Origin of the sequence: Haladaptatus cibarius D43, assembly GCF_000710615.1 — an archaeon.
Classification (GTDB): domain Archaea; phylum Halobacteriota; class Halobacteria; order Halobacteriales; family Haladaptataceae; genus Haladaptatus; species Haladaptatus cibarius.
The window spans coordinates 502,830-557,212 of the sequence record NZ_JDTH01000001.1 but is presented as its reverse complement, the minus strand read 5'-3'; the positions used below and the strand labels follow the sequence as shown (position 1 = coordinate 557,212).

Below are 54,383 nucleotides of genomic sequence, written 5' to 3'. Positions count from 1 at the left end.
GTACGATGAGAATGATGGACTCCGTGCTACTGCGCCGAGTTTTGGCCGTCTCCTGTTTCCATTTTGGCGTTCTCTCGTCCGGACGTTTCCAATTTCGTTGCCGCCGAACGTTCGATTCGCCGTAGAACTGTCGGTTGGGCGAGCAGACGTCTGCGAACTGGAAGCGTTGCGATAGTGCTATCAGTGGGTCTGACCGCAACGACGATCGCATCGAGGCTACCGATGGGAAGACCGACGAGGTTGCTCTCCGGTTCGACCATCACCACACCCATCGTTTTGTCGGCAGCCCTGAGTTGGGCGACGAACTCGCGTTCCGGTCGGGTGTGTTGCGGAAGCGTTTCGAATCGGTACTGCTCCTCCGGGTCGAACTTCGTCGCGTCGTCTGCGTCCACGGCTAGCGTCACCACGCAGTTCCCCGGATTTCGCCGGTCGTGACGCGCTCCCTCAGTTCCGTTACGGTGATTCCGCGCGGGAACACGAACGACGACCCGGCGAGCGTCTCCTTCGTCTCGTCCGGAACTGCGTCGTAGCCGTCGATGTCGTCGGTGGGTTCGGGGAGCGTAACAGTTACCATCCGACCCACCGCGCCGACGATTCGGCTTACGTTGTCGTCGAGTTGCGTCGCCCCCGAAAGGGCGCCGGTGAGTGCCCCGAGATAGAGGCCGAGAAGCACCGCGACCGGAAGCGAGTAGTCCATACGCCGGACAGTCGCGGCAGTGACAAAACCGTACCGACGGGGGCAGAAGTGGGCGAGTGACGAAAGAACCAGTTGGTACGGCCACCCTACTTATCCGAAAGAAGGTCGCAGAACAGTCGATGGCGTTGCGGGAACGAACGGAACACCTTCCGATTCGGTTCGCGGTGTTGTTGACGGTGCTGGCAGGCGGACTTTCAATTGGGACCGGTGCCGTCACCATCACGAGCGGCGGCGGCGGTTTTTTCGCTGGATTCGTCCCCGTCGAACTCCAGCAGTTGGCGGCGTTCTCCGGTTCTATCACGGGATTTTTACTGCTGGTGGGGGCGGTCGGCCTCCGGCGTGGATTGCGTGTCGCGTGGTACGCGACGATGATACTGCTCCCGGTTGCGGCGCTTCACGGCATCCTACAATCGAGTCCGTACTCGATACCGTTGGTCGTCGTTTCGCTCGTCACCATCCTACTCCTGTACAGTCGGCGCAACCGGTTTACGCAGCCAATCTCACTGACTGCCGCACAACTCGCCGCCATCACGGCGATTTTTGGAATCCTGTTGTACGGGACGGTCGGCGCATACACATTACGGGATGGGTTCGAGGGAGTCAGCACCCCCTTCGACGCGTTCTACTACACGATAGTCACCGCGAGTACGGTCGGTTACGGCGACGTGCAACCAGTGACACAGGACGCCCGCTGGTTCGGAATGTCCGTTATCGTCCTCGGTGGCGCGAGTTTCGCCGGAGCAATCGGCGTCCTCGTCGCGCCGCTCCTCGAGGCCCGCTTCGCCAGCGCCTTAGGACGCATGACAGAATCACAACTCGAATTTCTGGACGAACATCTGCTCGTCCTCGGATACGGGCAGTTGTTCACGGAAGCGATATTCGACGAACTCGGCGATGGAACCGAATACGTCATCGTCGTCAGCGACCCAGACCTCGGAGACGAACTTCGTGACCGCGACCGAAACGTCCGGGACGAACACCGGAACGTCGTCGTCGGCGACCCAAGCGACGAGGAACTACTCCAGCGAGTCGGCATCGAGCGGGCGAAATCGGTTCTCGTGGCGACGGACGACGACGCAGACGACGCTCTCTGCGTGCTAACCGCCCGGCAGTTGAACCCCGACGTTCGAATCGTGGCTGGCGCGAGCGACCGCGAGAACGTCGAAAAGTTCCGACGGGCGGGTGCGGACGTGGTGGTCAGTCCAGCCTTCATCGGCCACCTGCTGGTCAAGGCCGCCGTCGGTGACAATCACGCCGAAGAACTGGCCGACCAGTTGGCCGGTAACCCGAGGAACCGAACGCTGGACGATTTCTGACTTTCGTCATCCTCGATGCACGACCGCAACGTCGCAGTCGATTTCGTGCATCCGTTCGAACGTCGGTGGGGAGATGAATCGAGAGGCAGCGCTCCGGTCGGTGCTCGCGCCGAGTATCATCAGATCGTAGTGGTCGTCGTTCGCGGACAGGAACTCCTCGATACTGCTCCGCGAGACGCGGGTTTCGAACGAGCCGGAAAAGGCCTCCACGAGGTCTGCGAGCGTCGATTCGGTGGTACGTCGTTCCGCTTCGCGGTCGATGCAGGTACAGACGCTGACCGACCCGGAGCGACCGACCAGCCGCCGAGCGAAATCGATCATCGTGTGCGCCGTGTTGCCCGCCCGTCGAACGGGGACGAGAACCCGTTTCCATTTGCGATGTGGATTTCCGTCGAAGCCGGGACGGTACGCGATGGCGTCTACGTTCCCGCGGAACAGGCCGCGGACGAACGGCGAGAGTCCGCCGTGTCGTTCCTCGTAGGGCGCGACGATGAGGTCGCAGTTCACCTCACGAGCGGTGCTGAGAACGGTTTTCGCGGGGGTCTTCCCATCGCCCGCGACGACGACCTCACAGGGGACGCCCATTCGCGTTCGGATTCGGTGGGCCTGCGCTTCGAGTCTGTCCGCCGCGACATCCGCGGCCTGCGCCTCTGCCTCGGCGGATTCGTCTTCGGCTGTGTGGTCTTTGATTCCTTCTTCCGCTTCTTCGATTGCGGTTCTATCCACCACATCGATGAGAACGACTTTTCCCGCGTCGTGGGCCGCCGCCAGTTTCGCGCCGAACATGGCCGTTTGTTCGGCGTCCTCGCCGCGCATCGGGACGAGGACGTGGTCGTCGCCTTTCGTGGAACGGTAGAGATAGCGGGCCCGACGCTCGTAGAACTCGCGTCGCCAGACGACGAACACGCCAGCCACGATACTGCTCGAAATAGCGATGCCGACGACGTAGAGGAATCCTGAGAGGAAGCTTCCGACGTTCCCCATTTCGCCGAACGGAAACATGAGGACGAGAAGCGCGGACGAAAACGCCGTCGGCTGTTCCACGTCGAGCGACCACGTCACGAGGACGGTGAGGAGAATACTAAGCGCTGCCTCGCTCGCGTGAACCGTCATGGATGCTGGCGGGACGTGATAGAGGTATCTGGCGGAGAACACCAGTGCGACCCAGCCACAGAGCGCCCCGGCGGTCATCCCGCCGACGAATCGAGTCGGCGAGGCGTACTTTCCCTCCGGATCGGTAAAGAGCGTGTACGTTCCCGACGCGAGCGGCGGAAAGAGCAGAAACGTGATGACGTTGACCGTGTTCGAAAGCCACGTAATACCGGCGATGAGAAGCGGTGCGACTATCAGCACCGTGAAGTGAGTGAGGTTTCGAGTGTGTTCGATCCACCGGACGAACTGCTTGATTTCGCGCCGTTCGAACCGGCGAATGCGTCGGAGGGCTGCGTGATACCGCATTCGCAGGTCGTCAAACATAGGAAAAACTGGGCGATTCGGGAATAAATGCATTCTGTTGCTGGGAGAAGAGATAGAGTCGCTCGAATCCGGCGGTTACTCCGACAGCGAGACGACTGCGTCCAGCGAGATTCGAATCGCTCGCTCGACGTTGTTTTTCGCTTTTTCGGGCAGTTCGTCGTCCTCGGTATCGGTGCCCTTCTGGGTACCCTTCACGAGGTTGCCGTCAACCGTACAGATGGCTCCGGAGCGCATTCCCTTCCGGCGGGCGACGGAGAACACCGCGGCCGCTTCCATCTCGACGGAGAGGATGTTCGCGTCTTCCCAATCCGAGACGTACTCGTCGGTTTCGGCGTAGAAGGCGTCGTCGGATGCAATCGGCCCGACGTGAACGTCTTCGTCGTTGGCTTCCGCGGAATCGACCAGCGCGGAGAGGACGTTGTACTCCGGCACCGCCGGGTAGGTGTCCTTCTCGTAGCGTCGGGTCGTCCCCTCGTCCTTGGCCGCACCCGTGGCGACGACCATGTCGCCGATTTCGATGTTCTTCTGAAGCGCGCCGGTCGTGCCGACGCGAATCACGGTTTCGACGCCGACTGCCTCCATCTCCTCGATGGCGATGGTCGCGGAGGGACAGCCGATACCGGTCGAGCAAATCGTCAGGGGAACGCCCTCATACTCCGCGTTGACGATTTTGTACTCGCGGTTCTCGGAGACGACGTCCGAGGAATCGCACTGCTTTGCGATTCGGTCAACCCGGCCCGGGTCGCCGGGAATCAGCGCGATGTCGTTCAAGTCGCCCTCGTCTACGAGCAGGTGCGGTTGCATTGCCATACGAGAGGGTTTCTGAGTCAGGTAGAAAAGATTAGCTGTAGCGACTGCGGATGTCGTGTTCCTCGCGGATGAGTTCGCCGATGCCGTGTTGCATGACTGCACTACCAAGTGAGGTGGCGACATAATAGGAGTAGAGGCCGTCAGCGCCGCGCTCTTTTCGCTTTCTGTTTGCGACCAATCCGACAGCAACGAGTTCGTCCAGATGGTAATGAAGGGTGTTCGATTTCATTTCGAGTGCGTCAACGAGTTCGGTCGCACTCATCTCGCCCTCGCGGAGGAGTTCCGCGAGGATTCTGTAGCGTGATTTCTCGCCGATTGCTCTCTGCATGGCGAGATAGTCCTCCAAGTCGAGGACGCTGTTTTCGGGCAGTTTTGGGACGTCGTAGCGTTCCGGTGAAGACACGGTTAGAATATGATTATAGTGGCAAAATAAAAATACACTACATGTCCCAGTTCCCTAATTGCGGTAACGAAGTCGATAAACTGGCGAAGAGCGACGCATCCGCTGGCGGATTTTTGGGCTCCAAACCCGTCTGGGACTGCCTCCACTGTGGCGCGATTCGCGGCGTCAGCGGAAGCACCTAACGATAGAATTTCTGCCTTTCACGGCAAATACCGAACGCTCACCACGCCGTCCTCCGACCGGATTTCGACGCGGTTCACGCCGAGTCGGGCCGCACGTGCAAGGGTCCCTTCGTCGTCCAGCACGTCGCTCACGGCGGTTTCAGTTTCCTCTGCCGACACCGAGAGGACGTGAATTTCGCCGATTCCGGCGCGTTCGGTTCGTTCGAGGTCGCCGACCTCCTGTTCCGCGGCGATGTCGCGCTCGTGTACCGTGGGTGGTTCCTCGCTCTCGTGAACCCTGAGTGGTCGCTGGTCGTCGATGTCCACCACTTCCCACGTCATCTCCATCGGCGGTTCGGCGGCGACCGTGGCGTCTACGGCGTCGTCAGTTTCGACGCCGGGATTTTCCGAGAGGGTGTGAACCTGCCCGTCGTGAACGTCCTTCAGCACCGCCGATTCTTCCTCTGCATGCGTGACGAGGAACGTGCTCGTCTTTTCTGTCATAGACGAGGATAGGTCGGCGGGCCTTTTCCGGATTGCGCTCCGGAACAGAACATCGTCGGTGTTATCGAGCAATTCGATGGAGGACGAAAATCAGCAGGCCGGAGACGAGCGGCGGGACGAGGCCGAACAACTGCGGAAGCGAGTAGAGGAACGACCCGATTGCGCCAGCGTCGGCGGACTGGTACTCCGGCGGAACCGTAATGATGAGTCCGGCGTAGAGCGACGCGAGGAACAAGAATCCGCCGAGTGCGAGCAGGGTGTCGTAGTTGGGGATGGCCGCTTCGCCGCGGCGGTGTCGGCGCGCGACGAACAGGACGGGCGCAAACAACGGGCCGAGGACGAACAGCGCCACGACGCCGAGGAAGGCGTTCGAGGAGGTGTCGAACGCGGAGTGGCCGAGCGTCTCCACGAACCAGAAGATGAGCGCGAAGAGGAAGATGAGCGCGAAGAGAAAGCCGAGGACGAAACTGACGAGGACGTAAAGGCGGAACGTCCGCGAATCGCTCGCCCGGAAGCTGTAGCGAAACGCGCCGAGCAATCCGGAGTAGTCGTCCCTGGTGGTGGCCGCGTCGGTCATCGTTGGACTGTCAGAATCGCGCGAACGTAAATGGTGCGACTCGTAACAGAAATCGAAGAGCGCGAACGACCCATCTGTGGACGTGTTCCGAAGAACGTTTGAAACGGATGGTTCTCTATAGCGGTATGAGTGCTGACAGCGCCACCAATCCGTCCGGTGATGCCGCAAGCGAAGAGTCCGGTGAAACCCACAAAAACGCCCGCAAATCGGTCGTCGCCGTGGACGCCGACGACAACAATTTGGAAATCGTCAACCGCCTCGAAGCCCACACGGGCGACGGCATCCGACACCGGGCGTTCACCGCGCTCATCTTCGACGAGGACGACAACATCCTGCTGGCTCAGCGCGCGCCGACCAAGCGCCTCTGGGACACCTACTGGGACGGCACCGTCGCCTCCCACCCGAATCCCGGCCAATCGCAGGAGGAGGCCACACGCCAGCGTCTCGAAGACGAACTCGGTATCTCGCCCGACCAGTACGACGACCTACGGCAGACGGACAAGTTCGAGTACAAGCGCTACTACCCCCAGGAAGGCGTCGAACACGAGGTCTGTGCAGTTCTGAAACTCACGCTGACGGACACCTCCCTCGACCCCGTCGAAGAGGAAGTCGGCGGCCTAATGTGGGTGCCCTACGAGCGCCTGTACGAGAATCCGCGTTGGTACCGCCAACTGCGACTCTGCCCGTGGTTCGAAATCGCCATGCGCCGCGACTTCGAGTAGCGAAGATAGTTTCGTGATTTTTCTGAACGTAGTTGATTGTTCTGCTTTTCGAGACGCTGAAACGGGTTTTGAGGGAGTGATAGCCGCAGAAGTCACGAGTGACTAACGGAGCGAGGGCGTGGCTTGCGCCCAGCGGTAGCTATCGTCACGTAATCAGAACCAGTCACAGTACAGCGAACGTGGTTCGCTGTTTCTACACAGAATACATCTGCAACACGCCACCCAAACCCACATCCTGCTAGAATCGACAGACCCTTTCCCACGAGTATCCGATCCCCGTGCATGAGCACGATTCGGGTCGTCTGGGGAACCGCGAGCGGGCCGACGAAGATGTCGTCCTACGACGCGGCGCTCGCGGACGCGAACGTCCACAACTACAATCTCGTCTCCGTCTCGTCTGTCATTCCGGCCGACACGCCGGTCGAAGCAGTCGGCACCGCGCCCGACCTCGGTCCGGCCGGAAATCGCCTGACCGTAGTGGAAGCGCGCGCAACGCGTCCCGGGCCGGGCCACGTTTCGGCAGGACTGGGTTGGACGGAAAGCGACGGCCCCGGACTCTTCTACGAGGCCGCGGGCGAAACCGACGCGGAGGAAATCGAGGAACGAGTTCGAGCGGGATTGGAAGCAGGGCGAAAACTCCGCGACTGGGAGTTTTCCGACGAAGCCGTGAAAACCGTAACAGAGAACGCCGAACCCGGCACCTACGTCACGGCTGTCGTCCTCGCGGTGTACGGCGAGAGCGAGCCGATTTGTTAGTTTCCGGGGACGACGGGTTTATACGGCGGACAACCTTATCAAAGGGTAGCAGACCGCATGAATGGAAATACTCCCTACGCTGGTACACCCGACGTGACGCAGGCCGGACAGCGTGCGTCTGCCGATGTCGTCGAACTCTCTTCCGAACAGACGCGCGCGCTTCGAGACAGTGTGACCGACATTGCCACGCTGACTCGGCAGTTCCTTCCCGACGAGTACGTCATCGGGTCGCAGGTGACGAACGGTGCAACAGGGCCGCAAGCGACTGTCTCTGTTCAACCACCGGTCGGCCACATCGTCAGCGCCGGATTCGAACCCGACAACGACGAACTGGATGACGAACTCATCGACGCAGAGGAACGTGACGAAGTTGCTCGTGGATTAGCCGCGAGTGCCGTACTCCAAGTAAAACAGGCAGTCGAAGACAAGATTACTCCGACCGCCCGATAGGCGGGCGTTTGAACACCGCATCGCCGACGACCAGCGACGACGCGAATCCCGTCAGCATCGTTCCGATAGTTTTCGGAACTGCAGTGAGCAGGCTGACGGCGAAACCGCCGACGACGATAACCGGAAGGAGAAGTGACACGAGGTCGTAGTACGAAACCGACTTGCGAGCGATGCGACTCTCATATCGGCTGCGTACGCTCATTCTTCATCCCTCCGTCGTGGAATCACGCGACAAGCGATTAAAAAATTACTTGCCCCAGAAGGGGTCGCGCTTTCGCTGTTTGTCGAGATACATCCGGAGCGCTTCGAGTTCGTCGCCCGGAATGTCGTCGGAGAGTTCCTGTTCCAAAATTTTCGCGTGTTTTTCCGGCAGGTCGATCCAGAGTTCGTCGCCTTCCTCGATTTGGCGACCGACAGTCGGGCCGTCGATAGCGACGCTGACCCGTGTTCCTGCGCGGGCCTCGTCCACGTCCTCGCCCTGCTCTTGAATCCCTTTGATGGTGCCGACGCGCTTCGGTTCGTTCCCTTCGAACTTGGCGACAAAGGAGTTGTTTTTCACGGTTCCGGACAGGACTTCGACGCCAACCACCGCGGGGTTGTTCTGCCGGAACACGTGGTCTTGTAGGATTTGGAATCGAGACGGGCGAGTGATGTTGTCGAGGACGGTTTTCTGCTGAGCGCGCTCCATCTCGTCCACGTACTCCTCGTACTCTTCGATGAGTTGGTAGATGACGTCGCTGTCGAACAGTCGAATATCTCGCTGGTCGGCTTCATCTCCCGCTTCGGCGAGCGTATCGACGTTGAACGCCAGAATTGTCCGGTGTTTCGGCTCGTCCGCCGTCGTCGCAAATCGGATGTCGCGCGGTGCAACGTCGCCGACTTCGGCGAGCATGACCGGAATTTCTTCTTCTTTGAGCGTGCTGACCATCGCTTCGAGGCTTCCGAGCGTGTCGGCTTTGACGACGACGCCCTCTTCTGCGGTGCTGACCTCGACTTCCGCGAGTTCGGCTTCGACTTCCTCGATAACATCCTCGATTTCCCGGTCGCGGACGACGCGGACGGGCGCACCCGCCATTGCGTCGTCCAAGTCGGGAGCGGCGATTTTCACACCCGCGGCGGCACCGATGGAATCGACCTTTTCGAATCGGTCTTCGGTTCGAATCTCGGCGAGCGGTCGCGGTTTCAGCAGTGCCCGAACGTCGGTGACGATTGGCGCGTTCTTGCCACCGACGACGACGGTTTCGTCCGCGCCGACGGTGCCGTCGTACAGCACCACGTCGAGCGTCGTCCCGAAGCCTTTCTCCTCTTTGACTTCGAGGACGGTTCCCGCGCCCGGCCCGGTGACGTCGATTTCCATGTCCTCGCGCATGTAGCGCTGGGCGAGTCCCATCAACACGGTGAGCAAGTCGGGGACGCCTTCGCCAGTTTCCGCGCTGACCGGAACGACGCCGACGTTGTTCTGGAAATTCTGCACGCGCCAGTACAGGTCGGCGGAGAAACCAGCGTCGCTGAGTTCGCCGATGAGTTCGTACAGATTTTGGTCGAGCATCGAGCGCGCCCGGTCGCTCTGTGCGTCGTAGGTCGCTTTAATCGGCGAATCGGGGTTCGGATTCCACCCCGGCGTCGTGTCGATTTTGTTCGCCGCGACGACGAACGGAGTCTGTGACTGCGCGAGGATGTTTATCGCTTCCTCGGTCTGGGGTTGGAATCCGTCGTTTACGTCAACCACGAGGATTGCGATGTCCGCCAGTGCGCCACCGCGCGACCTGAGGGTCGTAAACGAATGGTGGCCCGGCGTGTCGATGAACAGCAGTCCCGGCAGGTCGAAGTCGTCCGGATTGACGAGCTTTCCTGCGACTTTCGACACGATGTCGAGTGGCACTGCCGTCGCACCGATGTGTTGTGTGATTGCGCCCGCTTCGCCTTCTATCACCGTCGAGCCGCGGATTTTGTCGAGCAGGCTGGTTTTGCCGTGGTCGACGTGGCCGAGGACTGCGACGATGGGAGTTCTGAGAGACGGGGTTTCCGTCTCGTGTGAATCTGTGTCCGACATACCTACCACCCGGAAGAAGTTCTTATCACAGAACAGCCCCGCACGGCATTTAACTCCATCGCCATGCAGGTCGGGCAGTCGGTGCGTACAAACCGTCAGCTACAATCGACTGTTCGCCACAGCACCCCGTGGAGTTTATGTAGTAGCGGTCGGTAACCCCCACTTATGTCGGATATACTCGCCGAGAATCTCTCAGGGAAGGCCGTCATGGGTTCAGACGGCACCGAACTGGGGATGCTCTACAACATCACCATGAACTTGAAGACGGGGGAGCTGTCCAGCCTCGTCGTCGAACCCGATGAACAGATCGACCCGAAAACCGTTGACCTCGAACTCGACGAGGACGGGCATTTCGAACTGCCCGTCAACAGGGTACAAGCAGTGAAAGATTACATCGTAGTTCAGCGGTAATGTACGTTCTAGACGCCTCAGCTTTTATCAACGAGTATCACACGACCGAACAGACAGCGTCCATTCCGATGGTACAAGAGGAGTTGGAGGGAGAACACGCCTTCCGATTCGACGCCATGGAAGGGTCGGGGATGCACATCCACCTGCCCCGCGACGACGCGGTCGAAAAAGTGCGCCGAGCCGCGAGCGAAACGGGCGATTTGGACGTCCTCTCGATGACCGACATTCGACTCATCGCGGCCACGTTCGAACTCGACGGCACGCTCGTTACCGACGATTACGCGATGCAGAACGTCGCTAACCGGCTGGACGTTGCTGTCGATGTCATCGCCCAAGACGGCATCGAAGAGCAGCGAAATTGGTCGTTCCAGTGTTCCGGCTGTGGTCGGGAGTTCGACGAGGACAAAGACCGCTGTCCAATCTGTGGCAGTCCGCTGTCCCGAAAGAATCCGTCATAATCCGTTCCAACGCATTTAACTGACAGCGATTTCGACGCGATTACAACTGACCAGTTATCTGGAGATACATCAAGCCGAACAGAACTGCGTCGTACGAACCGTGAATGAGCGCTGGAACCGTGACGTTCCCTGTTTTGAGGTAGATAGTACCGAGAAGTAACGCGAGGAGGAAGATGATGACGAGCGTCGCCGCCGTTCCCATCAGTGTCGAACCCATCGCGTAGGCCGGAATGTGTGCGAGCGCAAAAATCACGCTGGCGATGACGACCGCATTGCGTTTCGAAAACGTGTCGTACAGCGATTTCTGGATGATGTTTCGATACAGCAGTTCTTCGCCGGGACCGATAATGAGCAACGCTGCGGGAATCAGAAGGAGAAGAATTTCGGGATTGCCTTGGCTAGCCTGCTGTTGGATGCTGTGCTCTGCAGTGCTGATACCGAACTGCGTCATCACGATACCGGCGACGATTTGCAGAGCTAACAGGGCGATAGTTCCGACGATGACATAAACGAAGCCACTGACGTCGGGCAGTTTAAAGTCGAGATGCGAGAGTCCGTAGCCGCGACCAGCCATGAACAGTGCTGCGACCGTTCCCGTCCCGAGGCCAAGCGAGAGCGTGGAAACGGCGAGTTCTTCCATCGGCCCGATAGTGTTCGGGCCGAGAACGAGAATGAACGCCGTCGCCCACAACGAGATTGCGGCCAACCCCGAGAGTCCGACAACAGTTCCGATGAAAACTGCAAGCACCATCTGGACGGGCGAAGTGTGGCTCGAAGAATCACCGCCGACACCTGTCGCTGTACCGTCTTCCATATGCGCGGAAAGGGACTGCGGAACTAAAGGTGCTACGACCTGAGAGTCAGTATCGCCGAGAAAAAACTACGATTCCGGCGAGTGCGGCGAGTGCGACGAACAGTCCGAAGCCGGGTTGACCGCCGCTGTCGCTCGATTGCGCTGTCGTTTCGGAAGTCGCTTCCACACCGTCCGCCGAGGTGCTCGTTTGGGTTTCGGATTCCATTTCCATCGCAGCTTCAGTTTCGGTTTCCGTCTCGGTCGCCGCTTCAGTTCGAGTGTCGGATTCGGTTGTGACCTCCGTTCCGGTGTCGGATTCCGTTTTTGCCCCGGCGTCGTCCACCGCCGTCGTTTTCGTCGTTTCTAGCATCGTTGACAGCGTCCCCGTGGTCGTCGCCGACGCTGGCCCTTCTCGAAGGACGCCATCGGAGACGGCGAGCGGTGTCGGTTCCGTTGCGTTGCGCTCCGCCGCGGCGGCGACGACGACTCCGAACTCGACACCGGGTTCGTAGCCGGTGAAATCGAACAGTCCGGTGAACGACCCGTCGGACTGTACCGCGACCGTTTGTGTCTTGAAGAACTGTCCTCTGGCGTGGATTTGAACGAGGAGTTCGGTTCCGGGCTCGAAGGTCGTCTGACCGCGAACGGTCTGATTTGCGGCAGTGTCGAAGGCAAAGCGGTCGCCGCCGCCGTCCAGCGAAACGGAACTGTTGTTCGCTTCGATTTTGCTGTGGTCGAACGGAACGTCGGATGTCGCTTCCATCGAGCGGTCGGCAAGCGAGTGGGTTACACTGGTCGCGGCCGTCGCGCCGCTGAAAAGCGAAATCACGACGAGGGCCGTGAGGACTGCCGAGGCGTAGTTGTGACTCATCATACTGAAAGGGCGTCATTCAGGGGGTGACGCGAAGGACGTATGATTACTTCCCGCAGGTCGGTAAATGCTTTGTGAACAGCGACTATTCTATCACGAACGTGGACTTGTCAGCGACCGAATCCGCTTCGTCGAAATCGCCGCCGCCGAGCAGGCCACGGGCGGCACGCTTGCCCCACTCAACTGCGGGTTGGATGAACGTTTCAACGCTGTAGAGTTCGCCCGCAAGGACACAGGACGCCTCCAGACAGTAGAGCAGTTCGCCGAGTCCGTACTCGTCCACGCGGTCGATTTCGACTCGCACCGAGGGCTGGCCCGATTCCGCGAGACTCGCCTCAGTGGCTTCGAACTCGGCGTCCAACAAGGTTCCGAGGCTCCGTCCACCGAGGTATTCCAATCCGGGCAGGTCGGTTTCCGGAATCGACCAATCCTCGCGCTCCGTCGGGCGAACAAAGGTGACCATCTTGTCCCGGGGGCCAGCGCGGTACAGTTGGAGTTGTGAGTGCTGGTCGGTCGCGCCGAGTGCCCGAGCCGGAGTCTGGCCCAGTCCGTCCTTGCCGAGGCTCTCGGCCCACAGTTGAGCGTACCACTCGGCGAAGGTTTCCAGCGATTCTGCGTAGGGCATCATCGCGTTGATTCCTGCGCCGCGTTCGTCCAGTGCGTAGCACGCGGTTCCGTAAGCGTAGGCTGGCGAGTCGAACAGCGACCCCGACAGGCGGTTCGCCTCCGCCTCCGCACCCGAAAGCACGGCGTCGATGTCGTGGCCCTGAATCGCGGCGCAAGCCAATCCGACCGTCGAGAGCACCGAAAATCGACCCGGAACGCCATCAGGAACGTCGAGCGCGGGCAGGTCGTGGCGCTCCGCGAGATTCCGCAGGTTGCCCTCCTCGCCCGTTGTGACGAATGTTTGCTCCGTCCAATCCACGCCCGCAGATTCCATCGCGTCGCGGACGACGAGGAAATTCGCCAGTGTTTCCGCGGTCGTGCCGGAGCGAGAGACGACGTTGACAGCAGTATCGGAGAACGAGATGCTGTCCAGCAGAGCAGAGACGTGTTCCGGGTCAACGTTGTCGAGGAAGTAGGCGTCTACGTCGGATTCGAGTCCGTGGGCCAGCGTAGCCGCGCCGAGCGCGCTTCCGCCGATGCCGACCGTGAGAACGGTTTCGGCCTCCGCGAAGGATTCGACCGCGGTTCGAATCTCGTCGGTGTCGGTCGTCTGTGGTAGGTTCAGTGCTTCGTAACCATGTTCGTGGTTTTCGCGCCCGGTTTCGATTCGCTCGTGGGCGTCGGCGACGCACTCGTCCAATCGGTCGAGTGCGTCCCGTGGGATGCCCGGCGAGGCAACGGTGTCGAGAGCGTTGCCGAGGTCAACTCGCATACGAGAGTCGGCATCGTCGGACGTAAAAAAGGCATCCTTGTCGTCGCGTTAGAAATGAGATTCTGTTAGTGTTCGTTTTGGATTTGATAGTTTCAGGTACCGCCTACTGGGTTGGATTTCCGATTTCACGTTTGCAGTCGCTAGGGCCAATACCGCAACCCCTGATGCCGATACGACTGGTTGACAATCAACTTGAAACCAAAAGTCGGCAGGCCGACCAACCGGCGGAAGACAGCTATCGACACGAACCACGGGAATCAACAATCCGAACAAACCACGAAAGCCAGCGAACTACACAACCGCTAGCGGCCAGGAACTTCTCCGCGAACGAGGAGCGTAGTGACGAGTGAGCGGGCCGACGAATCCCTCGAAGGAGCGTCGAAGACGCGACTGAGGGGGTGAGGAGTGCTTTTAGTCCAGGTTTTGCCAGAGAGCGCGACGAAGTCGCGCGAACGCAGGAAAAAGTGGGTTTTAATACGCGTACCGCAGGTTCGGAACCGCGGTGTCGTCGCCGGCCTCGATTTTCTTCAAGGCACCTGTGAAGTCGTCCATGGTGACTTCGGTGCGGCCGTCGCGGATGGCGAACATCCCGGATTCGGTCGTCAAGCTCTCGATTTCGGCACCGCTGAATCCCTCGGTCGCCTCGGCGAGGTGGTCGAAGTCCACGTCGTCCGAGAGATTCATATCCCGAGTGTGGATTTCGAGGACGCGGCGGCGACCCTCGTCGTCCGGGTTCGGCACTTCGATGAGGCGGTCGAAGCGACCCGGGCGAAGGATTGCGTTGTCGAGCATGTCGAAGCGGTTGGTGGCCGCGATGATGCGAATTTCGCCGCGGTCTTCGAAGCCGTCCATCTCCGAGAGCAACTGCATCATCGTCCGCTGAACTTCGGCGTCGCCCGACGTTTTCGAGTCGGTGCGCTTCGACGCGACGGCGTCGATTTCGTCGATGAAGATGACTGCCGGTTCGCGCTCCGATGCAAGCGAGAACAGGTCGCGGACGAGTTTCGCACCTTCACCGATGAATTTCTGGACTAGTTCCGACCCGGCCATCTTGATGAAGGTCGCGTCGGTCTGATTGGCGACTGCTTTCGCCAGCATCGTCTTCCCGGTTCCCGGTGGCCCGTGGAGAAGGACGCCGCTCGGTGGTTCGATACCCGCGGCTTCGAACTGCTCGGGGTTGACGAGCGGTTCTTCGACCGCTTCGCGGACTTCCCGAACCTGTTCTTCGATGCCGCCGATGTCCTCGTAGCTCACTTCCGGCGATGCGTCCACTTCCATCGCTTGCGCTCGCGCGTCCGTCTCCGAATCGAGCAGTCGCTCGATGGTGAACGAGTCGTTGACTGCGACTCGGTCGCCCGCTTCGATGTCTTCTCGCAACTGCACTGCAACGTCGGTCAGCACCTCTTGATTGTTGCCGTGTTGTTTGATGATGACGCCGTCGTCGGTCACGTCCTCGACCGTGGCGACGTACAGCGAAGTCGTCTTCAGCGTCTCGTTTTCACGCTGGAGTCGGTCAACTTCGCCGGCGAGGTCTTCACGACGGTCACCGGCGTTTTCGACACGCTCGCGCAGTTTTTCGTTGACCTTCACGATGTCCGTGAAATGTTCTTGAAGCGCCGCAAGACGCTCCTCGTCGGACATCTCCGGGTCAAGTTCGAGTGTTGGTCTATCAGGGACAGATGGACTGCGCGACATTTGTTATTCGTTCGTATGTCGCCACATTAAAAGTGCCTTTGGGTCGCGGGCTATCCGCAAGATTTGTGAACGTTCGAAATGGTCGCGCGTGTTCGGGCAGTTTTGCGTTATTTTTGCAGCTCTGCCATTTAATTCGAGCATATAATCATTCATACTATCCGAAAATAGTTATTTCGGTGGAAAGTCAGCGAGGAGAAAAGCTTGGTTTGGAAAACTTTCCGAGCTAAATCAGCTCTTCCATCTCGTCGAGATGCGTATCGTACACGTCGAGCGCGCGTTGGATGGGTTCGGGTGACGCCATATCGACGCCCGCATCACGGAGGAGTTCGAGTGGATACTCCCGCGACCCACTGCTCAGGAAGTCGAGGTAGCGTTCCGCGGCGGGTTCGCCTTCGTCCAGAATCTTGTCGGCCAGCGCAACGGCGGCGCTGATGCCTGTACTGTACTGGTAGACGTAGTAGGCGCGGTAGAAGTGTGGGATGCGCATCCACTCGCGCTCGATTCGGTCGTCCACGACGGCTGGCTCGTAGAACTCGCGTTTGAGGTCGCCGTAAATGCTGTCCAGTCGGTCAGGCGTGAGCGCCTCGCCGTTTTCCACGACCTGATGGGCTTGGTACTCGAAGTCTGCGAAGAGCGTCTGGCGATAGAGCGTCGAACGGAACCGCTCTAGATACTCGTTCAGGACGTGCAGACGGAACTCGGGGTCGTCTACGGTTTCGAGCAGGTGATGGGTCAGCAGCGCTTCGTTGACCGTGCTGGCAACCTCGGCGACGAAGATTTCGTAGCCGCCGTACACGTAGGGCTGTATCTCGCTCGTCAGTTGGGAGTGGAGCGAGTGGCCGAGTTCGTGCGCGAGGGTGTACATCGATGAGATGTCGTCCTGATAGTTCATCAGGATGAACGGCTGGGTGTCGTAGGTGCCGCCGCTGTACGCTCCCGCTCGCTTGTCCTGTGACTCGTACACGTCTATCCAGCGCGATTCGATACCCGCTGCGACTCTCGACTGATAATCCTCGCCGAGCGCGCCGACTGCCTCGACGACGTACTCGACCGCTTGGTCGTAGTCGAGGTCGGGACTCTCCGATTCGGTCATCGGCATGTACACGTCCCACATCTGGAGTTCGTCTACGCCGAGGCTTTCGCGTTTGAGTTCAGCGTGGCGGTGGAGTTTGTCGAGGTTGTCGCGCACCGTCTCCAACAGGTTGTCGTACACCTTCGGCGGGACGTTCGGCCCGTCCAGTGCCGCCTCTCGCGCGGTGTCGTAGTTTCGGGCACGGGCGTATTTCACGTCGGCCTTGGCGCTGTTTTTGTAGGCCGCGCCGACCGAATTTCGCACGTCAGCCCATTCGTCGAAGTAGCCTTCGTACACCGACTGGCGGAACTCGCGGTCTGGGTTTTTGAGCAGGTTGACGAAGTTGCTCTGCGTGATTTCGACCGCGTCTCCGTCGGGGTCTTCGACCGTCGGGAACTCCATGTCCGCATTCGAGAGCATGTTGTAAATCTCGCCGGACGCGCCGGTGACTTCGCCGAACTCCGCGAGGAGGTTCTCTATTTCGGCCGAGCGAGTGTGCTCTTTCATCCGCATCACGTCGTCCAGATAGTGGTCGTACTGTTCGAGGCCGTCTGTCTCCGCAATCATGCGGTCGAGTTCGTCACGGCCGAGAGACTGTACTTCCGGTTCGATGAAACTGCCTGCACTCTGTGCGCGCGAGGCGAGCGACTGTGCACGGGTGGACAGTGCCTGATACTGCTGGTCTGACGTGTCCTCGTCGCTTCGCATTCGTGCGTAGGACGCGACCATTGCGACTTCGCGTCCGAGTTCGTCCGAGAGTTCCAACACCGAAAGGAGAGTCTCGCCGTCTTCCGTTGCTTGTCCCTCGTATGCTTCGAGGTCGGAGAGCCTGTCTTCGACTTCTTCGTAGGCTTCCTCCCACTCTTCGTCGCTCGTGTAGATGCTCTCCAAATCCCATTTGTACTGCGTATCGATGTCGCTTCGTTCGGGTACAGAACTCATACCATACTGGTAAGAACAGCCACCCTGTAAACGTTGAGATTTCGGAAGGATACTTTACCGCCGGACAGAGGTATTTAGGGAATGCCGACACAGTGAGAGTATGGCTGACGAGGCACACACAGCGCTCGCCGAAATGTGGCAGGATGACTATCCGTGGCAATTTCTGACGAAACTGACCGAACTCGAAAACCGGATGGGCGGCCATCCCGGCGAGAGACGGGCCGCCGAACTCGTCACCGAAGGGTTCGAGCGCGCCGGGGCGCGAAACGCCCACACCGAATCGTTCGACATGGACTGCTGGTCGCGGGGTTCCGCACGATTTGCCGTCACCGACCCGGTTGAACGCTCGTTCGAAACCATCGCACTGCCGTACTCGCCCGCTGGCGACGTTCGCGGCGAGTTGGTCGATGTCGGCCACGGGATGCCCGACGAGATAGACGAGAAGGACGTGGCCGGGAAAATCGCTGTCGCCAGTACGACGACGCCCGCGGGAAGTCGGTTCATCCATCGAATGGAGAAGTTCGGCTACGCCGCCGCCGCGGGTGCGGAGGGATTCATCTTCCACAACCACGTTTCGGGACAACTGCCACCCACGGGGTCGCTCACCTTCGGTAACGAAACCGCGATTCCCGGCGTCGGCGTGAGCAAGGAAACCGGCGCGTGGTTGACCGAATACGCCGGCAAAAACGCGACCGCGAGACTCACTGTCGATGCGGACACGGAACCGGGAACGAGCCACAACGCCATCGCGGAACTCGGCCCGGACACCGAAGAGGAAATCGTGGTCGTCGCACACCTCGATTCGCACGACATCGCCGAAGGTGCACTGGACAACGGCTGTGGTATCACCGTCGTCGTTGCGATGGCCCACCTGCTCGCAGAGACGAACCTCGACACGCGGGTTCGGCTTGCAGGGGTCGGCTGTGAGGAAATCGGCCTTCTCGGAGCCAAGGCACTGGCCGGGTCGCTCGACACCGACAACGTGAAAGCGGTGGTCAACATCGACGGCGCGGGTCGATTCCGCGACATGCGGGCGTATCTCCACGACTCCGAAACGATGCGCGACGTGGTCGAAACCGTCTCCGAGCAGGCGAACCAGCCCATTCACCAGCAGGACAACGTCCATCCCTTCAGCGACCACTGGCCATTTTTGATGCGGGGCGTTCCGGCCCTCCAACTGCACAGCGAACAAGACCACAGCGCGCCGGGTTCGCGTGGGCGTGGCTGGGGCCACACCCACGCAGACACGCGGGACAAGGTGGACGACAGAAATCTCCGCGAACACGCCATGCTGGCCGCGCTGTTGATTCAGGAAGTCGCCTCGCGCGACGAGATTCCGCGACCGACCACCGAGAGTCTGACGGAGAACCTCCGCGAAAACGAGTTCGAGGAAGGGATGCGGGCCGCCGGAATCTGGCCCGAGAAGTGGAATTAGGGTCCGATTCGCTTTCCATCTGCGATTTCGCCGAGGAACAGAGCGAGGCCGCGTAGGATGAAATAGACGCCGCCCAGCGTCGAACCGGCGATAATAAACAGCGAGAGAATAGCACCAGCAATTTCGAAGGCGACGATGGCCGCGCTGGCGATTCCTGACCCGATGGTCATGATGACCACGCCGATGGTAATGTACATCGTCGCCTGCCAGAGCCAGTCGGTGTCGTTCGTATTTCGACTCATGTCGATAAATTTCAGTTGAGAATGAAAAATGATTCGGTAGGATGAAACGCCGATAACTTCCCGTTGAGATGCAGGTGGAGATTTACTGTGCAATCTCGTCTCGGACGATGTCCTCGACGAGATTGCCGAGCGCGCGGACGATGACGTAAACGCCGACGAAGAGCGAAACGAGGTAGAAAAACGCGAAGACGACGATTCCGAATCCGTCGATGGTTCCGGCAATCGTCGCGCCGAGCCAGCGCCCGAAGGAGATAGTCAGTATTCCGGCGGCGACGCTCACGGCCACGTTTCGAAGCAAATCGCTGTTTACCATATCGGCTAGCTACAGGTGACAACTATAAAACTATTCGATCTGTGACGCTGCTGAAACTATTCGAGATGGCTCGTAATCTCACGGGCGACCCGCGACCGAGTTCGCTGTTCGATTCGCATATCGCGGAACACGGATTCCGCGCTTTCTGCGGCGTCTTCTTCAATTTCGAACTCGCAGTCGTATCCCACGTCCGCGAGAAGCAGTGGGTGTGCTGGCGCGGGTGGAACGCCTTCCGGCCCCTGCAACGGTTTCGCGGATAGGACGCGCTCGACTTTTTCCATCGGGGCGTCTCCCACGGCAATCCCGTGGACGAGCGAAACGACTCGGCGAACCAGATTTCGAGCGAAGCCGCCCGCCCGAAGCGTGAACACGAGGTAGTCGCCGTCTTGGAGGACGTGAATATCGAGGTCGCGGACGGTGCCGTCCTCGTCCGGCGTCAGGTTGTGGAAATCGTTTTCGCCGGAGAGTCGGCCCGAAGCATCTTTCGCCAGCGCGAGGTTTGCCGTCGGCGCGTAGCAGTGATAGATGTACTCTCGATAGTAGGCGTCGTGTGTCGCGTGAAACTCCGGCACGACTTCCGCGCTGGCCCACGCGCGAATCGACTTGGGTAACTCGCTGTTGAATGCCGACGGGGTGAGCCAGTCGGGGCACTCGAACGCGACAGTCTGAGAGAGTGCAGAAACTCCGGCGTCGGTTCTTCCCGCGGCGGCGTACCCTTCCGGCACGGTGTCGGCGACGCCGAGGGCGCGGAGCGCGTCGAACATCGCGTCCTCTATCGTCGGGACATCCGGCTGGCGCTGAAATCCGTAGAACGGACGGCCGTCGTAGGCAACTCGAAAGGCGCGCATCGCCAGTGCATAGATTGGGGATGGCTTTAGTTCGTTGGATACTACCGCGAAGAACGCAGTCGTTGCGGAACCGGCCCGAGAAAACAGATGGCGATTTACTCGAATCGAGTGCGGTACCGGCTCCCAAACGACGAACAAACGTTTTGCAGGCACCGCGTTACCGCGGTGTGTGGAACCCTGTAACGTAGGTCTGTTCGTGTGCGGGAAATACGTCGTCCACCGCGTCCGCGCCGTGTTCGTCCACGAGGAGGGAGCGCAGTTCCGCCTCGTAGTCGGCCTTCCGAATCTGGTCGCTCGGGCCGGATTCCACGTCGAGGTTCGCCGTGACGAGCGAATCGACCGCATTCCTGCCGAAGCCGGAGAGCGGGACGATGTAGTCGATTCCGTGGCGGTCTTCGAGACTTTGGGCCTGTGCGCGCGAAACGGTCGGCACGCGGTCGTCCCTGCGCGTGCCGTCTGCGACCGCGTCGAATCGCATGCTGGCCACGGTTTCCAACGCGTGCAGATGCACCTGCTGGATACCGTTTCGTGGGTAGCCGTCTTCGATCATCTGTTCGACGGCGGTGATGGCAGCGTCGTGGTCGAGTTCGACCGTCTCGAAGTCGAAACCGGTGGCTTCCGCGGTGTTGCGGGCGTGCTTCCAGTCGTCCGTGACGCCGAAGTGGGCCGTGACGAGCGTTACATCGTAAAAATCATCTAGCAGGAGGGCGGCGAGCGTCGAGTCCTTTCCCCCGCTGTAGAGGAGTCCGAGTTCCATCTCAGCGGCGTTTGATGTTGAAGCTCTTTTTGTCGGGCTTCAGTTCGCGGAGCAGTTCTTTCATCTTCTGGTCGTCGATTTTGCCGTTGATGCGCCCGCTCTGGGCGATGGCGAGGATTTGCTGTTCGACCTGTTCTGCGAACTGCGGCTTGCTCATCCGAACCGAGTTCAGTCGTTTTCGCGCACCGTCGGTCAGATACTGCCGGAGCAGGGCCTTCTTCTGGGCGTCGGCCTGCTGTTTTGCCTGTTGTTGGGCCTCTTCTTGCTGTTTTTGGTCTTGCATCTCCTCCATCTTTTTCTTTCGAAGCTCTTCCAGTCGGTCGTCGTCAGGACTTCCACTCATGCCTTATCACTTCGTTACCGCGCACGACCAAAAACAATTACGGACAACAGCGTTCGACCGGGCGGGAAAAGGCGATGGGATTTCCCGAATCTCGAATTTTCGGACATCGGTATCTCGGAATCCACACACCCGGTCTGGACGCGCGGCGAGGACACCTGCGCCAGCGGTCGGCGCAGGTGGTCGAGCGCCCGGGGAGGTCGGGGACGAAAAAGGTGAGTGCGCCAGCGGTCGGCGCACTCGTCCGCATGCGAAGGCGGTATTTGGAGTCGTGATTTGAGTCACTGCAATCGACCAAACGAGAAAACCAGCGGTAAAAACCACACAAACCGCGTAAAGCCGTAACTACTCAAAGGAAACCGATAGTCGAAAACTGAAATTCCGAATTTACGCGTAGCGTTCGAGTTCCGGTCGGTCGAGGTCTTCCATGACCTCACCGGCCGTGTCGTCGAGGAAACTGCGACCTTCGCCGGTGACTTCGCGGCCACGGCTCTCGCTGGAGCTGATGAACCCTTCCTCTTCGAGTTGCTGGAGGATGGTTCGGATGACCTTCTTGCTTCCGTCGGCGCGGTGTGCTGGCGCGACGGAGTAGCGGTTCGAACCGGATTTGCTGTCGCCGTACTCGGTCGAGAGTCGCTCGACGCCGACCGGGGCGCTGGTGGCGACCTTGCGGAGAAGACTGCCCGCGCGGATGTACCAGAAGTTGTCCTGTTCCGGTGGCAGTTCGCGCTGTGCGCCGGTTTTGGCGAACTCGAACCAGTCGGGTTCGTCGATTCGATCCTCAAGCTCGTCGGCAAGCGCTTCGATGAGCGCGTCGGCCGGAACGTCGTAGAGCGTCGTCATACGATTGGATTCCCTTCGGCGGCGTTTAAAGCCATCGTTACGGAGTTCGGACGCGGGACTCGATAGCCGTCTCGGCCGCCGCTTTCGCTCACCGCGGACTTCTAGAATGCCGGAACCGGAAGCCGACAGTCACGGGGAGACGACCCGCACTACCGTGGCAACTCGCCATTGACACTGTCGGCTTCCAACATCGCCGTGGTCACCCCGCCGAGCATGGTTGGAAGCCAATAGGTCGCCCCCCGGTGGATGACCGCCGCCGCCCCTGCCGTCGCCGCGGTGACACCCGTAATCGGAACGAGCAGAATCACCAGCGCCGCCTCCACGCCGCCGAGTCCACCCGGAAGGGGTGCAACACCTGCGATACTTCCAATCGGGACGATAAACAGCACTGCGGCGAACGGGACGGGATGGCCGAGCGCGTAGAGCGAGAGCCACAGCGAGAGAGAAGAAAGAAGCCACCCGAAGGCAGAAAAGAACAGAGCGAGCAACAGACCGCGGCGGTCGCCCGCGATTCGTTCGATTGTCCCGAAAAAGCCCTGAATCCGCCGTTCGACGGCAGATTCCGTAGTTGGATTCACGGGAGGAACGATTCGAGCGATGACTCCGACCACGGGAACGACGACGCCCGCGACACCCGACCCCAATCGGTCGCGGTTGCGCCACGCGAACAGCACCGCGAGGGGAACGGCGATCGCCAGTGCGGCGATTGAGAGCGCGACCAGTTCGATTGTGTCGCCGAGCGTGAGAACGGTCGCGTAGTAGGCTACGCCGACCAGCGCGAACGAGATGGAGGGGACGAAGTTGATGGAGTCCACGGTCGCAATCGCGCCGAGACTCGTCTCGTACTCGGCGTCGGTAACCCGCGAGATGAGCAGAGCTGTGAATGGCTCCCCGCCCGCCTGCCCGAACGGCGTCACGTTGTTCGCGAACGTCGCGCCCGCGTAGAGGAAAAACGCCCGGAGCGACGAGATGTGAACGCCGAGAATGCCGAGGACGGTTCGAAGTGACATCGCCCACGAGAACAACCAGAGGAGAGCAACCACTGCGACTGCGACGACGAATCGCGCGTCGGCCATCGACAGCGCCGACACCACATGGTCGATGCCGACGATGGAGAAAACGACCAACAAGACGGCGACTGCGGCGACGAATCCGACAGTCACCGTTCGCAGGTCACCAAAATCGAGGCGCATCAGTTATCAGTTGCCTCCTATCAGCGAGACTGCTTGAAGCCAACGAAGACCGTTCGGCTTTTTTCCCGGCGCGATAGAACGACCGATATGGACGAACGGGCCGCGCTCAAACTGCTGGCGGGCAAACTCCCCGACGCGGGCGACGACGCGGCAGTCGTGGATGGATTAGTGATAACGACCGACATGCTCCACGAGACGACGGATTTTCCCGACGGAACGGAAAAATACACCGCCGGATGGCGCGCGGTCGGTGCCTCCCTCTCGGATGTCGCCGCGATGGGGGCAGAGGCCGTCGCCGCGGTCGCCGTTTATGCCGATTCCGACTTCGCCCGCGACGAACTCGAAGCGTTCGTCGCGGGCGCGAGCGACGTGTGTGAATCCGTGGATGCGCGCTACGTCGGCGGCGACCTCGACACGTTTTCGGAGTTCACCGTGACGACGACCGCACTGGGCCGAACCGACGACCCAGTGCTTCGCTCGGGAGCGCAACCCGGTGACGTACTTTGCGTGACCGGAACGCTCGGCCGGAGCGGCGCGGCCCTCCGCCTGTTTGAGGCAGGAAACGAAGAGCGCGCAAACGACCTGTTTCGGTTCGACCCGCGAGTGCCCGCGGGACGGGCACTCACACCCTACGCAACCGCCATGATGGATTCGAGCGACGGCCTCGCGCGCTCGGTTCACCAACTCTCGGAGGCGAGCGACTGCGGCTTTTCCCTCGACGGCGATGCCATTCCGGTCGCGGAAAGCGTCCGTGACGTTGCGGAGGACGAAGCGGACGAACAAGCATTGAGCCTCTTTTTCGGCGAGGATTTCGAACTGGTGTTCACGCTTGCAGAAGACGACCTCGCTGCGGCACGAAAAGCGTCACCGACGCCGATTTCCGTGGTCGGTGACGTCACCGACTCCGGAGTGGTGATGGACGAAAAACCGCTCCCTGACCGCGGTTACACGCACGGACAGGGAGAAAAGTAACGCGGCGAGTCGGTTAGGAGATAATTTGAATCGGCGTCGGCGTGAAACAGAGCAGGCCAATGACGAAGGTCAGAATCCCGATAAGCTTTCTGCGCGAGTCGAGTTCGCCGTCGTCTATCGGCGTCGCAGGGCCGACGTAGGCGAAGAACATCGAGAGGAAGCCCCAGATAACCCAAAGCACCGTCGCGTTGCTCACATCGAGGACGTAGAAGACGTAAGCCGCCAGTCCGAACAAAACCGCGGGAACGAGTGCCGCGACGCTCTCCTGTCGTTCTCCGATTATCGCGCGGACGATGTGGCCGCCGTCGAGTTGGCCGACCGGAATGAGATTCAAGAACGTGACGAACATCCCAACCCAGCCGCCGATAACGACCGGATTGACGGATTTCGTCGGGTCGTTATCGTAGGCCAGGGGTTCACCCATAATCGCGGCGATTCCCTGCAACAGCGGCGGGTAGCCGAACTTCACCTCGATGGTTGACGCGCTGTTGAGCATCTCCTGTGAGACGGTTACCGGCTCCATCGTCAGGCCGACTGCGGTGACGACAACCGTCGCAACGAGGCCCGCGAGCGGGCCGGAGACGCCGATGTCGAACAGCGCCTCTCGGTCGGGCATCTGGCCTTTCATCCGGATGACGGCCCCCATCGTCCCGATGAGTGTCGGCATGGGGATGAAGTACGGCAGTGTCGCGTTCACGCCGTGATACCGACTCATCACGTAGTGGCCGAGTTCGTGGGTTCCGAGGACGCCGAGGACAGCAAGCGTAAACGGCCACGCGGTCAACAGCGCCTCTATCGGGTTCGAAAGGGGATTGACGTGGTACCACGATGCGCCCGCCCAAAGTGTCGAAAGAACTGTCGCAACGAAGAGAAAAACGTTCTTCCACGGAACGCCGTTCGGCCCGAGTTCGACCGGTTCAGCCACGAGAACGTATTCACCCATTCGCGTCGAGAGCATGACCTCGTAGCCTTGCTCTCGAAACAGGGGCCACACAGTCTTCATCAGCCGATTTTGCGGCACCAGCGGTTCTCCGTAGTAGACCAATTGGTCACCATCTCGACGAACGTCATACACCCGAAACACGGAATGAAGTCGTTCGAGTGGAGGTCCATTCTCGGGCGGCTCGGTCGAAGCCATTCATTCTTAGTACGGAACGAATCGGTATAAACCCCTAGACGATGGCGCCTGACTGCAAGATGGCGATGAGGAGCGTCAACACCGGCACGCTTGCCAATGTGCTGACAAAAATCGCGGTACTCACGTATTCGGGCGCGGACAGGCCGACACTTCCATCGTCGTATTCGATAGAGAGAATGAGCGGGGTTATCGCCGCCGGCATCGCACATTCGAGGACGAACACCCGTGCAACGGTCAGATCTTCGAATCCAAGTAGGAAGACGACGCCCACGGCGACGACGGGGGCGACGAGGAGCTTCATCACATTTGAGACGCCCACGCGCGTGATGGCGGCACCGGAATCTGTGTTGGCCAGCTGAATCCCGAGCATGAGCAACATTACGGGAATCGCGGCATCGCCGGTCAGTTTCAGCGTCTCCATCGCCGCCGAATCGACAGGCGGGACGAAACCGACAGCACGTGCGATTCCGGCGGCCAAAACCGCGTACACGAGCGGGAGTTTGAACACCTCTTTCAGTGCCGAAAGATTCGACGTGCCGTTTCCACGCGAAGCGAGGTAAACACCAACGGTGTAGGTGAGAACCGACTGGGCCGCGATGTAGAGAATCGCGGTACTCCTGCCGACTTCGCCGAAGGCGAACTGCGAGAGCGGAATCCCGTAGTTTCCGGCGTTCGGGAACGAACTCGCCAACACGAGCGCACCGAGAACCGGTTCCGACTCGCCGAGCGCACGCCCGACGAACTCCGCCAACGTCACCATCCCGAGGGTGAAGACGACGACAGCGACTGCGAGGTTGAGCGCCGTTTTTCCGCCGATGGAGGTCGTCGTGAGACTGTGAAAAACCAGCGCGGGCGTCAGAATGTAGATGGTGACGGTGCCGAGCGCGTCAACGTCGATGTCGCGGAGGGTTCCGAGGAGAAAACCGACGGCCGCAACCGAGAGAACCGGAAGAATGGCGTTCGTCAATGCGGAGAGGAGTGACACTGGTCGAACGGAATCGGTGAGACATTACAAATGCGTCGAAGGCGGAAAACGGGGATTCAGGGGTCAGAGGGTGTCGCCGTGGCAGTTGGGAGTGTGACGTACAGGGGACTCAGGGATGTGTCGTTTTGAGGGGGAATGGGAAGCGTGTGGGGGGGTTCGCAGGGAAGCGGGTGGGAGAGTTCAGGGGAGGCGGGGTCGTTCAGGGAGTGGATGGCACGGGGCGTTCGGGAACTGTTCTGCTGGGGTTCGATTTGCGGGCGTTTCGAGGTGGGGTGTCTTTTGTTAGGGTGCTTCGAGGGGACGGGTTGCCGTTTCGGAGCGGGATTTCGCGTGACAGCGCGTGGCAGATTGCGGGTGCGGAGTGGGGTGTGGTTGCAGTGGTGTTGCGGGGTGTCGTTGGAGGTTGGTCGTGCGGGGACTAGGGGTCGAGGAACTTACGCAGGGGCCACGCGCCACGTGGTTGCACTCGTGTACGACCACTTCTCGACTTCGAGTTCGGCGCAGTCGGTCAGTTTCACCATCAGCGCACCGATTTCCTTCGCGGAGAGGTCAACTTCGTCCGCGATGAACTTGCTTTTGAAGTACATCTCTCCGTCGCTTGCCTTCTCGCACAGGTACTGCTTGAGTCGGGCTTCTTTGGTTTCCGGTTCAGGGCTCTCAGGGGCAACTTGGGTGGTAGCGCTCATGTGCTGACTCCAGTTTCTGGATAGACGGGAGGGATGTTATAAAGGGAGGAATCTTAGGGTAGTTTCGGGAATATTCAGTCCAATTGAGCGGAAATCGACGTGAATGCGGGTAAAAACGACGATTTACAAACTGCTAAAAATCTCTTAGAAAGTTTATAGACTCCCCTCAGTTTTTATTTCACAAACTCACCATTCCGACACACTCGGCTCGAAAACCGGGACAAATCACACCGATATCTTCGGCCTACCGCTCGTGAACCCAGAACTGTTCGTCCGTAGTCACCTCTTTTTTGAAAATCGGCACCTCTGCTTTCAGTCGGTTGATGCCATCCTCGACGGTTCGAAACGCCTCTTCTCGGTGGCCAGCGAGGACGACGACGAAAACGATGTCCTCGCCGTACTCGATGACGCCGGTTCGGTGGTGCATGAGAACAGTGAAAACGCCCTCGCGTGCTTCGAGTTCCTCGCGGATGGCCTTCAGTTTCGTCTGTGCGACCCCATCGTACATCTCGAATTCGAGGGATTTGGTCGGCGTGTCGTCGTCGCTATCTTTGGCCCTGACGCGCCCCGTGAAGGTGGCAATCGCGCCCGAGCGCTCCGCATCTGGCGATTCTTTCGCACGCGCGACGAGCGATTCGAGCGTTTCGTACTCCTCGACTCCGCCGACCGCATCGCGGACAGCCTCGATTTCGAGACTGTCCGCGTTTTCCGCGCGAATCAGCGGTTCGCCGACGGAGGCTGTGTCACCGAGCGAAATCGCGGGAATGTCAATGTCCGGAAATCCGGCGAGGATAGCGTAGTCGTGTGTCGGCGCAAGTTCGTCCAAAACGTCGGACAGGGAACGGTTCGTCCCGCTGGCGCTCCAACCACGTTCGCCGAGTTCGAACGTGGTAGGAACAGACGAGTCGAGCGACGCAGTCGAATCGACTGCGTCGCTCGTAACCGCCGGGTTCGAACCGTCAGACGTGACGACGCCGACCCGACCCTGTTCCGCGAGTTCGGACGCGAGTCGGTCGGCGACTGCCGCCGACTCGCGCCCGACGACACCCAGTACCTTCATGGGCGTAACGCAGGTGGCGAATCGCTTTTAGCCTTCGGTCGGAAGTTGAGAACGCTTAAGGCCAAGTCCCGGTAAGTCGGCGGTAGTATGAAGGTGGTCGTTTCTATCGGCGGGAGCGTGCTCGCGCCGGACTTGGAGTCCCAGCGCGTCCGTGGCCATGCCGAAGTCATCGAATCGCTCGCAAACGAAGGGTGTACCATCGGCGCAGTCGTCGGCGGCGGGGGCGTCGCGCGTGAGTACATCGGTACAGCGCGCAACCTCGGCGCAAACGAAATCGAACTGGACGACATCGGTATCGACGTAACGCGACTCAACGCTCGTCTGCTCATTGCCGCACTCGGCGAGCAGGCCGCCCCGAGTCCAGCCGAAACGTACGAAAAAGCCGGAACTGCGATGCACCGCGGCGACATCGCAGTCATGGGCGGCGTGATGCCCGGTCAGACGACCGACGCCGTGAGCGCGGCGCTGGCTGAATACACGAACGCGGACTTGCTCGTCTACGCGACGAGCGTCAACGGCGTGTTCAGCGACGACCCGAACGAAGTGGACGACGCGACGAAGTACGACGAACTGTCCGCGGGCGAACTCGTGGACGTTATCGCCGACCTCGAAATGACTGCGGGTAGTTCCTCGCCGGTTGACCTGCTGGCCGCGAAACTCATCGAACGGTCGGGCGTCAGAACCATCGTTCTCGACGGAACCGAACCGGAGCGAATCGCCGACGCCGTCCTCAACGGGGAACACGACGGAACGGACATCATCCCCCACGGGACGGACGACGAGATGACCTACTGGGTTCAAGAATGAGCGCAGGCACGGCACCGATGGACGAACGAGACGAGGGAGCGGACGACCACCACGTCTTCTGGGCCGACGAGGTTGCCGACCGAATCGAAGCGCGCGACCCGGACGAACCCATCATCATCAAGGGCGGAATTTCTCCATCCGGCGTTCCGCACCTCGGCAACGTCAACGAAATCATGCGTGGCTACTTCGTCGCGGAAGCGCTCCGCGACAGAGGCCACGAGGTAAAACAGGTGTTCACCGCGGACGACCGCGACCCGCTTCGGAAACTGCCACGAAAACTGGCCGACTTGGACGGCAACATCGTGGAGTTGGGCGACGTGAACGCCGGAGCGCTCGGTCGAAACCTCGGAAAACCGTACACGGACATTCCCGACCCGTTCGACTGCTGTGACTCCTACGGCGAACACTTCTCGAACCTCATCCAGCAGAGCGCTGATTTGCTCTCCGTCCCCATCGACGTAATGTCGAACACGGAGATGTACGAGTCCGGCGAGTTGGAGGACGTAACCGCCGAAATACTCGACAACTCCGAAAAAGCCCGCGAAGTGCTCGCCGAGTATCAGGACAAGGTTGACGACGACTACATTCCGTTCAATCCGATTTGCGAGGAATGCGGGAAAGTGACCGAGACGGTGACCGATTTCGACACGGAAGCAGGAACCGTCGAATACGTCTGCACCGACCTGAAGGCGGGCGACAACACCATCGACGGCTGTGGCCACGAAGGCACCGCCACACTCCGAGAGGGCAAACTGCCGTGGCGGTTCGAGTGGCCCGCCCAGTGGAAGACGCTGGGCGTGGATTTCGAACCGTTCGGCAAAGACCACGCCGAAGGCTCGTGGCCGAGCGGCGACGACATCGCGCGAAACGTGATGGACTTCGAACCGCCGGTTCCGATGACCTACGAGTGGTTCACCCTCAACGGAAAGCCGTTCTCGTCCTCGGAAGGGAACATCGTGCTGGTTTCGGAAGTGCTGGAACTCCTCGAACCCGAGGTGCTCCGGTACTTCTTCACGAAAGACCCGAACAAGGCGCGCGACTTCGATATCGGTCGCCTCGACCTGCTCGTGGACGAGTTCGACCGATTCGAGCGAATCTACTTCGGCGAGGAGAGCGCGGACGAGCGGGAAACCGCGCTCGCAGAGCGAATTTATCCGATGGTCGTGGACGAAGTTCGACCCGAACGAATCCGGATTCCGTACACCTTCGCAGCGATTTTGGGCATGACCGACGACCCCGACCTCCGCGAGGAAATCGCGCGAAAAGAGGGCCACATCCCCGACGACGCGCCGGAGTGGGCAGTCGAGGAAGCACTTGCGCGAGTGGAACGAGCGCAGACGTGGGCACAGCGGACGAGCAACGAGTACGACTACGACCTGAAACGAACCGAGATGCCCGAGGCGGACTTCGACGCCGAAACCGCGGTTGCACTCGATGAACTCGCGGAGTTCATCGAAGCGGGCCACGACGGCGACGAGATTCAGGAGGAGATTTACGAAACCGCAAAGCGCCACGACATCGACATGGGCGACTTCTTCGGAACGGGCTACCGCCTCTTTTTCGACGAGGAACAGGGGCCAAAGCTCGGGCCGTTCCTCTCGAACTTAGATCGCGAGTTCGTCCTTCGGCGACTTCGCCGGGAAGGATAGGCTCAACCGATTTTTACGACTACCCTAATCGCCAACAGAGTTAATAGTGTTGGTAAATATAACCCTACTGTCTCCACATAACAGGTGCATAACAAAGTACCTGCCAGTGATAGGGAGAGATGTAACGTCTGTCTGGCGACCAATCACGTCAGCGACTAAACCAAGATATTACCATGGCCCTGATAGAACTCAATCTTGAGAAACCAGCGTTGAAACGTACCGAACTCGTCAAAGAATCCGAAACCGAAGCAACGGACGCGACAGAGACGGAAACCGAGACGACGGAAGAAGAAGAAGTCGCGGAAGCAGAAATCGAGGAGACAAAAGGCCGCGGCAAAGCCGGAACGTTCGCCCGCCGCGCCGCAGTTCTCGGTGGCACCGCCGCCGGACTCGCGGCCGCACGAAAATTCCAGCAGAAACGCCAAGGCAAGAAGGACGAAGAGCAGCAGGACTTCGAAGAAGACTGGCAGACCGCGGAATAACGCTCCCGGTTTTTACGACCGTTTTCCCAAACGCATTTGAGCGGTGCGAACCTTTCTTTTGCCAATGGATACGATTGTGTGGGTGGTTATCGGAATCACGGCCTACTGGTTCGCCCTGCTTGGACTACGGGCGAACGGCATGCTACCGTCGTATATCGGCATGCAAGGGCCGATTCTAACGCTACACACCCAGAAAGGAAAGAAGCTACTCGATAAACTCTCCCGTCCGAAACGATTCTGGCGAGCGTGGGGTAACTTCGGCCTCGGTATCGCGCTGGTCGTCATGATTGGAACCTTCCTCCTCCTCGTCTTGCAGGCGGTTTCTATCATTCAGAACCCACCGGAGCCGACAGCGGTGACACAGCCACGAAACGTGCTCGTGATTCCGGGGGTCAACGACTTCCTCCCGCTCTCCGTCGCCCCCGAAATTCTGCTCGGTCTGCTAATCGGCTTGGTGGTTCACGAAGGTGGCCACGGTATCTTCTGCCGCGTCGAGGACATCGAAATCAAGTCGATGGGACTCGCACTGTTCGCAATCCTCCCAATCGGCGCGTTCGTCGAACCGGACGAGGAAAATCGCAGAGAAGCGGACAGAGGCGGCCAAAGCCGAATGTTTGCGGCAGGAGTGACGAACAACTTCGCTGTCACGATTCTCGTCTTCATGCTGCTGTTCGGCCCGATAATGGGGTCGGTAACCGTCGCCTCCGGCGCGGCGGTCGGCGGCGTCTTCGACGGCTCTGCGGCGGGTGATGCGGGCATCGAACGCGGCGACCGAATCGTCGCGGTGAACGGCACCGACGTCGAAAATAACGCCGACCTCAACCAAAAGCTCGCGGCCATCGACAGCAGGTCGGTGACGGTCACGGTCGAAAACGGCGACGAACGACGACAGACGACAATCGAACGCTCCCTGCTCGTGACGGCGATTACGCAAACCTCGCCGTTTGCGGCGGGCGATGAGCAAGGATCTGACGAACCGGCAATCAGCACCGGGGAGAACATCACCGCGGTGAACGGAACCACGGTGTACACCGAAAAGAACCTGAGCCAACAACTCGCGGACAGGAAAGTCGCCACGCTGACCGTCAACGGAGAGCAGATAACGGGGCCGATTGGCGCGCTTTCGACGGTTCAGCAGGACGGGCCGGTGAGCAGCGCCGACGGATTGAGCGCGGGCGACACGCTCGTCATCACGGCTATCGACGGCAACCGAATAGTCAACAGCAGCGACTTGAGCAGTACCATGGACGGCTACGAGGCGGGACAAACCGTCACCGTCGAAGCGTACACGCAAGACGGCGATTCCGACCAGCGAACGACCTACGACGTGACGCTGGACGAGAACAACAGCGGTGAGGCCATCGTCGGTATCCTCGTCGCGCCGGGAACCTCCGGTATCGAAACGAGCGGGTTCGGTACGAATCTGTACCCAGCCGAGACGTTCCGCGACCTGATGGCGGGGCAGTTCATGACCACCTTCGGCGGTGGTGGCGGTGGCGACGGGCCACTCACGACGTTCCTGCTCGGCGTCGCCGGAACGCTCCTCCTTCCGTTTGCCAGCCTCTCGATGCCTGTCGGCTACAACTTCGCAGGATTCGTCGCGTGGAACACCAACTTCTACGCGATTCAGGGGCCGCTTTCGGGACTCGGCGGCGGCCTCTTCATCCTTGCAAACGCCCTGTTTTGGACGGGGTGGATAAACCTCAACCTCGGCTTCTTCAACTGTATTCCGGCGTTCCCGCTGGACGGCGGACACATCCTCCGAATGGGTTCGGAAGCCATCGTTTCGCGACTTCCGACGAGTCAGGGGCGACAGGTTACAACGATGATAACGACGACGGTGGGACTGACGATGCTCGCCAGTCTTCTCCTGATGATATTCGGCCCGCAACTGCTGGCCTGAGAATCGGCGAGAATCTATTCGACGGTTTTTGGAAGATGAAGGAAAATCGGTCAGTCTTCGAGTCCCATCCGCTCGTAGAACTCCTCGGGGGTGTCGGGGATGCGCTCGAACTCGTCGAAGTCGCGTTCGTGGTGACGAATTATCTGTTCGAGAATCCACGAACTGAACGTTTCGTCGAACTGCCATTCACCTTCGGGACTTTCGACTTCGAAACGGTCGTCGGTAGAAAAGGCGACGTAGACGTGATAGAATCCGAGAATAACGTCCGCAAATTCGCGGGCTTTCGTCCCGCTTTCCTTTCGCTTTTCTTTTAGTTCCTCGTATCCCGAGTCGGTGAGTTCGAAATATTTTCGGTCGGGTTCGTCCTCGCGCTCGATTCGCTCCGCCCAGCCCTTCTCCTCGAATTTGTACAGAATGGGGTAGACGGAACCGTAGGACGGTTCCCAGTGACCACCGCTGATGTCCCGTATTTCTTTGAGTATCTCGTACCCATACCGCGGTTTTTCGTCCAGAAGTTCGAGCACGAGGTACGATATTAGGCCTTTCGGCGGGCCGCTTTTCCGCATTGACTGGGGGTTTAAGTCGTGTTTTTGAAAGGCTTTCGGTCGGAGCGACACTCTCCAAAGTAATATCAACGTCGGCGAAGCGAAACTTCCGGGACGACTCAAAAGTTCCTTGTCCGGTCGCTCCTAACCCTCGCGTATGCCGAGAAAAGTCCCACCGACGCGCGAAGGGTGGTACGCACTCCACGACTTTCGAACGATAGACTGGAACGCATGGCGAGACGCCCCCGAGCGAGTTCGGAAGAACGCACTGACCGACGGAACCGAATTCCTCCAAGCGCGCGAGAACGTCACCGACGCAGAGGACGGGTCGTCCGCCGTCTTCAGCGTCATGGGACACAAAGCAGACCTGTTGGTCGTTCATTTCCGGCCGGAAATGAACGATCTCGACACCGCAGAGCGGGCCTTCGAGCGAACCGGTTTCGCCGACTTCACCGAGCGAACCGACTCCTACGTCTCCGTCACCGAAGTCGGCGGCTACACCTCCGACGAGATGGTGAAAGACCCCGAGGACATCGAAGATACTGGCATGGCCCGCTACGTTGCGAGTAAACTCTACCCCGACGTGCCGGACGCGGAGTTCATCTGTTTCTACCCGATGAGCAAACGCCGAACCGCGGAGGATAACTGGTACGATACGCCGTTCGACGAGCGTGCAGAAATGATGTCCAGTCACGGCGACATCGGCAAAGGCTACGCCGGAAAGGTCACCCAAATCATCACCGGAAGCATCGGCATGGACGACTTCGAATGGGGCGTTGACCTGTTCAGCAACGACCCGACCCACATCAAAGACCTGCTGTACGAGATGCGCTTCGACGAAGGCAGTTCGCGCTTCGCGGAGTTCGGTTCGTTCTACTTCGGGCGGCGCTTCCCGCCGGAAGACCTCCCGGCGTTCATGTCCGGCAACGAAGTTCCGGTTCCGGAGGACGCTCATCCGCACGGCGATTCCCACGGTCACGCGCATGCGCACGGTGACGACGGCGAAAGTCCGCATGGCGAAGGCGGCCACGGTTCGGACGGCCACCACCACGGAAAATCCGGTGACGACGAGGGCGACGAAGACGGCGACATCCGCGGCGAACTCGAAGACCTCGACATCTACGCCGGAAAACCCCACGGCGAGGACGTGTACGCGATGGTGCTCTACTCCGAGGAAGACCCGGAGCACTTGTTCGATGAAGTGGACGGTCTGCGGAAGAACTTCGACCACTACGACACACACGTCAAAACCGCAGTGTACGGCGGCAGTGACCGCTCGGCGGTCGTAAGCCTCTGGAAGACCCAGAGTGCGGCGGAGACGGCGGGTGGCTTCCTCGCCGACCTCCCCGGCGTCGTCGCCCGCGCAGGCGAGGAGAGCGGGTTCGGGACGATGGGGATGTTCTACACCGTCAAGCCCGACAAACGGGAGGATTTCGTGGAGAAGTTCGAGACGGTCGGTGGCGTGCTTGCAGATATGGAAGGCCACTTCGACACCGAACTGCTGACGAACCACGAGGACGAAAACGACATGTTCATCGCCAGTCAGTGGCGCTCGAAGGAGGACGCGATGGCATTCTTCCGCAGTGACGCCTTCAGCGACACGGTCGATTGGGGCCGGGACGTTTTGGCAGACCGACCGCGACACGTCTTCTTGGCGTAGGACGAACAGACAGGAAGACCGTTTTCGATTTTGCCGATGTTCTGCGCTCAGACCGGTTCGACGTCGATAATTTTCGACTGCCGACCACCCCGCCAGTTTAGATGAAATGTCGCCGCAGGGTCGTCATCCGTCGAATGAGGACTCGGAGCATACGAGTGCGTCCACGTCTCCGACTCCCCCGCCGCAATTTCAAGGGAGATGCCAGTGACGGGTGTGTATGCGACGTTCGGGCCGACACGATTGAGCGCACCGACGAACGTTCCGGCGACCGACCCGGTGTTCTCAACGGTCAGCGTCACTGACGCTTCATACCCTCTCGTGACGGACTTGGGTGCGGAGAGTTCGGTCACGAAGTCCGTCGGCGGCCGTGTCAGTGTTTGGATGAGCGCCTCGTCTACGGCGAAATCGCCATCCGGCCAGCGAAGTGAGAGTTCAGTTGCGTTGAGGGGCTTCGGAACGCTGAAGATGAGGGGGTCGTCCGGAATCGATGTGTAGCCGTCTTCGTCATCCCAAAGAGCGTAGACAAATGACTTATCCACCGGTGGATACGAATCCACGGTAGTTTCCAATACGAATTTGTCCCGGTCGGGAATCGACATCCCATAACCCGCTACCGTTGCGAGAACGAACTGTTCGTCACGTTCTCCGAGAGTACTGATAGAATCAGGAGTGTTTGGTGCAACCAATGCCGGTGTGGCCCTGACGTTTTCCACCGTCACATCCCCTGAATCCGTCGTTGTGGGCCGGGAAGTGGTCGTAGATGATGTTGTGGTCGGCGTATCCGTAGCAGGTGTCGTAGAGCGGTTTTCGAGGTTCGAATTGGACGTACAACCTGCGAGTAACGCAAGCGTTGCGCCGCCGAGTTGGAGGACGCCGCGTCGGGAACGAAGAACCATTATTGGATAAAAATATGACGTATGTGGCATAAGTTTTCGGTGACGACGTTCGGTTGTGACGAACGGAGCACTTCCAGACAGCAGATAGATACTTCGTTTCGAAACTGTGGAGTGTGGAGGCCACAAGAAACTAACCACCATCCTGCGATTTTCCAGTCGAAGCGATGGCGGGAAGAAGTCACACTCCCCGCCGGAACCAAAACCCCCATGCCTTCAGAAGAGTAACTAACCTATAAGAAAACCGAGGGTGAAATAAGGATATGACAAAGCGACACGTCACACTCCCCGAGTCCGCAGAGGCGGGCCTTCGCGGGTTTATCGATGAAGTAGACGAACGACTCGCCAGCGACGAGGACACGTGCAGAGTCGTCAACGAAGTACTCGTAGACCTCCACGGCGACCGCGACGCATACGAGGCATGGCAGAACGGCGAACAGGTGTCGAACGCAGAGCGCGTTCGACTCCAGAGCTACGACCCGTGCAACGCGACGCTGGAGAGCGAGTACTACGCGGAAAAAAACGAAGAAAAGTTCCGGCGTTCGAAGCATCTCCAATGGCTCTGGCGGCAGTTCGACGCGACGCCGATGGCCGACAACGTGGAGTTCGCGCTTCGATTCCGCGAGATGCTGGCGAACCATCTCTTCGAGGAGGCGGGCGACAATCTCCGCATCTTCAAGGGCGTCACGATGACCTACGGGCACAACATCACCGTCGGGGACAACACAGTCATCCACGACGGCGTGCATCTGGACGACCGCGGCAAACTAACTATCGGCAACCGATGTTCCATCAGCGACGGCGTTCACGTCTACAGCCACGACCACGATGTCGTTGACCAAACCGAGGTCACGAACTTCCACACCGTCATCGGGGACGACGCGCGCCTGACCTACGATTCGATGATTCGAGCGGGGCTCAAAATCGGCGAGAACGCCATCGTCGGCGCACGCGCAGTCGTTCAGCACGACGTTCCGGCGCACCACATCGCGGTCGGTACGCCCGCAAAGAGCGTCAAAATCAAACCCGGATGGGAAGACGAGGCGGTGCCGCTGGACGACGTCCCACCGACAGAAAAGGAGTCGCGTCGAATCGACTCCGAACTGCCGGACGATTTCGAGCAGTTCGACGAGTTCCAGCGCGACCTCGACTAAATCCAGTTTTACCCCGACTGAACTCGCATGTCGGCCAACAGATACTAATTACGTCAATACTGTCCAAAATTACGTAATTCACCAAACAAACTCTCTCGCGGAACGAACCCACATCGTTTTTCCCCCGTGGGGTCGTGGAGCGGACTATGCGACGCCGCACGTACCTCCGGACGATGGCACTCGGCATCACCGGATTCACCGGGTGTATGGAATCGACCGGTAGTACGACACAAATCTCCACCGCGAACATCGACCAAGGGGTTCGCATCAAAACGGTCGCCATGAACCTCGAAGTGCCGTGGGGTGCGGACTTTCACTCTAACGGCGACTTGTACGTCACGGAGCGACCGGGGCGGATTCGCCGCATTCGACCGAACAGCAACGACATCGTCGCGGACATCACCGACCAGATAGCCCACAGCGGCGAAGGCGGCCTCCTCGGATTCGAGTTTCACCCCGAAAACGACAACCTCGCGTACACCTACCAGACCTACGACAGCCAAAACGGGCTTCGAAACCGGGTCGTGCGCCACCGCATCAACGACAGGTTCAGCCGCGACAAGGTACTGATAGACGACATTCCAGCCTCGTCAATCCACAACGGCGGTAGAGTAGCGATTGACGACGACGCCCTGTACGTCACCACAGGCGACGCCGGAAACGAAGGGCAAGCACAGAACAGGGATTCTTTGGCAGGGAAAGTCCTCAGACTCACGCTCGACGGCAACCCCCATCCCGACAATTCGTTCGATAGCGAGGTGTTCACCTACGGCCACCGAAATCCGCAGGGACTCGCGTTCCGGGGCGGAACGCTCTTCAGCACAGAACACGGTCCGACCACGAACGACGAAATCAACGTCCTCGAAGCCGGAAACAACTACGGCTGGCCGATTGTCACGGGAGTGAGCGACCAGTTCACGAACCCGATTGCGACGTACACGCCGACGATTGCGCCCGGCGGTGCGACGTTCTACGACGGCCCCATTTCCCAGTGGCAGGGCAATTTCTTTTTCGGCACGCTCGCGGGCCAACATCTCCACCGCGTTCAAATCGAGAAGGGGGAAGTGGTCGAACAGGAGCGCCTCCTTGAAGGAGAGTACGGGCGTCTCCGGACGACGTTCATCGGCCCGGACAAACATCTGTACGTGACGACCAGCAACCAAGATGGGCGGTCTGCGGCACCGGCACCGCAGGACGACCGCGTGCTTCGACTGCAACCGGCCTAAACTCTACTCTGGTCGAACTGTCCCCCCGCGTAGAGAGCAACAACCCAGTTCCGCGACTAATCAGCAGCGCTTCTAAAACTGCCCGATAGAAGTGTGCGAAGCTACCAAGTAGCATGACGACGTATGTCATGATGTAGCATGAACGTCTGGGGGTGGATAATCCTGTACGTCGTCCTGTTCGCGGGACTCCAGCTACTTATCTATCGGTTTCTTCGGAGCGACGAGGATTCGCCGCTCCTGCAGTCTACACCGTCGGGTCCCGACGGACGCGCGCCGGACGACATCCGAAAGGAGAGCGTTCTCGAAGAGTTCAACGAGCCGAACACCGCCGACCCGAGCACTCGACTGTGTCCACACTGTGGAACCGAAAACGGCGCAGAGTACACCTTCTGCCGGGAGTGCGTCGAACCGCTCGGCGTTTGGTAGTCGGGTGTCGTCGGTACTTTTCGGGGCAATGTGTCGCTCGCAGTAGCCGGTAGCCACGCTTTTCACGCCCGCGTTCCCACAGAACGTCATGCCTCGCGCTGTCGCCATCAACGTCGCCGCAAACACCAACCAACCGGGTGTCCGCGGCCCGATTTTTCCGGACGGGAGTTTCGAATACGTCCCGATTCCCGAGTCAGAGCCGACCAGTCGTGACGTTCCGACCTACGCCGACCTCGATCTCTCGGTCGAACTGCCCGACGGTGCGGCGGAACTCCCGGTTCACCTCGACCCGGAGTTCGCGGAGTACCCCTGCTGTGAGCGATACACCTACGGCGACCCTTTCGGCGTGAAAGCCCGGCCACTGCTGAAATTGGAGAACGGTGATTTCGTCTTTTTCTACGCAACGCTTTCGACGAGCGGCGAGCCAGAAGAAAAATGGATTACTCCCGATTGGGGCACGTACATCATCGGCCAGTTTCGACTCGCTCGGGAGCCGATTTCGGGTGCGAAGTTTTCGGAGTTCCGGGATGAAAAGCGGGAAATTTTCCGGAACAATGCGCATGTGAAGCGCGAGGAGTTTGATGCAGAAGTGTTGTTGGAGGGTTCGGAGGAGGAATCTGGATTGTACGAGCAGGCAGTGCCACTGAGCAGTTCCGAGGCGGGAGTGGAGGCGAATCGAATTGTGACCGAGTTGTCGAGTGATTCCGGAAAAGGGCCGTGGTGGCGAAGGCCGATGAAGTTCGATGAGGATGAGACAGCGGACGTCGTTTCGATGCGGAGGAACCGGAATTTCGACGATAAAATATGATGACAGAGCGCGTGTCGGGTAATTTTATGTCGGTCGAATGTAAACCATCGTATGATACGTGAGTTCGCAACGAGCGGGATAGTGGCTCGAAATGTCACATCGGACATCCCCGGAATCGGAAACGTCGTAAGAATCGTTCATCACCACTGTGAAAGTAGACTGTGAGAGTCGCCGTCAAAAATGGTAAAAAATGAAGCACCCGAGGAAAGTCGGGAGCGATACGCAACTATTCTCAGAAGTATCTATCGTGTTATCGCTAACAAAGACAAAACGTTCGAAAGAAAGGTCGAGGAACTACTCAGAATCGGACGGAACACGCTCGGAACGGAGTACGGAGCGCTCTCGTACATCGAAGACGACGACTACATATTCGAAATCGTCCACGACCCTGACGGGGAGACGAAACCCGGAGATGTCGTTCCCCTCGAAGAGACGAACTGCGAGCGCGCCATCGACACCGAACGCACGCTCGTTCTGGCGGATATCGAAGCGGAAGCACCAGAACTGACTACCCGTGCAGGCGTCACCGAGATGGGTGTTCAATGTTACATCGGAACGCCGGTCATGGTACACGGAGAAGTCTACGGCACGTTCTGCTTTTATGACCGAGACGTTCGAGAAGAACAGTTCTCCGAGTGGGATATTACGCTCGTTGACCTGATGGGCAAATGGATCAGCTACGAACTGGAGCGCGAACAGCGCGAGGCAAGACTCACCCGACAGCGGAATCGATTGGACGATTTCGCAAACGTCGTCGCCCACGACCTCCGGAATCCGATAAACGTCGCACAGGCGTACATCGAGTTCGCGCGGAACGAACCCGAAAACAAAGAGGAGCATTTAGAGGGTATCGAAACCGCACTAGACCGAATGGTCGTCCTCATCGACGACGTGCTGGCGCTCGCCCGAATCGAGCGACAGGAAATCGACTCCGAACCGGTGAACCTCCGCGACGTCATCACCGATGCGTGGGAAACTGCCGCAACAGATTCCATGTCGCTGTCGATTGAGGAGACGCTGGTTCCGGTCGTCGGCAGTCACAGCCACCTCCAGCAGGCGTTCGAAAATCTCATCCGGAATACGGGCGACCACGTCGATTCAGCGGCTACGATCCGAATCGGCCTGTTGGACGACGAGAGGGGATTTTATTTCGAAGACGATGGGCCGGGAATACCACCGGAAAAATTCGAGCAGGTGTTCCAAACCGGATTTTCGACCGGCGACAACGGAACCGGATTCGGACTTAGTATCGTCAAGGAAATCGTCGAAGCACACGGCTGGTCGATTACGGTGACAGAGGGGAAAACGGGCGGTGCACGATTCGAAATCGACAGCGTGAAATTCGTCTGAGGGCGGATTTTTGGGAGTGAACTGGACGAGACGACCGCGCTTCGCTCGGTTGTGACTCGTTTGCTCAACACCCGTGAGTGCATCCGCTCGTCACGTTCGTTCCTCGCAGGATGCGCCGACCGGGAGTCGAACCCGGGCTATGAGCTTGGGAAGCTCATGTCCTGCCACTAGACCACCGGCGCATGTCACTCACTTCGTTCCATGCGCCGAGAATCGCAAATTCGAAGAATTTGCTCATCACCGGCGCTTGTTGGTTTCGTTCGATGGATTCGAATCTGGCTTCGCTCAGACACCGGCGCACTCGAACGATTCCATACGTACTACGTCCCGACTCCATTTTAACATTCCCCGACCAAACATTCGTCCACAAATCCACCACTATCGGGGATGTTTTAGTCATCAGCAGACCAACACAGACCGATGATAGACCTCGAACTCTCGGAGTCGGAACTCGACGCCCACCGCGACCACATCACGGATTTCATCAGTGAACAAGTTTCGTCGGCGGGCACCGACTCGGCAGTTCTCGGACTCTCGGGGGGCATCGACAGCACGCTGACGGCCTACCTCACGGTAGAAGCCCTCGGAACCGAAAACCTGCACGGCCTCGTCATGCCCGGCGCGGTGAGCCGAGAGAACAACATGAGCGACGCGGAGTGGGTCGCCCAAGAACTCGGTATTTCCTACGACGTGTTCGAAATCAACCCCATCGTGGACGAGTTTTTGAACGCCTACAGCGAAGCCGAGGGCGACCAGATGGCGGTGGGCAACGCCCGCGCCCGCACGCGAGCGGTGTTGAACTACCTCGTTGCGAACCACCAAGGGTCGTTGGTGCTCGGAACCGGAAACCGAACTGAAGCGCTCGTGGGCTACTTCACGAAGTACGGCGACGGGGCGGTGGACTGCCACCCAATCGGCAACCTCTACAAACAGCAGGTGCGCCAGCTGGCCCGACACGTCGGCGTCCCCGACGAACTGGCCGAAAAAGAGGCGACTGCGGGACTCTGGGCCGGACAGACCGACGAGGAGGAGTTGGGCATTGACTACAATACGCTGGATTCGGTGTTGGCGCTCAACGTCGATGGCCCGCTTTCGGCCGCCGCGACCGCTCGACAGGTTGACGGCGTAAGCGAGGAAGACGTGTCCCGAATCAGGTCGATGTTCGCCCGAAGCGAGCACAAGCGCGCGGTTCCGCCGACGCCCGAATCGCTATGAGATTTTACTCATTTAGTCGCGCGTAGCGGCGATGTTCTCGGCGTGTTCTGCGACGAGTTCGCCGAACCTCTCGGCTTCACGGGCGGCCTGTACTCCCATCGAAGACCGGTCGCGGACGCGGGCTTTGACGACTCGGAGCGCGTCGGGCGCATTTTCGGCGACTTCTTCCGCGACTGCCCGTGGGTCGTCGGTAATGCGTGAAATCAGTCCAATCCGTCTGGCTTCCTCGGCGTCCACGACCCGGCCCGAAAGCGCGAGGTCGAGGGCGTCACCCAGTCCGACGATTTCGGGAAGTCGGGCAGTTCCGCCCCACGCGCCGAAGATACCGAGTTGCACCCCCGGTTCCGCGAACGTCGCGCCCGGCGTGGCGACCCGCAGGTCGCAGGCGAGCGCGAGTTCCACTCCGCCGCCACGGGCGAAGCCGTCGATTCCGGCGACGACGACGCTTTCCGCACGCTCGATGGCGTTCGCGGTGTGCTGGCCGCGCTCCGCGAACGCCTCCGCCGAGTCTTTGTTCAGTTCGGCGACAGTATCGAGGTCGGCACCGGCACAAAAAGCGGTTCCTTGGCCGCGAAGATAGATAACGGGCAAGTCGGTGGTTTCGACGGCTTCCGCGAGGCCGTCGAGGCCATCGGATGTCAGTGCGTTTCGGGACTCGGGACGGTCGATAGTAATCGTTCTAATTTTCGTGCCGTCGGTTACGCGAATCATACACCACGTTGGCGACGCTTTCCAAAGGTCTTTGGCAGTTCCGTCGTAAACCTCGATAATGGAAGAGGCCGTCCGGGCGCGCGGGGCAGCGCGCGAGGCTATCGAGGACATTACGCCAGCGCGACTCCGTAAATACATCGACGGACTGCTGGAATCGTCGGGAATCATCCCGGGTGTGCTGACGTTGCTCAGCGTGCGAGCAGACGATGGCGATGTCAACGCAAGCGAAGTCGAACGTCGCGCCACAGGCGTTCAGCTTATCTACGAAGGATTGCGACTTACACGAAGGCTCGCACACGACGAACCCTGGGACGCGGAACCGCCACACACCGAGAGCAATATCGCGGTTCTCGCGGCGGACGTGATGGTTTCCCGTGGCTTTTCGCTTCTCGCACGCACGGAAGCCGCCGAAACCGCGGTTCGAACAGTGAAGTCCTTCGGTCGCGACCAGACCGCTGGAAGTGGCGATGGCGCGCTCGAAATCGACGTGTTCGAACTCGCCATCGTCGCGGGAACGACCGCGACGGGTGGTGACCGACCAGCAGGAACCCGACGGTACGCGGAACAACTCGCAACGACAGTAGCTGAACATGAATCGAGTTCGAACCTTCCCGACGACACCGTAGATCGACTCACGAAGCTGTCAGGACGCCGGACGAGTCACGTCGATGAACCGCCGTCATCGACGACCGACCCCTGACCGAAATCGAAACGCCTAAAGACAGTTCCGTGTGTAGAAATAGATGCCTGCGCCTGGGTAGCTTAGCGGTAAAGCGCGTCCTTGGTAAGGACGAGAGCCCGGGTTCAAATCCCGGCCTAGGCTTTTTTAGATTCTCACCCGAGCAGCTGAGCGATCGTTGTATGTGGGGGCAGAATGGTAAATCCCTTCCCAGATGTTCAAATGTGAACAAGAAACGAACCAGCCATTGGTTAATTAAATTAGATTTGGAACGAATCCAACTCCTGTTAATTCGTCAATAAGTGATAATTAACCGGATGAATGTTCGCCCGCATGCCTACAAACGACAGGCGAACGTTCCTGAAAACCGTCGGTGTAGCCACCGGCGCGCTTGGTCTCACCGGAACCGGCGTGGTTCTCGCACAGCAAGACGACGATAGCGAACACGAAGACTCTCTAAGAGGATGGACTGACCCCGGTGCGAATTCGGGACGGTCATATTCGACGACTGACAGCGGCCCGACACCGTATGCAACGAGCGATTTGATGACTGAGCTGGATGGGAACGAGTGGTTCGAACCACTCGTCGCCGATGGGACGGTGTATGTATCACCTCTAACATCGGTTAGTGATATTGGAATGATGAGTTCCGTCGCCGCATACGACGTTGAAACCGGAGAGCGGAAGTGGAAGCAAGACGGCATTCCCGGCCCCCAAACGGCTACTGTCAGCGATGGCACCCTGTACTACACAGACCATGTGGGTGAGGGTAACGACCGGCGGGTGAATGCGTTGCACGCCCCCGATACTGAAACCGGCGAGCGAAAGTGGCAACGAGAGGCAAGTTGGTCGCGGCCGGTCGTCGCGAGCGGACGAGTGTACGTCGGCAGGGAAAGTGAAGAAGCGGCGTACGCGCTCGATTCCGAAACCGGGGAGACGCTCTGGAAAAGCGAAGGAATCAGTGGTTCACCATGTTACGCCGATGGAACAGTGTTCTTCGATGGAACTGCATTAAAAGCAGAAGACGGGGCGGAACTGTGGTCGAACGATACCTTCACACCGTACGCGGTTAGCGATGGATTGATCTACGGTTCTGGAAGCAATGGACTCGAAGCACGAACGGCAAGCGACGGGACAATAGTCGTATGCGGGTGATGCCGACGCTGACGGTCTTGCGATAGCTGACGGACGTGTGTTCTTCATCGATTCCGGCGGTTCAAAGACGGTGACGTCACTCGATGTGGAAACTGGCGAAGACAAATGGGTTTATGAGTCGGATGTGTCGTTCGCTGGTCTATCGATAGCCGATGGAACCGTCCATCTCGGTGGAAAATACATTCGAGAGGACAGTCGTGGCCGGGGAGTTGCTGTGGCCATTGACGCCATGTCCGGTGAATACGAGTGGGACGTTATCCTCCCGAGTAGATACGCATACAACGATGACTACGAGGGATTCGATGAAATCACAGCCGAGACACCGGTCGTTGCGGACGGGAACGTGTACGTTCCGTCAAGAGTGACCGATGTCAACCCGACGTGGTTCGAAAGCGCGGGATGATATACCTTAGATGTGACTATCTATATACTTAATCCAAGCGATGAACCAGACGATATTGAACTGGAAGACGTTCCGGAAGCACGCTTCGAAGTAGTGCAAAACGACGACGGATGCGAACTTGAAGAGGGAGAGACAGTCACGCTCGACGGGTCTGTCTCGAAAGACCCACTCGGAGAAGGCCTCGAATACGAGTGGCGAACGAACTGCCCCTACGAGTTCGACAAACACGCCAGTTCTATCGAGATAACTCTCGGCTCCGTTCAGCAAGTTTGGCTCACCGTCACCGATGCAAAAACCAGCATCAGTAAAACGACCGAAGTCATCTACGGAAACTGACCGAACCACACCAACGTTTTTGTTCTCGCTTCGCTATCACACAGCCATGCGATTTGTTATCGTGGGTTCCGGACGAGTCGGACTGCGAACCGCCCGAGTGCTAACCGAGGAGGGTCACGACCTCGTTATCGTGGAGAACAACTCCGACAAAGTCGAGCGGGCGCGCAAGGACGGCTTCGAAGTCGTGGAAGGCGACGGGTCGGACGAGAACGCGCTAGTCGAGGCCGGTATCGACTCGGCGGACGCCATCGCCGGACTGACCGGCGATTTGAACGTCAACTTCGCGGCCTGCATGGTCGGCAAGCACCACGGCTGTCGAACCGTCATGCGCATCGACGAGGATTACCGGGCGGATATCTACCACAAGTTCGCCGACGACGTAGACGAGGTTATCTACCCCGAACGTCTCGGCGCGGCGGGAGCGAAAACGGCCCTTCTCGGCGGCGATTTCGACGTTATCGCGGATTTGACCGAAAACTTGCAGTTGACGACGATGACGATTCCGGAGGGTTCGGAACTCATCGGAACGCACGTGATGGGCGTTTCACTGCCAACCGACGCGCGTATCTACGCCCACGGGCGCTCCCACGAACGAATGACGATTCCGCTCCCCGGAACCGCGCTCGAAGGTGGCGACCGCGTGGCACTCATCGCCGCGCGAGATGCGCTTCCGGCGGTTCGTGAGCGACTACAGGGGTCGGCGTAGTCGTCGGATTTTTGGCGGCGTTTGCACCGCTATCGGATTCCACGGTTCGGAAAAGGTTGAAAAACGATTGGGCAGCGCGGGGTTCTAGGGTCGTCCGGGACGAGAACTTTCGTGGGGAGATTGGTGACACTGTAACGGGAAGCCAACCCGCCGCCAGAGCCCCCGGCCCCGCCGGAAACCCACCGCGAGACTGCGACACGCTTCGCGCCCGAGCCGTCGGGCGCAGATACGAAAAAGACGGGATACCTCTTTGTTATGAACTGTTTGTCGCGGGTACAGGCACCGTTTGGAACTATCAGGATAGCTCTACGTCGAATCAGGAGTTGCCTGCCGAAAGGGGAGTTCCGAAGCGGAGGTGGGGGAGAGCGGGGTCAGGGAGGATGTGGGTGGTGTGCCGGGCGCGCGAAGTGGGAGGATGGGAGAGAGTGTTGTGCGCGCCCGGTTTTATCTCGGCGCGACGGTGACTTAAAACCGCGTCAGACGGTTGTACGACCCTTCCGCTACCACCGATTTCATAGTTACGGCGTGAGATGTGAGAGCCATGCACGGAACTGGCGTCCCCCTGCTGACACCGTTCGACGACGAGGGTGACCTCCGAGAAAATGAACTCCGCGAACTGGTCGCGTGGGTCGAAGATCGCGGCGTGGATTTTATCGTCCCCTGCGGGTCGAACAGCGAGGCGGAACTGATGAGCGTCGAGGAGCGAAATCGGGTAACCGAAATCGTCGCGGACGAAGCGAGTGTTCCGGTTCTCGCTGGAACTGGCCATCCCGGACTCCGCGAGACGCTTCGCCAAACCAGCCTCGCGGCGGAGGCGGGAGCCGACGCCGCGCTCGTGGTAACGCCCTTTTACTTCGGTCACGACGATGATACGTTAGCCGACTACTACCGAACCGTGGCCGAGGAAAGTCCGATTCCGGTGTACCTCTACAGCGTTCCAGTTTTCACCGACGTCGTTCTCTCGCCGGAAGTGGTCGGCGAACTCGCCGACCACGAAAACATCGTTGGGATGAAAGATTCGAGCGGGAACCTAACCAGACTCCAGCGAGAGCGCGCTCGCACCGAGGACGCAGATTTCGACCTGCTGGTCGGAAGCGGAAGCATCTTCGCCGCCGGACTCGACGCCGGGGCTGACGGGGGTATCCTCGGACTGGCGAACGTCGCACCCGAGCGTGCCAGCGAAATTTATCGACTGCATCGGGGTGGCCACGACGCACAGGCCCGCCAGTTGAACACCAAACTGGTCGAGTTGAATCAGGCGGTTACCACCGAATACGGCGTACCCGGTGCGAAGGCGGCCATGCAAGCGCGCGGCGCACCCGCGGGTGCGCCGCGCCGACCGCACCGTCCGGTGAGCGACGAGGTTCGGGACGAACTCGCGGAACTAGTGCAGGCCGCAGAACAGTAAACAGTCGAATCCAACATGCCAATTCCCACACTGGATAATTACAGGTAAACATACTTGGAGTTCCGGCCGAACTGCTCAGCTAATGAACTGTATGTGGTTCGATACGTCAATTTTGGGAGACAGTCGTGACGCCGCGTAACCTGTTCGGCAAATTCGTCGTCGGGATACTGTCGGTGTGCGTCATCACGGCGGGAGGACTCGGCGTGGCCGTCACGTCCGGAATACTGACCGTCGGTCAACCGACCGTCGAAGAAGTCCGAACCGATTGGGGTGCGGTGAACCCTGAGACGAGCGAGATTCGGACGGAAATCGACCTCCACAATCCGAGTTCCGTCGGCGTCCCCGGCGTCGCTGACGTGAACTACGCAGTCGAAATGAACGACGTGACTGTCGCCGAGGGAACGAGCAACGATGTCGGTGTTCCAACGGGAGAGTCCACGATTTCGCTTTCGACGCAGATGGACAACCAAAAAATTCCTGCGTGGTGGGCGAGCCACATCAACAACGGCGAACAGACCACTGTGAGTATCCAACCAGCAATCAGCCTGCCACTGGTTTCGAAGAACCTTCCCGCCGAAGAACGCTCGTTCGAGACGAACCTGCTCGGCGCGTTCGAAAGCAACGAAACGCAGACGATGACCGCCGGAGAAAAGACGGTGCTCCGCGTGACCGAAACCGACGCCGAGTGGGGCAAAGCAACCGAAGAACGAACCCCGCTCAACGTCGGCGCAACCGTCGAGAATCCGGCCAGTGGAGATGTCGCCTTCTCACAACTCGGCTACACTATCACGATGAACGACGTGACGGTCGCCGAAGGAACGACGGACGGCGAGGTGAACGTTGCACCAGGCGAGAAAACGACGTTCGCAATCGACTCGACGTTCGACAACGGCAAACTGCCGACGTGGTGGGAGAGCCACGTCGAAAACGGCGAACAGACCACGATGGACGTGCAGTTTTACGCCACGGTTGACGAAGACGGCAAAACGAAGAAAGTCACGCTTCCCTTCCTGAGCAAGCGCGTCGTCTTCACGACCGACGCGTTGGGCGGCGGCGAAACGACCACGAAAACCGTACCGCGAACCGAGGCGACGAAATTCCAACCGCCGAAACTCCAGTCGGTTGAAAGCGAGTGGGTCGTCCCCGAAACCGAAAACACCGGGATTCGAACGAGCGCAGTCGTGCAGAACCCGAATCAACCGGGGTCGCTGTTCGCAGACCGCCTTTCGGTCGATGCAAGCTATCGCGTGCTGATGAACGACGTGCAGTTGGTCGAAGGCCAGACGAGCCGAACCCTCGATTCGGGTCGCACCGACCTCGAACTGTCCGGCGACATCACCGACCGTGAAGTTCAACAATGGTGGGCTAGCCACGTCAACAACGGCGAGGAAACCGACCGCGTGGTCGAACGCGACGTGACGGTCGATGCCGGATTCGCTCGTCTGCCCGTCGGCGGCAAAGCGGAGCGCGGAACCATCACGACCGACATGCTCGGGCCGGTGGATTCGAGTTCGACGCTGGATTTCTCGGTCGCAGGGAGACAGGTCGGAACCGTCTCCGAGACGCGAGCGAAGTGGGGTGACGCGACGATGGCCGAGACGCCAATCGAATCCTCCGCCGTCGTGAAAAACGACCGAAGCGAATCGATACACATCACCGAAATCGGCTCCCGCGTGACGATGAACGACGTCGTCCTCGCGGACGAAGCAAACGAGCGAGACATCGAAATCGCATCAAACAGCCAAGCGACGATTCGGGACACGGTTCAGCTCGACAACTCGAAACTGGGCGCGTGGTGGAAGACCCATCTTCGACAGGGAGAAGAGAGTACGCTTTCGGTCGAATACTACGTCATCGTGGAGTATCAGGGCTACACCGAGCGCGTCGAACTCGACACACTGAACTACGAAAAGTCGGTAACGACCGACATGCTCGGCAACGAATCCGCCTGAGCAAGCGAACGATTTTCACGGCGAAACGAGCCCTTTTCTTCCTCGAACTCGCAGACAACGCTATGACGTGGCACGACCTGTTCGACCGTGCGGAACAGTTCGATACCGACCTCGAAACCGTCCGCGAGACGCTTTCGGAGCGACGAAATGAGTAATCCGAACCCCGCCCGCATCGCGGTCGATGCGGACGTGCTGGCGGCGGATCTGCTGGTCGGCGGGAACGCCCGCCAAACGATGGACATCGTTCGCAGCCACTCGTGGGTCGAACTCGTCGCCAGCGACGAACTCCTCTCGGATGCCGAATGGGTCATCCACCAACTGGCGGATGACCAACTGGCCCGCGACTGGCGCGAGGAAATCGAGAAATGCAGAATCGAAGTCGAGCAGTCGCCCGGCGACCATCCCGCTCTCGCCAGCGCTCACGCCGGAAACGCGGCACACATCGTCTCCTACGACGACGACCTGCGAAGCGCGAAAACCGCGGCCACGCTTCAGGGACGGATTTCGGTGAGCGTCAAGCACCCGGATGGATTCGTGTCGCTCTTCGACCCCGAAAGTCTGTACGACGTGGTGGTCGGCGGGGAGTATCCGGGGCCGGACGGGGAGATGGAAAACTAAGTCGCTCTTTTGTTCAGCGCCGGTTTACCGCTCCGCCAGCCAGTCCGCAAATTTGGCCAGTGCGCGCCCGCGGTGGGAAATGGCGTTCTTTTCCTCCGTCGTCATTTCGGCCATCGTCTTCCCTTCGTGTTCGAAGATTGGGTCGTAGCCGAATCCGCCGTCACCGCGCGGGGCGACCAGCGTGCCCGGAACTGCACCCGAGAAGGTTTCTGCGGTTTCCCCGTCGAAGTAGGCGACGACACAGCGGAAATGGGCGCGGCGATTCTCTTCCTGTTTTGCGAACTGCCAAACTCGCTCGACGCCGAGGGTGTCCTCGACGTAGGCGGAGTAGGGGCCGGGAAAGCCACCGACCGCGTCGATGAACAGGCCCGCATCGTCAACGACGACGGGGTCTTCGCCGCCCGTCTCCTCGAACGCTTCGCGCGCGCCGTGAAGCGCGATTTCGGCGAGGTCGTCGTGCTGGATTTCGGTGTAATCGTACTCGATTTGGCGAACCTCGTCGGTCAGATAGTCGCATGCCTCGCGCACCTTTCCCTCGTTGCCGGTGACGAACCGAATCATGATTGAGTGGGTGTAGCGCGAGCAAAAAGAAGCGTCGAATCAGTCGTCGTCCACGATGACTTCGACGGGTTCGTCTTTCACGTCCTCCACGTCCGGGCCGCTTTTTTCCTGCCAGAGCAGGATGCCAGCGAGGGCGAGGACGAGCCACGAGCGCCAGTTGGCGAGGTTGAGCGTGTAGCCGATGCCGAACGGTTTTTCGACCAGCATCTTCTCGCCGGGTTTCCAGTAGGCCGACAGCATCCGGCCGACGCTGGGGCGTTCGAAGTTGTACGGCATGCCGAAGAGGGTTCCTGAAGTTTCTTTGTCGGACATATGATAGCGAATGTTCGCACCGGTAATAGCGTTTGGGGCATGAGTTGGCGATGACCGAGAGGTGTTCGTAGCCGAGGAACTTTCGTGGGAATCGGCGAATGGAGAGGTAACCGTTGAACAAGTCGTGGTGACGAAGAGACGATTGCTCACACGACTCCAAGCCACGCCCGAACTCACGCAGTCGCTCGTGGCTTCGCCACTCGCTCTTTTGTTCGTTCGCCCGTTCCCTGCCGAATCCGTTGGGCCGAGAACGGGCGAACGCCGGGGTGAGGACAAGAGACGCTTCGCGTCCCGGATGAAACCTCGGCCTTCGGGCGCGGCATGCAGTCGTGACTTCTGCGGTCGCCGCTCCGTCAAAATCGTGCTCATTTCGGAAAAGACGTGAGACGACTGCACCACGCCGAAGTCGCTACTGATACCGCCCGCGGCCTTCGATTTCGCGCAATTGGGTAACGACCTGCTCGTCACCAGTTTCTACGTAGGCGGATTCGAACTCGCGCCACAACTCGTCGGCCACGTCGGAAGTTCCGACGAGGCTCTGATTGAAGACGTGCAAATCCATCGCGTAGTCCTCCACGTCATCGGAGTAGTAGCCCAATCCGAAGTCGATGAAGAACGTTCGGTCGGACTCGCGGGAATCATTCGCTCGCTCGTTCGGTGGCGTGTCGCCCCCCGCACACCTGACGTTTCGCGTCGTCGGGTCGCCGTGAACGATTCCTTCGCGGTGCATCGTTCCGAGATGCCGACCCACGTCGCGCACTCGGGATGCGGTCAGTTCCTCGCGGAGGTCGCTTTCGCCGACGTGTTCGAACTCGATGGAGGCCTCCGTGGGGTCAACGTCGTAGACGACAGGGGTGGGAACCCCGGCCCGGCGCGCATCGCTCGTCAGGCGCGCTTCGAGGGTCGTGCGCTCCTTTCGAAGACGCGCGTCGAGTTCGGGGTGGCGGTAGGATTTGACCGCCCTGCGCTTCGTCACGCGCTCGGAACCGATGGAAACGGTGGCTTCCGCGCCCCGAATCTCGCGCTCGCCGACGTTGCGGAACACCTCCTCGCGGTCGGTTCGCCACGACACGGCCACTTGGTCGGGTCGGTAGTTCGAATCGATCGCCGAATCCGCGACGGGAGTCGTATCGCCTGCATCCAACATCTCCTTACCGAGTACCGCAATCATCCCCGCGTTGTCCCGCAGGAATCGCGGTTCGGGGGCGTAAAACTTCGCACCGCGCTGGTCGCACATCTCTTCTAACATCTCTCGGAGTCGCGCATTCTGGCCGACGCCGCCGCCGAGGACGAGTTCGTCGCGTCCCGTGAGCGAGAGCGCGCGTTCTGCAACCTCGGTCAGCATGGCGAAGATGTTCTCCTGAAGCGAAAAGCAAACGTCCTCGATTGCCTCGCCCGAATCGACGGCCTGCTTCGCCGCGCTCATGATACCCGAGAACGAAAAGTCCATCCCCTTCACGACGTAGGGGAGTTCGATGTATTCGCCGTCTTTCGCGGCCTCCTCGACCTTCGGCCCGCCGGGGTGCGACCACCCGACGTGTCGCGTGAACTTGTCGATTGCGTTACCGACGCCCGTGTCCATCGTCTCGCCGAGGACGCGATAGCGTCCGTTTCGGTAGCCCAAGACGTGTGCATTCGCACCGCTCGCGTTCAGACAGATAGGGGAGTCGAAGCCCGACTGCTGTCGCCCGATTTCGAGGTGGGCGACCATGTGGTTCACGCCGATAAGTGAAACATCGAGACTCTGGGACAGCGCGCGCGCCGCAGTTCCGACGATGCGAAGACACGGGCCGAGTCCCGGCCCGCGCGAGAAGGCGACAGCGTCAATTGGGCCGTCTGCGTTGGAGAGAGCCGTCTCGATGACTGCTGGAATCGCATCGCTCATGTGCTCTGCGGCTTCTCGCGGATGAATCCCGCCGCTCTCCGGTTGGTAGGCGTCGGTTTCGATAAAAACGGAGTCTGTATTCACGTCGTAGACCGCCGCGCTGGCCGCCCACGCAGTACCCTCAACGCCGAGGATTCGCATTTAGTTCCACTCGGTGTAGCTACATTTGCCACAGTGAACGCGGTCACCGTGGTCTGCGAGGAACGAGTCGCCACAGCGCGGGCACTGTTCTCGTTCGGTCGTGCCGTCGTCGTTGTAGAGTTCGTTTCGCGCCATTATTCAGCCTCCTCGGCTTCCGCTTCCGCGTCGGTGTCGGCGTCGTCTGCCGTGATTTTGTTGCGTTCGAGCATGTAGTCCTGTTCGACGTCGCGCGCGTCCTCGGAGCTGTCGTAGATTTTCGCGTAGCCGACCGTCTTGCGCATGCCGAACTTCGTACTCATCTCGTGGATGACGACTTCGTCCGCGTTCTTGTCGAGTTTCGCCGCGAGACTGTCTCGCACCGAGAGGCGCGAGGGCGTTGCCTCGTCGTGAACTATCTGGAACCGCACTTCATTCCGGTGGAGCATTGGATTCTGCTCCTGTGAGAGGATTTCGACTTCCATGTGTAACACTCAGTTATACTCCTTTTCTCCCTGTAGCGTGTAAAAGGATTTCGAAGTGGGCGATTGGTACCCTACACCGAAAGCCACGGAGACTGCAAATCTCGGTGGGGGAAATGCCACTGTTCTTGCCCTTCTCCATCGACGCGGTACTCGATTATTCCGTCAAACAGCGGCGCAAGTTCGCTCACGAGTTCGTGGTCGTAGTCGCGGGGGAGAATGAAGTGGCCCATCCCGTTCGCACCGCGAACCTGTCCCGTGACGACGCCGAGGAACTGTCGGACGACTTCGGGGTCGTAGCGTTCGAACAGCGATTCGAGCGAATCCAACCCAACTCGAAGCTGTCCCGATTGCAGGCCGTCGTCCGTCTCGAAGGAGGTTATCGCCGACGAGACGGCAGTAGAAAGCTCCGGAACGCCCGAATCGACGCGAACCGGTTGAACTCCGTAATCCGCTAGTTCGGTTAGATGTGTGATGACGGCCGTCCGCTCTTCGTGGGTGCCGTACATCGGTATTCGTTCATCGACCGTCGTCCGGGACGTTCCAGTGAGAACGACCACGCGAAACCGACGTTCGTGAGGGT

General features: G+C 59.6%; 64 protein-coding genes and 2 tRNA genes (1 of these 66 only partly in view). 29 read left to right on the top strand and 37 right to left on the bottom strand.

Features of this window, described 5'->3' with window-relative positions; all coding sequences use genetic code 11:
- Positions 1-26: 26 nt before the first annotated feature.
- Together HL45_RS02895 and HL45_RS02890 are read right to left on the bottom strand one after the other, a co-directional pair.
- Positions 27-404, bottom strand: coding sequence for a hypothetical protein (locus HL45_RS02895; protein WP_144239989.1), 378 nt, complete (start codon positions 402-404; stop codon positions 27-29).
- A complete protein-coding gene (locus HL45_RS02890) occupies positions 401-697 on the bottom strand; it encodes a hypothetical protein (protein WP_049969593.1) in 297 nt (98 codons plus the stop codon). Before HL45_RS02890 ends, HL45_RS02895 begins: the two co-directional genes overlap by 4 nt.
- 119 nt (positions 698-816) lie before the next feature.
- Here HL45_RS02890 and HL45_RS02885 point away from each other — a divergent pair, with 119 nt between their 5' ends.
- A complete protein-coding gene (locus tag HL45_RS02885) occupies positions 817-2,013 on the top strand; it encodes an NAD-binding protein (protein WP_049969592.1) in 1,197 nt (398 codons plus the stop codon).
- A 6-nt stretch (positions 2,014-2,019) separates the two neighbouring features.
- Here the strand turns inward: HL45_RS02885 and HL45_RS02880 are convergent, their stop codons facing one another.
- The 3 genes from HL45_RS02880 to HL45_RS02870 all read right to left on the bottom strand — a co-directional run bounded on the left by HL45_RS02880 (position 2,020) and on the right by HL45_RS02870 (position 4,702).
- Positions 2,020-3,489: a universal stress protein gene (locus HL45_RS02880; protein WP_049969591.1), complete on the bottom strand. Its 1,470-nt coding sequence runs from the start codon at positions 3,487-3,489 to the stop codon at positions 2,020-2,022.
- Positions 3,490-3,564: 75 nt separating this feature from the next.
- Positions 3,565-4,299, bottom strand: coding sequence for a nucleoside phosphorylase (locus tag HL45_RS02875; RefSeq protein WP_049969590.1), 735 nt, complete (start codon positions 4,297-4,299; stop codon positions 3,565-3,567).
- A 31-nt stretch (positions 4,300-4,330) separates the two neighbouring features.
- Entirely contained in the window at positions 4,331-4,702 is a 372-nt protein-coding gene (locus HL45_RS02870; RefSeq protein ID WP_233274669.1) for an ArsR/SmtB family transcription factor, read from the bottom strand.
- Between the two features lie 41 nt (positions 4,703-4,743).
- Between HL45_RS02870 and HL45_RS20695 the strand changes: the two genes are divergently transcribed.
- Entirely contained in the window at positions 4,744-4,884 is a 141-nt protein-coding gene (locus HL45_RS20695) for a hypothetical protein (RefSeq protein ID WP_158413652.1), read from the top strand.
- Positions 4,885-4,902: 18 nt separating this feature from the next.
- Here HL45_RS20695 and HL45_RS02865 read toward each other — a convergent pair whose 3' ends face one another.
- A complete protein-coding gene (locus HL45_RS02865) occupies positions 4,903-5,367 on the bottom strand; it encodes a DUF5812 family protein (RefSeq protein ID WP_049969588.1) in 465 nt (154 codons plus the stop codon).
- A 61-nt stretch (positions 5,368-5,428) separates the two neighbouring features.
- Complete coding sequence (locus tag HL45_RS02860) at positions 5,429-5,944, bottom strand: hypothetical protein (RefSeq protein WP_049969587.1); 516 nt, start codon at positions 5,942-5,944, stop codon at positions 5,429-5,431.
- A 125-nt stretch (positions 5,945-6,069) separates the two neighbouring features.
- Between HL45_RS02860 and HL45_RS02855 the strand changes: the two genes are divergently transcribed.
- The 3 genes from HL45_RS02855 (at position 6,070) to HL45_RS02845 (ending at position 7,872) form a co-directional block, all read left to right on the top strand.
- A complete protein-coding gene (locus HL45_RS02855) occupies positions 6,070-6,666 on the top strand; it encodes an NUDIX hydrolase (RefSeq protein WP_049969585.1) in 597 nt (198 codons plus the stop codon).
- Between the two features lie 282 nt (positions 6,667-6,948).
- A complete protein-coding gene (locus tag HL45_RS02850) occupies positions 6,949-7,422 on the top strand; it encodes a pyruvoyl-dependent arginine decarboxylase (protein ID WP_049969584.1) in 474 nt (157 codons plus the stop codon).
- A 57-nt stretch (positions 7,423-7,479) separates the two neighbouring features.
- Positions 7,480-7,872 (top strand): DUF5811 family protein, encoded by a 393-nt coding sequence (locus HL45_RS02845; protein WP_049969583.1) that lies wholly within the window; start codon positions 7,480-7,482, stop codon positions 7,870-7,872.
- On the opposite strand, the gene HL45_RS02840 is transcribed toward HL45_RS02845, so the two are convergent.
- Both HL45_RS02840 and infB read right to left on the bottom strand, forming a co-directional pair.
- Positions 7,853-8,074, bottom strand: a complete 222-nt coding sequence (locus HL45_RS02840) for a hypothetical protein (RefSeq protein WP_049969582.1) — start codon at positions 8,072-8,074, stop codon at positions 7,853-7,855. The two genes, HL45_RS02845 and HL45_RS02840, sit on opposite strands and share 20 nt — an antisense overlap.
- A gap of 45 nt (positions 8,075-8,119) precedes the next feature.
- Complete coding sequence (gene infB, locus HL45_RS02835) at positions 8,120-9,925, bottom strand: translation initiation factor IF-2 (protein WP_049969581.1); 1,806 nt, start codon at positions 9,923-9,925, stop codon at positions 8,120-8,122.
- Between the two features lie 165 nt (positions 9,926-10,090).
- Here infB and HL45_RS02830 point away from each other — a divergent pair, with 165 nt between their 5' ends.
- Positions 10,091-10,336, top strand: a complete 246-nt coding sequence (locus HL45_RS02830) for a PRC-barrel domain-containing protein (protein WP_049969580.1) — start codon at positions 10,091-10,093, stop codon at positions 10,334-10,336.
- Positions 10,336-10,794, top strand: a complete 459-nt coding sequence (locus HL45_RS02825; RefSeq protein WP_049969579.1) for an NOB1 family endonuclease — start codon at positions 10,336-10,338, stop codon at positions 10,792-10,794. The genes HL45_RS02830 and HL45_RS02825 overlap by 1 nt, the downstream gene beginning before the upstream one ends.
- 40 nt (positions 10,795-10,834) lie before the next feature.
- Here the strand turns inward: HL45_RS02825 and HL45_RS02820 are convergent, their stop codons facing one another.
- The 5 genes from HL45_RS02820 to pepF all read right to left on the bottom strand — a co-directional run bounded on the left by HL45_RS02820 (position 10,835) and on the right by pepF (position 17,545).
- Positions 10,835-11,608, bottom strand: coding sequence for a CPBP family intramembrane glutamic endopeptidase (locus tag HL45_RS02820; RefSeq protein ID WP_049969578.1), 774 nt, complete (start codon positions 11,606-11,608; stop codon positions 10,835-10,837).
- 46 nt (positions 11,609-11,654) lie between these two features.
- Positions 11,655-12,461 (bottom strand): BGTF surface domain-containing protein, encoded by an 807-nt coding sequence (locus HL45_RS02815; protein ID WP_144239988.1) that lies wholly within the window; start codon positions 12,459-12,461, stop codon positions 11,655-11,657.
- Positions 12,462-12,543: 82 nt separating this feature from the next.
- Complete coding sequence (locus HL45_RS02810; protein ID WP_049969576.1) at positions 12,544-13,836, bottom strand: hypothetical protein; 1,293 nt, start codon at positions 13,834-13,836, stop codon at positions 12,544-12,546.
- 471 nt (positions 13,837-14,307) lie between these two features.
- A complete protein-coding gene (pan2, locus tag HL45_RS02800) occupies positions 14,308-15,531 on the bottom strand; it encodes a proteasome-activating nucleotidase Pan2 (protein WP_049969574.1) in 1,224 nt (407 codons plus the stop codon).
- Positions 15,532-15,754: 223 nt separating this feature from the next.
- Positions 15,755-17,545, bottom strand: coding sequence for an oligoendopeptidase F (pepF, locus tag HL45_RS02795; protein WP_049969573.1), 1,791 nt, complete (start codon positions 17,543-17,545; stop codon positions 15,755-15,757).
- A gap of 100 nt (positions 17,546-17,645) precedes the next feature.
- Between pepF and HL45_RS02790 the strand changes: the two genes are divergently transcribed.
- On the top strand, positions 17,646-18,980 hold the full coding sequence (locus HL45_RS02790) for a M28 family metallopeptidase (RefSeq protein WP_049969572.1): 1,335 nt from the start codon (positions 17,646-17,648) through the stop codon (positions 18,978-18,980).
- Here HL45_RS02790 and HL45_RS02785 read toward each other — a convergent pair.
- The 8 genes from HL45_RS02785 to HL45_RS02755 form a co-directional block, all read right to left on the bottom strand.
- Positions 18,977-19,222: a hypothetical protein gene (locus tag HL45_RS02785; protein WP_049969571.1), complete on the bottom strand. Its 246-nt coding sequence runs from the start codon at positions 19,220-19,222 to the stop codon at positions 18,977-18,979. The two genes, HL45_RS02790 and HL45_RS02785, sit on opposite strands and share 4 nt — an antisense overlap.
- A gap of 82 nt (positions 19,223-19,304) precedes the next feature.
- Positions 19,305-19,535 carry a hypothetical protein gene (locus HL45_RS02780; RefSeq protein ID WP_049969570.1) on the bottom strand — a complete coding sequence of 77 codons (231 nt, stop codon included), beginning with the start codon at positions 19,533-19,535 and terminating at the stop codon, positions 19,305-19,307.
- 56 nt (positions 19,536-19,591) lie between these two features.
- Positions 19,592-20,383, bottom strand: a complete 792-nt coding sequence (gene truA, locus HL45_RS02775; RefSeq protein ID WP_049969569.1) for a tRNA pseudouridine(38-40) synthase TruA — start codon at positions 20,381-20,383, stop codon at positions 19,592-19,594.
- Positions 20,384-20,540: 157 nt separating this feature from the next.
- Positions 20,541-21,140 carry a DUF7411 family protein gene (locus HL45_RS02770; RefSeq protein ID WP_049969568.1) on the bottom strand — a complete coding sequence of 200 codons (600 nt, stop codon included), beginning with the start codon at positions 21,138-21,140 and terminating at the stop codon, positions 20,541-20,543.
- Position 21,141: 1 nt separating this feature from the next.
- The gene (locus HL45_RS02765) at positions 21,142-21,483 is read right to left on the bottom strand and encodes a DNA-binding protein (protein WP_049969567.1); all 342 of its coding nucleotides are present in this window, start codon (positions 21,481-21,483) and stop codon (positions 21,142-21,144) included.
- A gap of 37 nt (positions 21,484-21,520) precedes the next feature.
- Complete coding sequence (locus tag HL45_RS20690) at positions 21,521-21,730, bottom strand: hypothetical protein (protein WP_158413651.1); 210 nt, start codon at positions 21,728-21,730, stop codon at positions 21,521-21,523.
- A gap of 137 nt (positions 21,731-21,867) precedes the next feature.
- Positions 21,868-22,323, bottom strand: a complete 456-nt coding sequence (locus HL45_RS02760; protein WP_049969566.1) for a 30S ribosomal protein S19e — start codon at positions 22,321-22,323, stop codon at positions 21,868-21,870.
- A gap of 149 nt (positions 22,324-22,472) precedes the next feature.
- Positions 22,473-23,516, bottom strand: a complete 1,044-nt coding sequence (locus tag HL45_RS02755) for a lysylphosphatidylglycerol synthase transmembrane domain-containing protein (RefSeq protein WP_049969565.1) — start codon at positions 23,514-23,516, stop codon at positions 22,473-22,475.
- Positions 23,517-23,603: 87 nt separating this feature from the next.
- Here HL45_RS02755 and thiL point away from each other — a divergent pair, with 87 nt between their 5' ends.
- Positions 23,604-24,488: a thiamine-phosphate kinase gene (gene thiL, locus HL45_RS02750; protein ID WP_049969564.1), complete on the top strand. Its 885-nt coding sequence runs from the start codon at positions 23,604-23,606 to the stop codon at positions 24,486-24,488.
- Positions 24,489-24,501: 13 nt separating this feature from the next.
- On the opposite strand, the gene HL45_RS02745 is transcribed toward thiL, so the two are convergent.
- The 4 genes from HL45_RS02745 to HL45_RS02730 all read right to left on the bottom strand — a co-directional run bounded on the left by HL45_RS02745 (position 24,502) and on the right by HL45_RS02730 (position 28,357).
- Positions 24,502-25,626 (bottom strand): site-2 protease family protein, encoded by a 1,125-nt coding sequence (locus HL45_RS02745; protein ID WP_049969563.1) that lies wholly within the window; start codon positions 25,624-25,626, stop codon positions 24,502-24,504.
- A gap of 34 nt (positions 25,627-25,660) precedes the next feature.
- Positions 25,661-26,611, bottom strand: coding sequence for an AEC family transporter (locus HL45_RS02740; protein WP_049969562.1), 951 nt, complete (start codon positions 26,609-26,611; stop codon positions 25,661-25,663).
- A gap of 434 nt (positions 26,612-27,045) precedes the next feature.
- The gene (locus HL45_RS02735) at positions 27,046-27,297 is read right to left on the bottom strand and encodes a DUF7123 family protein (protein WP_049969561.1); all 252 of its coding nucleotides are present in this window, start codon (positions 27,295-27,297) and stop codon (positions 27,046-27,048) included.
- 244 nt (positions 27,298-27,541) lie between these two features.
- Positions 27,542-28,357, bottom strand: coding sequence for a molybdopterin synthase (locus HL45_RS02730; protein WP_049969560.1), 816 nt, complete (start codon positions 28,355-28,357; stop codon positions 27,542-27,544).
- Between the two features lie 87 nt (positions 28,358-28,444).
- Here HL45_RS02730 and pyrH point away from each other — a divergent pair, with 87 nt between their 5' ends.
- The 4 genes from pyrH to HL45_RS02710 all read left to right on the top strand — a co-directional run bounded on the left by pyrH (position 28,445) and on the right by HL45_RS02710 (position 33,198).
- Complete coding sequence (gene pyrH, locus HL45_RS02725; RefSeq protein ID WP_049969559.1) at positions 28,445-29,164, top strand: UMP kinase; 720 nt, start codon at positions 28,445-28,447, stop codon at positions 29,162-29,164.
- Positions 29,161-30,813, top strand: coding sequence for a lysine--tRNA ligase (gene lysS / locus HL45_RS02720; protein ID WP_049969558.1), 1,653 nt, complete (start codon positions 29,161-29,163; stop codon positions 30,811-30,813). The genes pyrH and lysS overlap by 4 nt, the downstream gene beginning before the upstream one ends.
- Positions 30,814-30,986: 173 nt before the next feature.
- A complete protein-coding gene (locus HL45_RS02715; RefSeq protein ID WP_049969557.1) occupies positions 30,987-31,295 on the top strand; it encodes a hypothetical protein in 309 nt (102 codons plus the stop codon).
- 64 nt (positions 31,296-31,359) lie between these two features.
- Positions 31,360-33,198 carry a site-2 protease family protein gene (locus tag HL45_RS02710; RefSeq protein ID WP_049969556.1) on the top strand — a complete coding sequence of 613 codons (1,839 nt, stop codon included), beginning with the start codon at positions 31,360-31,362 and terminating at the stop codon, positions 33,196-33,198.
- A gap of 50 nt (positions 33,199-33,248) precedes the next feature.
- Here the strand turns inward: HL45_RS02710 and HL45_RS02705 are convergent, their stop codons facing one another.
- Positions 33,249-33,764, bottom strand: a complete 516-nt coding sequence (locus HL45_RS02705; protein ID WP_049969555.1) for a PadR family transcriptional regulator — start codon at positions 33,762-33,764, stop codon at positions 33,249-33,251.
- Between the two features lie 136 nt (positions 33,765-33,900).
- Here HL45_RS02705 and HL45_RS02700 point away from each other — a divergent pair, with 136 nt between their 5' ends.
- A complete protein-coding gene (locus tag HL45_RS02700; RefSeq protein ID WP_049969554.1) occupies positions 33,901-35,403 on the top strand; it encodes a heme-binding protein in 1,503 nt (500 codons plus the stop codon).
- Positions 35,404-35,450: 47 nt separating this feature from the next.
- Here HL45_RS02700 and HL45_RS02695 read toward each other — a convergent pair whose 3' ends face one another.
- On the bottom strand, positions 35,451-36,299 hold the full coding sequence (locus HL45_RS02695; RefSeq protein WP_144239986.1) for a hypothetical protein: 849 nt from the start codon (positions 36,297-36,299) through the stop codon (positions 35,451-35,453).
- Positions 36,300-36,559: 260 nt separating this feature from the next.
- Here HL45_RS02695 and HL45_RS02690 point away from each other — a divergent pair, with 260 nt between their 5' ends.
- The 5 genes from HL45_RS02690 to HL45_RS02670 all read left to right on the top strand — a co-directional run bounded on the left by HL45_RS02690 (position 36,560) and on the right by HL45_RS02670 (position 41,260).
- Positions 36,560-37,450, top strand: a complete 891-nt coding sequence (locus HL45_RS02690; protein ID WP_049969552.1) for an acyltransferase — start codon at positions 36,560-36,562, stop codon at positions 37,448-37,450.
- A 146-nt stretch (positions 37,451-37,596) separates the two neighbouring features.
- Positions 37,597-38,676 carry a PQQ-dependent sugar dehydrogenase gene (locus tag HL45_RS02685; RefSeq protein WP_049969551.1) on the top strand — a complete coding sequence of 360 codons (1,080 nt, stop codon included), beginning with the start codon at positions 37,597-37,599 and terminating at the stop codon, positions 38,674-38,676.
- Between the two features lie 138 nt (positions 38,677-38,814).
- A complete protein-coding gene (locus tag HL45_RS02680; protein ID WP_049969550.1) occupies positions 38,815-39,102 on the top strand; it encodes a DUF7577 domain-containing protein in 288 nt (95 codons plus the stop codon).
- Positions 39,103-39,190: 88 nt separating this feature from the next.
- Complete coding sequence (locus HL45_RS02675; protein WP_049969549.1) at positions 39,191-39,910, top strand: Nmad3 family putative nucleotide modification protein; 720 nt, start codon at positions 39,191-39,193, stop codon at positions 39,908-39,910.
- Positions 39,911-40,090: 180 nt separating this feature from the next.
- Complete coding sequence (locus HL45_RS02670; protein WP_049969548.1) at positions 40,091-41,260, top strand: GAF domain-containing sensor histidine kinase; 1,170 nt, start codon at positions 40,091-40,093, stop codon at positions 41,258-41,260.
- 111 nt (positions 41,261-41,371) lie between these two features.
- Here the strand turns inward: HL45_RS02670 and HL45_RS02665 are convergent.
- Positions 41,372-41,442, bottom strand: a tRNA-Gly gene (locus HL45_RS02665).
- A gap of 238 nt (positions 41,443-41,680) precedes the next feature.
- Here HL45_RS02665 and HL45_RS02660 point away from each other — a divergent pair.
- Positions 41,681-42,475, top strand: coding sequence for an NAD+ synthase (locus HL45_RS02660; protein WP_049969547.1), 795 nt, complete (start codon positions 41,681-41,683; stop codon positions 42,473-42,475).
- Positions 42,476-42,487: 12 nt separating this feature from the next.
- Here the strand turns inward: HL45_RS02660 and HL45_RS02655 are convergent, their stop codons facing one another.
- On the bottom strand, positions 42,488-43,186 hold the full coding sequence (locus HL45_RS02655) for an enoyl-CoA hydratase/isomerase family protein (protein ID WP_049969546.1): 699 nt from the start codon (positions 43,184-43,186) through the stop codon (positions 42,488-42,490).
- Positions 43,187-43,244: 58 nt separating this feature from the next.
- On the opposite strand from HL45_RS02655, the gene HL45_RS02650 reads away from it, so the two are divergent.
- From HL45_RS02650 to HL45_RS02610, 9 genes are all read left to right on the top strand, one after another.
- On the top strand, positions 43,245-43,886 hold the full coding sequence (locus HL45_RS02650; protein ID WP_049969545.1) for a DUF7114 family protein: 642 nt from the start codon (positions 43,245-43,247) through the stop codon (positions 43,884-43,886).
- Positions 43,887-43,937: 51 nt separating this feature from the next.
- Positions 43,938-44,009: transfer RNA gene (locus HL45_RS02645), tRNA-Thr, on the top strand.
- A gap of 189 nt (positions 44,010-44,198) precedes the next feature.
- The gene (locus HL45_RS02640) at positions 44,199-45,020 is read left to right on the top strand and encodes an outer membrane protein assembly factor BamB family protein (protein ID WP_158413650.1); all 822 of its coding nucleotides are present in this window, start codon (positions 44,199-44,201) and stop codon (positions 45,018-45,020) included.
- A 22-nt stretch (positions 45,021-45,042) separates the two neighbouring features.
- Positions 45,043-45,423, top strand: a complete 381-nt coding sequence (locus tag HL45_RS02635; RefSeq protein ID WP_084156781.1) for an outer membrane protein assembly factor BamB family protein — start codon at positions 45,043-45,045, stop codon at positions 45,421-45,423.
- 12 nt (positions 45,424-45,435) lie between these two features.
- Positions 45,436-45,759: a hypothetical protein gene (locus HL45_RS02630; protein WP_049969542.1), complete on the top strand. Its 324-nt coding sequence runs from the start codon at positions 45,436-45,438 to the stop codon at positions 45,757-45,759.
- A 46-nt stretch (positions 45,760-45,805) separates the two neighbouring features.
- Positions 45,806-46,465 (top strand): potassium channel family protein, encoded by a 660-nt coding sequence (locus tag HL45_RS02625; RefSeq protein WP_049969541.1) that lies wholly within the window; start codon positions 45,806-45,808, stop codon positions 46,463-46,465.
- A gap of 541 nt (positions 46,466-47,006) precedes the next feature.
- Positions 47,007-47,873: a dihydrodipicolinate synthase family protein gene (locus tag HL45_RS02620; protein ID WP_049969540.1), complete on the top strand. Its 867-nt coding sequence runs from the start codon at positions 47,007-47,009 to the stop codon at positions 47,871-47,873.
- A gap of 125 nt (positions 47,874-47,998) precedes the next feature.
- Positions 47,999-49,825 (top strand): LEA type 2 family protein, encoded by a 1,827-nt coding sequence (locus HL45_RS02615; protein WP_049969539.1) that lies wholly within the window; start codon positions 47,999-48,001, stop codon positions 49,823-49,825.
- 147 nt (positions 49,826-49,972) lie between these two features.
- The gene (locus HL45_RS02610; RefSeq protein WP_049969538.1) at positions 49,973-50,443 is read left to right on the top strand and encodes a DUF7384 family protein; all 471 of its coding nucleotides are present in this window, start codon (positions 49,973-49,975) and stop codon (positions 50,441-50,443) included.
- Positions 50,444-50,467: 24 nt separating this feature from the next.
- Here the strand turns inward: HL45_RS02610 and rdgB are convergent, their stop codons facing one another.
- The 7 genes from rdgB to HL45_RS02575 all read right to left on the bottom strand — a co-directional run.
- Entirely contained in the window at positions 50,468-51,007 is a 540-nt protein-coding gene (rdgB, locus tag HL45_RS02605) for an RdgB/HAM1 family non-canonical purine NTP pyrophosphatase (protein WP_049969537.1), read from the bottom strand.
- A gap of 36 nt (positions 51,008-51,043) precedes the next feature.
- Positions 51,044-51,316 carry a DUF5808 domain-containing protein gene (locus HL45_RS02600; protein WP_049969536.1) on the bottom strand — a complete coding sequence of 91 codons (273 nt, stop codon included), beginning with the start codon at positions 51,314-51,316 and terminating at the stop codon, positions 51,044-51,046.
- Between the two features lie 173 nt (positions 51,317-51,489).
- Positions 51,490-51,639 (bottom strand): hypothetical protein, encoded by a 150-nt coding sequence (locus HL45_RS20685; protein WP_158413649.1) that lies wholly within the window; start codon positions 51,637-51,639, stop codon positions 51,490-51,492.
- 86 nt (positions 51,640-51,725) lie between these two features.
- The gene (locus tag HL45_RS02590; protein WP_049969534.1) at positions 51,726-53,342 is read right to left on the bottom strand and encodes a bifunctional N(6)-L-threonylcarbamoyladenine synthase/serine/threonine protein kinase; all 1,617 of its coding nucleotides are present in this window, start codon (positions 53,340-53,342) and stop codon (positions 51,726-51,728) included.
- Complete coding sequence (locus tag HL45_RS02585) at positions 53,343-53,477, bottom strand: 30S ribosomal protein S27ae (protein WP_049969533.1); 135 nt, start codon at positions 53,475-53,477, stop codon at positions 53,343-53,345.
- Entirely contained in the window at positions 53,477-53,803 is a 327-nt protein-coding gene (locus HL45_RS02580; RefSeq protein ID WP_049969532.1) for a 30S ribosomal protein S24e, read from the bottom strand. The genes HL45_RS02585 and HL45_RS02580 overlap by 1 nt, the downstream gene beginning before the upstream one ends.
- Before the next feature lie 71 nt (positions 53,804-53,874).
- Positions 53,875-54,383: the 3' portion of a DUF7504 family protein gene (locus tag HL45_RS02575; protein ID WP_049969531.1), read on the bottom strand. Its footprint extends 145 nt past the window's final position; only the last 509 of its 654 coding nucleotides appear in the window; its start codon lies beyond the right edge, outside the window; its stop codon occupies positions 53,875-53,877.

What these genes read in the sequence shown, in the direction of transcription:
- HL45_RS02695 (WP_144239986.1), bottom strand. Translation starts at nt 36,299, where the DNA reads ATGGTTCTTCGTTCCCGACGCGGCGTCCTCCAACTCGGCGGCGCAACG.
- HL45_RS02875 (WP_049969590.1), bottom strand. Translation starts at nt 4,299, where the DNA reads ATGGCAATGCAACCGCACCTGCTCGTAGACGAGGGCGACTTGAACGAC.
- HL45_RS02580 (WP_049969532.1), bottom strand. Translation starts at nt 53,803, where the DNA reads ATGGAAGTCGAAATCCTCTCACAGGAGCAGAATCCAATGCTCCACCGG.
- HL45_RS02865 (WP_049969588.1), bottom strand. Translation starts at nt 5,367, where the DNA reads ATGACAGAAAAGACGAGCACGTTCCTCGTCACGCATGCAGAGGAAGAA.
- HL45_RS02855 (WP_049969585.1), top strand. Translation starts at nt 6,070, where the DNA reads ATGAGTGCTGACAGCGCCACCAATCCGTCCGGTGATGCCGCAAGCGAA.
- HL45_RS02745 (WP_049969563.1), bottom strand. Translation starts at nt 25,626, where the DNA reads ATGGCTTCGACCGAGCCGCCCGAGAATGGACCTCCACTCGAACGACTT.
- HL45_RS02700 (WP_049969554.1), top strand. Translation starts at nt 33,901, where the DNA reads ATGCCGAGAAAAGTCCCACCGACGCGCGAAGGGTGGTACGCACTCCAC.
- HL45_RS02620 (WP_049969540.1), top strand. Translation starts at nt 47,007, where the DNA reads ATGCACGGAACTGGCGTCCCCCTGCTGACACCGTTCGACGACGAGGGT.
- HL45_RS02690 (WP_049969552.1), top strand. Translation starts at nt 36,560, where the DNA reads ATGACAAAGCGACACGTCACACTCCCCGAGTCCGCAGAGGCGGGCCTT.
- HL45_RS02890 (WP_049969593.1), bottom strand. Translation starts at nt 697, where the DNA reads ATGGACTACTCGCTTCCGGTCGCGGTGCTTCTCGGCCTCTATCTCGGG.
- HL45_RS02810 (WP_049969576.1), bottom strand. Translation starts at nt 13,836, where the DNA reads ATGCGAGTTGACCTCGGCAACGCTCTCGACACCGTTGCCTCGCCGGGC.
- HL45_RS02790 (WP_049969572.1), top strand. Translation starts at nt 17,646, where the DNA reads ATGGCTGACGAGGCACACACAGCGCTCGCCGAAATGTGGCAGGATGAC.
- HL45_RS02660 (WP_049969547.1), top strand. Translation starts at nt 41,681, where the DNA reads ATGATAGACCTCGAACTCTCGGAGTCGGAACTCGACGCCCACCGCGAC.
- HL45_RS20695 (WP_158413652.1), top strand. Translation starts at nt 4,744, where the DNA reads ATGTCCCAGTTCCCTAATTGCGGTAACGAAGTCGATAAACTGGCGAAG.
- HL45_RS02680 (WP_049969550.1), top strand. Translation starts at nt 38,815, where the DNA reads ATGAACGTCTGGGGGTGGATAATCCTGTACGTCGTCCTGTTCGCGGGA.
- HL45_RS02825 (WP_049969579.1), top strand. Translation starts at nt 10,336, where the DNA reads ATGTACGTTCTAGACGCCTCAGCTTTTATCAACGAGTATCACACGACC.
- HL45_RS02640 (WP_158413650.1), top strand. Translation starts at nt 44,199, where the DNA reads ATGCCTACAAACGACAGGCGAACGTTCCTGAAAACCGTCGGTGTAGCC.
- HL45_RS20685 (WP_158413649.1), bottom strand. Translation starts at nt 51,639, where the DNA reads ATGCCGCGCCCGAAGGCCGAGGTTTCATCCGGGACGCGAAGCGTCTCT.
- HL45_RS02760 (WP_049969566.1), bottom strand. Translation starts at nt 22,323, where the DNA reads ATGACGACGCTCTACGACGTTCCGGCCGACGCGCTCATCGAAGCGCTT.
- HL45_RS02735 (WP_049969561.1), bottom strand. Translation starts at nt 27,297, where the DNA reads ATGAGCGCTACCACCCAAGTTGCCCCTGAGAGCCCTGAACCGGAAACC.
- HL45_RS02780 (WP_049969570.1), bottom strand. Translation starts at nt 19,535, where the DNA reads ATGGTAAACAGCGATTTGCTTCGAAACGTGGCCGTGAGCGTCGCCGCC.
- HL45_RS02755 (WP_049969565.1), bottom strand. Translation starts at nt 23,516, where the DNA reads ATGCGCCTCGATTTTGGTGACCTGCGAACGGTGACTGTCGGATTCGTC.
- HL45_RS02715 (WP_049969557.1), top strand. Translation starts at nt 30,987, where the DNA reads ATGGCCCTGATAGAACTCAATCTTGAGAAACCAGCGTTGAAACGTACC.
- HL45_RS02710 (WP_049969556.1), top strand. Translation starts at nt 31,360, where the DNA reads ATGGATACGATTGTGTGGGTGGTTATCGGAATCACGGCCTACTGGTTC.
- HL45_RS02600 (WP_049969536.1), bottom strand. Translation starts at nt 51,316, where the DNA reads ATGTCCGACAAAGAAACTTCAGGAACCCTCTTCGGCATGCCGTACAAC.
- HL45_RS02820 (WP_049969578.1), bottom strand. Translation starts at nt 11,608, where the DNA reads ATGGAAGACGGTACAGCGACAGGTGTCGGCGGTGATTCTTCGAGCCAC.
- HL45_RS02880 (WP_049969591.1), bottom strand. Translation starts at nt 3,489, where the DNA reads ATGTTTGACGACCTGCGAATGCGGTATCACGCAGCCCTCCGACGCATT.
- HL45_RS02845 (WP_049969583.1), top strand. Translation starts at nt 7,480, where the DNA reads ATGAATGGAAATACTCCCTACGCTGGTACACCCGACGTGACGCAGGCC.
- HL45_RS02830 (WP_049969580.1), top strand. Translation starts at nt 10,091, where the DNA reads ATGTCGGATATACTCGCCGAGAATCTCTCAGGGAAGGCCGTCATGGGT.
- HL45_RS02670 (WP_049969548.1), top strand. Translation starts at nt 40,091, where the DNA reads ATGGTAAAAAATGAAGCACCCGAGGAAAGTCGGGAGCGATACGCAACT.
- HL45_RS02655 (WP_049969546.1), bottom strand. Translation starts at nt 43,186, where the DNA reads ATGATTCGCGTAACCGACGGCACGAAAATTAGAACGATTACTATCGAC.
- HL45_RS02585 (WP_049969533.1), bottom strand. Translation starts at nt 53,477, where the DNA reads ATGGCGCGAAACGAACTCTACAACGACGACGGCACGACCGAACGAGAA.
- HL45_RS02770 (WP_049969568.1), bottom strand. Translation starts at nt 21,140, where the DNA reads ATGGAACTCGGACTCCTCTACAGCGGGGGAAAGGACTCGACGCTCGCC.
- infB (WP_049969581.1), bottom strand. Translation starts at nt 9,925, where the DNA reads ATGTCGGACACAGATTCACACGAGACGGAAACCCCGTCTCTCAGAACT.
- HL45_RS02850 (WP_049969584.1), top strand. Translation starts at nt 6,949, where the DNA reads ATGAGCACGATTCGGGTCGTCTGGGGAACCGCGAGCGGGCCGACGAAG.
- HL45_RS02730 (WP_049969560.1), bottom strand. Translation starts at nt 28,357, where the DNA reads ATGAAGGTACTGGGTGTCGTCGGGCGCGAGTCGGCGGCAGTCGCCGAC.
- HL45_RS02840 (WP_049969582.1), bottom strand. Translation starts at nt 8,074, where the DNA reads ATGAGCGTACGCAGCCGATATGAGAGTCGCATCGCTCGCAAGTCGGTT.
- HL45_RS02590 (WP_049969534.1), bottom strand. Translation starts at nt 53,342, where the DNA reads ATGCGAATCCTCGGCGTTGAGGGTACTGCGTGGGCGGCCAGCGCGGCG.
- HL45_RS02685 (WP_049969551.1), top strand. Translation starts at nt 37,597, where the DNA reads ATGCGACGCCGCACGTACCTCCGGACGATGGCACTCGGCATCACCGGA.
- HL45_RS02675 (WP_049969549.1), top strand. Translation starts at nt 39,191, where the DNA reads ATGCCTCGCGCTGTCGCCATCAACGTCGCCGCAAACACCAACCAACCG.
- HL45_RS02705 (WP_049969555.1), bottom strand. Translation starts at nt 33,764, where the DNA reads ATGCGGAAAAGCGGCCCGCCGAAAGGCCTAATATCGTACCTCGTGCTC.
- HL45_RS02650 (WP_049969545.1), top strand. Translation starts at nt 43,245, where the DNA reads ATGGAAGAGGCCGTCCGGGCGCGCGGGGCAGCGCGCGAGGCTATCGAG.
- HL45_RS02610 (WP_049969538.1), top strand. Translation starts at nt 49,973, where the DNA reads ATGAGTAATCCGAACCCCGCCCGCATCGCGGTCGATGCGGACGTGCTG.
- HL45_RS20690 (WP_158413651.1), bottom strand. Translation starts at nt 21,730, where the DNA reads ATGCGGACGAGTGCGCCGACCGCTGGCGCACTCACCTTTTTCGTCCCC.
- lysS (WP_049969558.1), top strand. Translation starts at nt 29,161, where the DNA reads ATGAGCGCAGGCACGGCACCGATGGACGAACGAGACGAGGGAGCGGAC.
- HL45_RS02785 (WP_049969571.1), bottom strand. Translation starts at nt 19,222, where the DNA reads ATGAGTCGAAATACGAACGACACCGACTGGCTCTGGCAGGCGACGATG.
- HL45_RS02860 (WP_049969587.1), bottom strand. Translation starts at nt 5,944, where the DNA reads ATGACCGACGCGGCCACCACCAGGGACGACTACTCCGGATTGCTCGGC.
- HL45_RS02885 (WP_049969592.1), top strand. Translation starts at nt 817, where the DNA reads ATGGCGTTGCGGGAACGAACGGAACACCTTCCGATTCGGTTCGCGGTG.
- pepF (WP_049969573.1), bottom strand. Translation starts at nt 17,545, where the DNA reads ATGAGTTCTGTACCCGAACGAAGCGACATCGATACGCAGTACAAATGG.
- HL45_RS02765 (WP_049969567.1), bottom strand. Translation starts at nt 21,483, where the DNA reads ATGAGTGGAAGTCCTGACGACGACCGACTGGAAGAGCTTCGAAAGAAA.
- thiL (WP_049969564.1), top strand. Translation starts at nt 23,604, where the DNA reads ATGGACGAACGGGCCGCGCTCAAACTGCTGGCGGGCAAACTCCCCGAC.
- pyrH (WP_049969559.1), top strand. Translation starts at nt 28,445, where the DNA reads ATGAAGGTGGTCGTTTCTATCGGCGGGAGCGTGCTCGCGCCGGACTTG.
- pan2 (WP_049969574.1), bottom strand. Translation starts at nt 15,531, where the DNA reads ATGTCGCGCAGTCCATCTGTCCCTGATAGACCAACACTCGAACTTGAC.
- truA (WP_049969569.1), bottom strand. Translation starts at nt 20,383, where the DNA reads ATGCGCGCCTTTCGAGTTGCCTACGACGGCCGTCCGTTCTACGGATTT.
- HL45_RS02815 (WP_144239988.1), bottom strand. Translation starts at nt 12,461, where the DNA reads ATGATGAGTCACAACTACGCCTCGGCAGTCCTCACGGCCCTCGTCGTG.
- HL45_RS02625 (WP_049969541.1), top strand. Translation starts at nt 45,806, where the DNA reads ATGCGATTTGTTATCGTGGGTTCCGGACGAGTCGGACTGCGAACCGCC.